The sequence below is a fragment of the Shewanella sp. 10N.286.52.C2 genome (assembly GCF_002874545.1).
GTDB lineage: Bacteria > Pseudomonadota > Gammaproteobacteria > Enterobacterales > Shewanellaceae > Shewanella.
On record NZ_MCTV01000039.1, the window covers coordinates 115,343 to 173,013 of the forward strand.

The window sequence follows — 57,671 nt, forward strand, 5'->3', positions numbered from 1 at the left end:
TGGTTCGGTTACCATTTTCACGGCGAATACTACTCACGCCTTGAACTACGTTTATATTAGCGACTTCAGACAGGGGTAATTCAGCACCTTGAGGCGTTTTAATCAACACCTCCTGAACGAGGGCGATAGAGTTACGTTGCTCTTCTGGGTAGCGTAGCATCACCTTGATTTCTTCGCCGTTACGGATAATCCGCTGTGCTTCAAGTCCGTAAAAGCTATTACCGACTTGTGAAGCAATATTGGCCAGGGTTAGGCCTAAACTGTGGGCTAAAGGTTTTAAGTCAAATTGCACTTCTTTGGCAGAGGATTGACGACTGTCATTAATGTCACTCGCCCCTTTTAAAGTACCTAACTTTTCTTTTAACTCCTTCGATGCAGCAATTAATTGCGCTTCATCGTTACCCTCTAGTCGGAAACTAATATCACCATCATCCATGCCGCCACCAAATAAACTATCTTGGATGGTGAAAGATTTAACTCCTGGGATATTTGGCATCGCTTGGCGCCATAATTCAGCCACTTCAAAGGTATTAATGGGTCTTAATTCCGGGTCGACCAGTTTTGTCCTCACTTCTGCTTTTGTACGACCTTGAAGCTCAACTTGTAACTCTGCAATCATGCCTTGACCATATTGAGATTCAAGCTCTTTCTCAACAGTACGCAGGGCAGATTCAATGGCATGGGCGGCATTAAGGGTTGCGGTTTCTGCGGCATCGACATTCATTTCCAAGGTGATACGAGGAAAATCATGGGGGATTTTAGGTTGCCCAATAAAGCGTACTAAGCCGCTTATATAAAGGGCTGCGCAAATAACAATTAACATCACAAAGGTCGCAATAACTGAATAACGGTATTTTACTGCAGCAGTTAGACTAGGGCGGTAAACATTAGCAATAAAATTCGCTAGGTTTGTTTCAATTTTACCTTGAATAAAGTTAACGATATTTCTTAACCAATCTAACGGATTTTTAGAACCCGGTTGCACAACTTTAGGTTTTTTCATATGCGCTAAATGTGACGGTAAAATTAACTTTGATTCCACTAATGAAAAGATTAAGCACAAAATAACCACAAACCCAATGGCTTGACCAAAGGCTGATGAAGGGCCGTCATCTAAGGTGATCGGTAAAAACGCTGCAATGGTGGTTAATACCCCAAAGGTTGCCGGCATGGCGACCCGTTTAACCCCGCGAATAACACTATCGATATTTTGACCGTTTTCTTCACATTCAGTATGGGCGCTTTCTCCCATCACAATGGCATCATCGACCACAATACCCAATACCAGTATGAAGGCGAATAAACTGATGACATTGATGGTGACATCAATAAAGCCCATTGGCATAAATAATAGCGTACCTAAGAAACACACGGGTAAGCCCATCATTACCCAAAACGCTAACCGCACTCGCAGAAATAACGCCAGCATGATAAAGACTAATAATGCGCCTGTTTTCATGCTATCGAGCATTAAATCTAAACGACCTTCAAGGTAGTAGGTCATATCAACCCAAGGCTCTAAGGTCACACCGTCTGGTAAAATAGCCTGTTTGTCAGTAACGTATTTTTTTAAAGTATCGGCAACATCGGTGATACTTTGGTTTTTAGCGGCGCCAACAAAAAAGGTGACAGCATTTTGGCCATTGAATTTAGAATATTGAATGCCTTCTTCAAAGCCATCGTTGACCGTCGCAACGTCTCCCAGTAATAAGTTAGTACCGTCATCCAAGGTTAATAAGGGTAAATCTTCAAACTCATATCCGACATACGCTTGGTTTTCTACTCGTAAGTTAATGTAGCCATTTTCAGCTTTAATTTGTCCCGCTGACATATTACGGGAATAACCACGTACAGCTTCTGCAACATCGTTAAAACTAAGACCAAATTCTCTGAGTCTGTCTTTACTGACTTCGACACTGATTTCGTAATTAAGTCCGCCATAGAATTCTGAAATATTTACATTAGGCAGTTGCATGATTTCTTGATGAATTTTTTCGCCTAAGTCTTTGAGTTGTCGTTGAGATAAGTCGCCATATAAACTTAAATACATCACTTCTTGGCGTATTTTTATGCGCTCAACTTTTGGGAACTCCATGCCTGCTGGGAATGTTGATACTGAGTCAATTTCTGATTTAACTTCATCCAATACAATTTGTGGGTCGTAGGAGTCTTCAATTCTGAAATAACCAGAGGCTTGGTTACGATTAGAATAGGTAATAACCCGCTGCAAGCCCTGAACAGTCTCTAAAGCTTGCTCTATTTTGACCGTAATGCCTTCTTCAACTTCTTGGGGCGCAGCGCCCGGATAAACGGCGCTGAACTCAATCCAGTTAATTTCAACTGCAGGGAAGAATTGCTTACGTATGGTGTTTGCTGTCAGTAAGCCACCAAGTAATATGATGATCATTAATAAGTTTGCCGCCACACTGTTGCGGGCAAACCAAGCAATCAAACCTTTATGGGTGTCTTCCATGATTATTCCTTATCTTTGATGGCGATTGCTGATTTAATAATGTCGTCACCTTCAATAGCATCTTGCTGGAGAATCTTATCTTCAGGTAACTTTACTGACATGCCTTCAATAGGGTAATCAAGTGCCGAGGTAATAATATTCATCCCATCTTCTAAACCACTTGAAATAATCACGTTACTGCCGTCTTGGCGAATAATATTAACGGGTAAATAACGTAGTTTCTTTTCTGAATCCATTACCGCAACTAAACCGTTTACAATCAGGTGGCGGGGAATAATTGCAACGCTGCCAGCTTGTGTGCCACCAATATGTGCTGTGACATAGGTGCCAAAGCGTAATTCTTTATGGTTACCTTTAAGTGCATAAGGGTCATTTATTTCAGCGACTAAATAAGTCATACGACTCTTACTATCAATCACACCTTCGCTACGGACAATCGTGCCTTGCCATTGCTGTTTTTCACCGGCGAAGTTACCCACCAAACTTACTTCAGCATTAGCGCCTTTTCTGTCTAGATATTGCATTTCTTTATCTGCAAGTGGCAAACGTACTTCAGCAATTTCAGTGTTATACAAGGTGCCAATTGATGCGCCATTGCCAACATAAGTGCCTAAGCCAATATTACGACTGGCGATTAACGAATCATAAGGTGCTTTAATCACTGAACGTTCTAAATTACGTTGGGCACGATGTAAGCCGGCTTCAGCACTTTTCAACTTAGCGATTTCTTTGGCTAATTGAGGTTTACGTAAACTTAAATCGCTAGGTTTACTATCGGTAATCTCAGCCCATTCACGTTCGGCTACTGCTGCAGTGGCTTTTTCTAGCACTAGGTTTGATTTAGCTGATGCCAGTTCAGCTTGTGCATCAAGTAATGCTGATTCGTAATCACTTGGATCTATTTTGGCGAGTATCTGGCCTTTTTTGACGAAGCCTCCTTTTACAAAGGCTTCTGCAAGGTAGGTGATTTCACCATTCACTTGTGCCACTAATTCAGTTTGATACTTAGGGTTAACAACCCCATAAGAGCTAACCGTAAATGTCATTGGCTTATATTCAATGCTTTGTACTGATACAAGCGGGGTCGTGTCTACTGGTGGTTTTTCTTCGGGTGGTTGCTTCATGGCAACTAACGCCGCTGTTATGGCAATGCCAGAACCTATAATTAAGAAAGGAAATACTTTTTGCATTGTGGTCGCCACGGGACATCCTTTTTGAAGAGATAACACAAACCTTTCGCGCTTGTGTGCAAATGAGTTATCGACATTATATGGAGATGTTAATAAAACTGTTAACTGTAAGTGGTAACAATGTGTAATTTAATGTTTCAAATGTTTCGAGACTGACAGTTTACTTATTACCTATAGCGACAATTGTGCATATAAAGTCCCATTTTTTGATAGTGATTCATAACGTTAAACGAGCTTGTCACATAAGTATTGGCAAGGTTGTAAATGTATACACCGAGTTTAAATGTGAGGCTGGTAAGGAAAAAAATAGGTAATAAAACCACATTCATTAACATATTGTGCTGATTTACGCTCATGAAGCTAATTTTTAATAGTAATTTTGAGTGCTAAGGTTCAAAATCACTGATTATAAATGCTCATTTTTATCTTTCACACAAGGAACAGTAATGAACGTATTAGTTACCGGTGGTGCTGGCTATATCGGCTCACATACAGTGTTATCACTGCTAGAAAACAATTGTAATGTCGTTGTTTTTGATAACCTGTTTAATTCAAATATTGAGTCAATTAAGCGAGTAGAGGCATTAACTGGGAAATCGGTAATTTTTATAGAAGGTGACATTCGTGACAAACAGGCTTTAACCGCAGTTTTTGAGCAATTTGATATTCAAACCGTGATCCATTTTGCAGCCCTTAAAGCGGTCGGTGAATCAGCGCAAATTCCACTTGAGTACTATCAAAATAATGTTCACGGCTCTGTGTGTTTATTGGAAGCCATGGCCGAACATAATGTTTATAACTTTATATTTAGTTCATCAGCGACCGTTTATGGCGAAGAAAATGATGTGCCTTATGTTGAGACCATGAAGTTAGGTACACCTTCAAGCCCTTATGGGGCAACTAAAGTAATGGTCGAACGGGTGATGGCAGATTTTGCTGTATCAAACAGTAATTTTAGAGGGGTATCATTACGTTACTTTAATCCTATTGGTGCCCATGAAAGCGGCCAAATTGGTGAGTCACCAAAAGGTATTCCTAACAATCTTCTGCCTTATGTTGCTCAAGTTATGGTGGGGAAACGTGAAAAGCTAAGTATTTTTGGTGCTGATTATCCAACTAAAGATGGTACCTGTGAACGTGACTATCTACATGTAATGGATTTGGCAGAGGGGCATGTTGCAGCAATGAACTGGTTAGACAACAATGCTAGCTTTACGGGAGTTGAGTCGTTTAACTTAGGTACAGGTAATGGCGTATCGGTATTTGATATTGTTTCAGCGTTTGAAAAGGCGGTTGCAAAACCTATCCCTTATGAAGTTAGTCCAAGACGAGCAGGGGATTTAGCTGCATTTTGGGCCAATGCGCAAAAAGCTAATCAACAATTGAATTGGCAAGCAAAGCGCAGTTTAGATCAAATGATGGTTGATACCTGGCGCTGGCAATCAGCTAATCCTAATGGTTATGATCAAGCGTAACGTTAGTCTTAATGTCTCGCAGCATGAGTTGAAAGCGCCTTTATGTGAAAATGAAGGCGTTTATCACACATCTTGGTTAAGTAAATCCCCCTTAAATAATCACAGCAACAATCAGTTAAACGATTACTTAAACAATCATTTCTACGATCAATTCAAACAGAAAGAATGCCTTTAAAAGCTAGTCTGTTGTCGGCACTTTTTCATCAATACTAACAATTTCCATTTTCTTAAATATCAGCAAAAGTCCGACATACACGCCAACCAAATTTAGCCCTAAACCTATCCGTTATATGACACATGTATCATTCAGTAGAGTCTATTAAACAGTAATTATTTAGTTGATATAAAAGCAATTAATATGTCAGTTTTTTGGTGAATGAACATTGAAAAATAAGCTTTTTTAGCAATAACTCCACCTCTAATGTTAGCGCTAACAACTGTTGTGTGATATAAAATAACTCACTTTTTAACTTTGTCGTTACAAAACAGGTTGCTTATGAGTCAACAAATAAACCCAATTTTACCAGGGTTTCATCCCGACCCCAGTATTGTCAGAGTAGGCGATGACTATTACATTGCCGTGTCGACATTTGAATGGTATCCCGGAGTTCAAATTTTCCATTCTGTGGATTTGGTTAATTGGACATTAGTGAGTAGGCCATTAAATCGGGCTGCACTACTGGATATGACAGGTTGTCCTGACTCCTGTGGTATCTGGGCGCCTTGTTTGAGTTATGCGGAAGGTTTGTTCTATCTCATTTATACCAATGTAAAACGATTTGATGGAAATTTTAAAGATACCCCTAATTATCTAACGACGTGTAGCACCATTGATGGTGAATGGAGTAACCCGGTTTATTTAAATAGCAGTGGTTTTGACCCATCATTATTTCATGATGACGATGGCAGTAAATGGTTAGTTAATATGCTGTGGGATCATCGACCAAATAAACATCCCTTTGCAGGGATAGTATTGCAGCAATATTGCCACAAACAGCAAAAGTTAATTGGCACAGCAGTTAATATATTTGCTGGTAGCCCTCATCGCCTTACAGAAGGCCCACACTTGTATAAGATAAATGATTATTATTATTTATTAACGGCAGAAGGTGGCACCAGTTATGAACATGCTTGCACGTTTGCGCGTTCAAAGCATATCGCGGGTCCTTATGAGATTGATCCCAATGTACATCTATTGACGTCTAAAGATCATCTAGATAAACCCTTACAGCGAACAGGTCATGGAGGTTTAGTTCAAACTCAAGAAGGGCAATGGTATTTAACCCATCTGCTCTCTAGGCCGCTAAAACTAGATGATGGTGTTAAGCGCAGCCCGTTAGGGCGAGAAACCGGTATTCAAGCATTAATATTACATGATGATGCTTGGTTTAGGCTGGCATCGGGTGAAGTGTATGGTGAGGTTAATCCTATAGGCTTAACCGTTACACCCAAAAGAGATTTCTCACATTATGATGACTTTTCAACCTCGATATTACCCTGCCATTATCAATGGTTGAGAATCCCAAATCCTGAATGTTTTTATAGTTTAACGGATAAGCCTGGCGCGTTGACTTTGTATGGTAAACATTCTGTAGGTAGTACCTTTAAACAGGCACTTATCGCGAGAAGACAACAGCATTTATCTTTTGTGGCACAAACTCAATTACGCTTTAAACCAATGAGCTTTCAGCAACAAGCAGGGTTAATTTGCTATTACAATGCGCATAAGTTTCATTATTTGTATGTTTCATATGATGATGAAAAAGGTGTGCATATCGATGTTATGAGCTGTTTGGGTGATGAATCTTTAAAAGCTGATTTTCCCATTTATCAAAAACGGCTGCCAATTAGCAGCGAGACTGTGAGCCTTAGGGCTGAAGTTGATAATGAGCTGCTGACCTTTAGTTATTCGGTTGAGAAGGATGTGTGGTTACCTATTTGCGAATTAGATTACAGTGTTATTTCTGATGAAGCAGGAAAGGGTGAAGGCGCTAATTTTACTGGTGCATTTATTGGGATGTGTTGCCAAGATTTAACTGGCGCAAATATTGCCGCTGAGTTTAACTATTTTGATTATCAAGAAAAGCATTAGCGATTTAACACTTAACAAGTCAGCGGTATAAAATAGGCCATCTTAATATTAAGATGGCCTATTTTTTATTCATTTAAACCTCAAAATAGGGGCTTAATAGAATTCAATTTTAAATATAGCGATTAACCACATTTTCAAGTAATTCTTGGCGTCCAGAAACCGATGTTGGATTGATATTCTGCTCATGGACTACCTTAGCTAAGCTTTCTAAGCTATGTTGACCATCAAAAATATCTTTACCAAGTCCTTTATTCCAGCCTGCATAACGTTGCTCTACAAATGAAGATAACGGTGCATCTTCAATAAGTTGTGCTGCATTAAGTAGTGATTTAGCCATGGTATCCATACCACCAATGTGACCATGGAATAAATCATCATTTTCACACGATTGACGACGAAGTTTTGTATCGAAATTTAATCCGCCGGTTGTAAAACCACCTGATTTTAAAATTTCGTACATCACTAAGGTACATTCAGCAACATCGTTAGGGTATTGGTCTGTGTCCCAACCATTTTGCATATCACCACGGTTAGCATCGATACTGCCCATAATGCCTTCAGCACATGCTACAGCTACTTCATGATGGAAGCTGTGTCCAGCCAAGGTTGCGTGGTTAGCTTCAATATTTACTTTAATTTCATCTTGTAAACCGTGCTTGTGTAAGAAGCCTGCGACGGTTGCAGTGTCATAATCGTATTGATGTTTAGTCGGTTCTTGAGGCTTAGGCTCGATTAACAAAGTGCCTTTAAAACCAATTTTATGTTTATGTTCTACTACCATTTTTAAAAAGCGTGCGTACTGTTCGCTTTCTTGCTTTAAGTTAGTATTCAGTAGCGAATCATAACCTTCACGGCCGCCCCATAACACGTAGTTTTCGCCACCTAAACGGTTAGTCACTTCCATTGCGTGTTTTACTTGAGCTGCGCCATAGGCAAACACTTCAGGGTTTGGATTCGTAGCACCACCTGCACAAAAACGTTTATTTGAGAACAGATTAGCTGTACCCCAAAGTAATTTAACGCCAGTACGCTGCATTTCTTTTTCTAGAATGTCTGCAATGTGGTTTACGTTAGCATGGCTTTCTTTTAACGTTGCGCCTTCAGGAGCAATATCGGTGTCGTGAAAGCAAAAATAGGGTACACCAAGCTTTTCAAAAAATTCGAATGCAACCTTGGCTTTTTGTTCAGCTAGAGCCAGTTGATCACCTACAGGTTGGATCCAAGGGCGATCGAAGGTACCTTCACCAAAAATATCAAAACCCGTTGAACAGAAGTTATGCCAGTAACAAGCGGCAAAACGCAAATGTTGTTTCATTGTTTTACCAAGAACGACACGATTTTCGTCGTAGTAACGAAATGCTAAAGGGTTTTTACTGGCTTCGCCTTCGTATTTGATTTTTTCGATATTATTAAAAAATTGTTCGCTCATGTTGACTCCGTTTCTTTTAGTTAATTTAATACTATTTAAGGGTTTAATTATTAAAATAGATGTTTGGTTGCTTGGTATAAGGCTTTAAATTTTTGATATTGATCGGCGTAATAAACTTGCATTTCAGGGTTAGGTAATACCAGGTGTTCAAGCTTGCCACTGGTGCAGATTGATTCAAGAGGACTCTGTTCTACAGCAATTCTTGCTAACCTTGCTGCGCCATATGCCGGTCCGACTTCACCGCCTTCACGGTATGAAAGTGAACGGTTCAATACGCTAGCAAGAATATCTCCCCATAATCGACTTTTTGAACCACCGCCAATAACCGTAATTTCATCAATGGTTGCACCCGCATCTAGTAACACCTGTTGACCATCAGCAAAAGCAAATGCCACACCTTCTAATACTGCGCGGCCAAGGCTGGCAGCAGTGGTGTTATGGTCTAAACCAAAGAAAACGCCTTTGGCATTCGGGTTATTGTGCGGGGTTCGTTCACCAGAAAGGTAAGGTAAAAACAACACTGAGTTTGGCTGACTAAAATCACATTTAGCGATTTGTTCTAGTAGGGCTGATTCATTGCCATAACCTGTTAGTTTTGTCACCCAACTCAAACAACTTGCCGCGCTTAATACCACCGACATTTGATGCCAGGTATCACTCAAACAGTGACAAAAAGTATGGGCAGCGTTATCTGGATTAGGTAAATATTGCTCATTTGCAACAAAATAAACGCCAGACGTGCCTAGAGATAAAAATGCTTGGTTTGGCTTAATCACGCCGATACCAATTGCGCCAGCGGCATTGTCACCCGCGCCAGCAACAACAGGCACAGAATCCATGCCCCATAAACTGGCAATATTCGGGCTTAACTTGCCTGTTATATCTGTGCCTTCAAATAGCTGCGGCATATGTTCAATGCTTAAAGAAGTTGCCGTTAGCATCGCTTCAGACCAGCAACGATTCTTGACATCTAACCACAGGGTACCTGCGGAGTCAGACATGTCTGATGCAAAATCCCCAGTCATTTTGAAACGTAAAAAATCTTTAGGTAATAATACCTTGGATACTTTGTTAAAGTTTTCAGGTTCATGCTCTTTTACCCATAACAACTTTGGTGCAGTAAAGCCTGGCATCGCAATGTTACCGGTAATATTACGCGAGTTGGGTTCATTTTCTTCTAAGGTTTTACATTGAATTTCGCTTCGACCATCATTCCATAATATCGCCGGACGAATAACTTGGTTGTCGCTATCTAGTAAAGTCGCCCCATGCATTTGACCTGACAAACCAATAGACTTAATCGCTTTGAGTAATTCAGGCTTTTGGGTTTTAAGCTCTGCCATCGCTGAACAGGTAGCTTGCCACCAATGATTTGGATCTTGTTCTGACCATTGGTCGTGGGGACGAGATATTGTCAGTGCTGAACTGGCTTGTGCTAACAACTGATCATTATTGTCTAAGATAATGACCTTCACACAAGAGGTTCCTAAGTCTATTCCAAGGTACATAATTCTATCCGTTGTTATGAGTTTCTATTTTTTGTTAGCGCTAACATTATCATTGAGTTTTAAATCTATCAAGTGTATTTTGTTTCATTAATGTTAACTTTGGTTGGCTGTTAATCGAGTTAATAGCAGATAGCGCAGGTTTTACAGCGCGATAAATCGCTTTTGATAAGGCAATTTGATGAATATAAAGGGAGTAAAGTATGGCCAAGCTAAATTGGGGGATTGTTAGCGCAGGAAGGATTGCAGCTTTATTTTGTCAGGACTTAGTCTTTTCTGAGAATAGCCATTTATATGCGGTAGCAGCCAGAAAGCAAACTGATGCCGATGAATTTGCCAAGCAATACCAGGTTGAAAAAGCGTATCAAGGCTACCAAGCATTATTTGATGATCCAAAGGTTGATATTGTGTATATCGGCACCCCACATAATTTTCACTTTCAACAAGCCTTCGATGCGTTGACTGCTGGAAAGCATGTACTGTGCGAAAAACCGATGACAGTTTCAACAGAGCAATGCCAAATTTTGGTCACCTTAGCCCAAGATAAAGGCTTGCTGCTGATGGAAGCCTTATGGACTTACTTTTTACCTGCGATGCAACAAGCTAAGCAATGGTTAAATGATGGCCGAATTGGCAAGCTTAAGCACATTAAAGTTGATTTTGGTTATCCCGTGCCGTTTAACCCAGATGGCCGAGAATATAATGCTGAATTGGCGGGTGGTTGTTTATTGGATATGGGAATTTATCCCTTGGCAATTGCAGATTACTTCCTACAGTCTGATATCGATAATCTCTATGTTCAAGCACATGTCTGCGAAACAGGTGTGGAAGATGATGTCATCATTATTGGCAAAAGCGATGATGTGATGGTCAGTCTTGCAACCTCATTTCAATGTCGATTGGGTAATAATGCTTATCTTATTGGCGATAAGGGTTACATCTTGATCCCTGATGCATTTAGAGCGAAAGAATGTCATTTATTTCATCTTGATGATTTAATCGAAAGTTTTAGTGATGATAGACAATCATTAGGTTATCACTTTGAGGCAGATGAAGCATGCCGACTGATTAAGCTGGGCAAGGCTGAAAGTGCAGTGGTTACCCATCAACATAGCTTATTGTTTCAAGTACAGTTAGCCAAGGTTAAGGCGCTTATTTAAGGCTTAAGGTTAGTGTTTCTGTATCATTAAGTTTTTTAATATTAACGATATATTTATGAAGTACGTGAGTAGCTGTTTATATTTTTGACCTGATAATGATGAGTAGGCAAGTTATGGGTAAGGTAAAAAAAGCACGCATACAGGATGTCGCATTAGCAGCTGGTGTCTCAATGATGACAGTATCGCGGGTTTTAAACCAAGATCCTAACGTCAGTGATAATACTCGCAGTAAAGTGCTAGCTGTGGCTAAGCAGTTACACTATCGACCTAATGAATCTGCACGTCGATTAGCCAGTAATAAATCCTATTTACTCGGGTTAATATATGACAATCCAAGTGATGCCTATATTAGCCAGTTTTTGTTAAGTGCATTGAAAAACTGTCGTGCTAAAGGGTTTCACCTCGTGGTAGATGAAGCAGACAATAACCTTGATATAACACTGCAATCAGTAAATGATCTGATTAACGAAACCAAAGTGGATGGAATAATTTTACTGCCTCCGGTTTGTGACCAAAAGGAAATAATTGATTGTTTACAACGGGCTAATGTTCCGTTTGTAAGAGTCGCGCCGGATAGTCAATTAACTGTTTCACCCTATATTTGTATGGACGACTATCAAGCCGCTTTTGATTTAACGGAAACACTAATAAAACAAGGTCATCATAAAATTGGCCATATTATTGGTGATCCGAAGCAAGGGGTTAGTCGTTTACGCTATCAAGGTTATTTAGATGCACTGCGTTCAAATAGAATAAATATCCCGCCTGAATATATAGAACAAGGTTACTTTAGTTATCAATCTGGAATGTTAGCTGCGAAGAAAATGTTGTCGTTAACTGATAAACCTAGCGCTATCTTTGCAGCTAATGATGATATGGCTGCCGCAGTCATATCAATTGCCCAAAACCAAGGGCTGAATGTCCCTAATGACTTATCTGTTGTCGGTTTTGATGATACAACGCTTGCTACGATTGTATGGCCAAACATCACTACGGTTAGGCAACCTATCAATGACATGGCCAAGTTAGCGGTGAGTTTATTTACCGCTAATAAAAATAAAGACTTTTCTGATCTAAAAGGCACTCAACTACGCAACATTCTAGACTTTACTATTATCCAAAGAGAGTCGAGTAAAGCGAACACGTAAACGACTAAAAGTGTTAATAAACTGGTTTTAACAATACTCACATCAAAAATTTGGAGGCATAAACACACGTTTACACTTGGGTGTTTATGCACTCAACATTTAACTTTTCAGTCTCTCAAAGTATAAATTGAAATTGTATCAGTCATTTACAATTATGATTTTGATGAGTAAAGTGTTTTATAAATTTCTGTTGTGTATGACTTTAGAATAGGGTGTTTAGCTAGCTATTGACTGCTACATCCCCTCAAGTTGTATCACATTGCTTGCTCTATTATTTGGATACCCCCCGTGAACTTTATAAACGAAGTTATTAATGAAGAAACGATTCCAGCTGATTGTATTAGTAACTTAACCGTTGATAATCTTATTTTTACCCTGCATGAAGGTAAGCTAAAAGTATTGCTCGTTAAATACAATCAAGGGCTTGCAACTAACCAGTGGGGGCTCGTTGGACACTGGGTACGCAGTAATGAGAATCTTGAAACGGCGGCATCTCGCGTCGTTAAAAATACCACGGGTGTCGAAAACTTGTACTTAGATCAGCTAGGTGCATTTGGTGATGTTGACCGTTATCCTGCCAGACGTATTATTACCATTGCTTTTTATTCATTAGTGCGTTTTGATGACACTGATTTAGCTCATGGTGCCAATGCTATTGAGTGTGAATGGTTTGATGTGAGACAAGTCCCTAAATTAATGTTTGATCATGGCAACATTCTCGCCAGCTGCTTAAATCATTTAAAATACAAAGTAAGACATGAACCCTTAGGTTTCAGTCTATTACCTGAGAAGTTCACTTTATTACAACTGCAAGAATTGTATGAATCTATATTGGGTTTAACCTTAGACAAACCTAACTTTCGTCGAAAAATTTTAAAGATGGATTTATTGATAGATTGCAAAGAAAAACAACGTAATGTGGCACATCGCGCTGCCGCATTGTACCGTTTTGACATTGATGTTTATGAAAAGCTGACGCAATTCGGTTATACCTTTGAATACTAAAACATAAGTTTTGCTACCCCATCAAAGACAGCAATCGCTGTCTTTTTTACATCCTGTTAATAATTACCTAAAGCTGTTTACAATGTTAATTAATTGATATAGTGTTTGTGACTATAACCTTTAATTGGAATGTAATGGTAATGGAAAAGACGAATAAGAAACTCACCATTAAAGAAAAGCTTGGCTATGGCCTAGGAGACACTGCAAGTAACATCGTGTTTCAAATGGTCGCCAACTTTATGTTGATTTTCTATACCGATGTTTATGGACTCTCTGCAGCAGCTGCCGGAACCTTATTGTTATCGGTTAGGCTTTTTGACGGATTAACTGACCCTATCATGGGCGGTCTAGCAGATAGAACTCGTACTCGTTGGGGCTCATACCGTCCATACATTCTAATGTTAGCAGTACCTTATGGCGTTTTAGCCTGCTTAGCGTTTATCACCCCTGATTTTGATAGTACGGGTAAGTTGATTTATGCCTACGTGACTTATGGGCTATTAATGACATGTTACACGGCAATTAACATTCCATATGGTGCTTTAGGTGGGGTGATGGCTTCAGATCCTAAAGAAAGGACCTCTTTACAATCTTTTAGATTTGCCATGGCGATGGCTGCGCTGGTGGTTATTGTTTGGGCAATACCAAGGTTAGTCGAATATTTTGGTCAAGGGAATGATGCTGTAGGTTATCCATTAGCAATGATTTTCATGGGGACATTAGCCGCTATCTGTTTCTTAATGTGTTTTGCAATGACCAAAGAAACACTCACTAACACGGATGCGAGTAAACGCTCGACTCAGAGTATTTTTAAAGATTTCTTTCAGTTATTTAAAAATGATCAATGGTTAGTCATTGCCATTATTAGTCTAGCGACGTTAATTCTTATCGGTATTCGAGCATCTGTTGCACCGCATTATATTAAATATTACATCGGTGATGAATCGCTGCTATCGAATTTTTTAACATTGGCAGCAGTGGGTTCAGTACTTGGCGCAATATCAACTAACTTCCTGTCTAAGTTTATTGAGAAAAAGATCCTGTTTCAGGTGGCATTAGTGGTAGTGATAATTTCACATTCACTGTTTTATGTCATAGGTAGCGACCAAATAGAACTTATCTTTATTACTTACTTCATCGCCAACTTTGCCCATATGATCATAACGCCCATTATGTTTTCAATGGTTGCTGACACTGTTGATTACGGCGTTGAGAAAATGGGTAAACGTTTAACGGCTATCACTTTTTCAGGGCATTTGTTAGCCATTAAATTTGGGTTTGCTATTGGTGGCGCATTAGCTGGTTGGATATTGTCTGCGTATGACTATGTCCCTAATGAAGTACAAACTGAACATACATTGTCAGGCATTTTATTGGCCTTTGCCGGAATACCTATTGCGTGCACCATCATCTGTTTATTTGTCATTAGTAAATATCGTTTAACAGAAATGGAAGTTAAAAAAATTCAATTAAATCTACTTGAAACAAAATGCAGCTAGTTACTTTTAATTATTGAAAATTGTTAATTTAAAAGTATTCGTTGAAATCTTGGTGTTGTATTGGGTGCTAAGGTTAAATAGAAAAGGGAAACCATGATTAATAAAGAAGTAAGTGATGCTGAAAGGAAGCAGCAATTGGATATTGAAAATGCTCATTCTTTTAAACAGAAGGATGAACCATTAGTATCTCATATATATACAGCCGATCCTTCTGCTCATGTGTTTGAGGATAAAATATATATCTATCCTTCACATGATATAGAAACTGATACTCAAATTAATGACGATGGCGATCATTTTGCCATGAAAGATTATCATGTTTTATCTATTGATAATGATACTAATGACGTGATTGATCATGGTGTTGCTCTGAGTGTAGAAAATGTTAAGTGGGCCAGTAAGCAAATGTGGGCGCCAGATGCTGCTCATAAAAATGGCGCTTATTATTTTTATTTTCCGGCTCGTGATTTACAAGGTATTTTTAGAATTGGCGTTGCAACAAGCCATTCACCTGCAGGACCGTTTGTTGCTGAAGATAATTATATTGAAGGTTCATTTAGTATAGACCCGGCTGTTTTTGAAGATGATGATGGCAGTTATTACTTATATTTTGGTGGTTTATGGGGCGGGCAATTACAAAATTGGCATGAAGGCCAGTTTAGTCAGCAAGACATTTACCCTGAAGATGAGCAAGCTGCATTGCCAGCCAAAATGGCAAAGTTATCAGATGATATGTTGTCTTTAGCCGAAGAGGTTCAAGACATCGTTATTGTCGATGAAAAGGGTCATCCAATTACTACTGCAGATAATGAACGTCGTTTCTTTGAAGCGTCTTGGGTACATAAACATAATGGGAAATATTATTTTTCATACTCTACTGGAGATACCCATAATATTGCTTATGGTATTGGTGATAATCCTTATGGGCCATTTGTATATCAAGGTGTGATATTAAATCCCGTTTTAGGTTGGACTAACCATCATTCAATTGTGGAGCATCAAGGAAAGTGGTTTTTATTCTACCATGATGCCAGTTTATCTTCGGGTCAAACACATTTACGTTGTGTGAAAAAAACACAATTACACCATGATTCAGACGGTCAAATAATAACCGTAACAGCATATGAGTAATGCTTTGTATAAAGCTGGATAGCAGCATTTTTATTTGCCTAAATAAGTTATGGTCAATTTGACTAGTAGATTTAAATGATACAGGTAAAGATTAACGAAAAGTTTACACATTTAAATACGCAATAATGAGCAGAGAATCGACAAACTATAGCTTTATATTGAATTTAACGATTTAATAACATACGAATCGATTGCAGTCTTTGTTAGTACTCTTTATTGGATTTTTAAATCAAACGGTTAGTTACTTCTGGGGAGTAATTAATTGAAAAAGGAGTCATTGCCATTTTGGCAATAACGAAGCGAGGGGAGAATGAGATGTTTAATAAAAAGATAATAGCCACTTCAATTCTAGCAGCATTAAGTTCAATGTCTGCAACACATAGCAGTTATGCTGCAGAAGCAGCTGATGAAGTCGAAGTGATTCAAGTGACAGGTATTCGTGGCAGTTTAATCCGTTCAATGGATCTAAAACGCGAAGCCGTAGGTGTTGTTGATGCCATTTCTGCAGAAGATATCGGTAAATTTCCGGATACTAACTTAGCGGAGTCACTGCAACGTATTACTGGTGTTTCTATTGACCGTTCTAACGGTGAAGGTAGTACTGTGACTGTGCGTGGTTTTGGCTCGGCACAAAATCTTATCACCTTAAATGGACGACAGTTACCTAATACTACAGGTAGTCGTACGTTTGATTTTGCCAATGTCGCTGCCGAAAGTGTATCCGGTGTTGAAGTTTATAAAACCTCTGATGCCAGCATTACTACTGGTGGTATTGGTGCAACGATTAATTTAAGTACTTATAAACCACTAGATGCACCCGGTCTAACAGCCAGTCTTTCAGGTAAAGCTGTAGATGATGCTTCGACTGAAACAGGTGGGGTTACTCCTGAGTTTAGCGGTTTATATTCACAAACTTTTGCTGATGATACTTTTGGTATTGCTATTTCAGGTAGTTATCAAGAACGTGAAAGTGGTATGAAACAGTTTTTAGCCGATCAAGGCTATCGTGCCAGTGACGCTAGCAACACAGGTTGGGGCGGCGTACCAGCAGGTGCTGAAGGCGGAACTAATCGTCCAACTATGGGTATTTACTCAAACCCACAACAGCCACGCTATGTCATGGAAGAACGTCAACGCGAACGTATCAATGGCCAATTAACATTACAATATCGTCCAATTGAAAACTTTACCGCAACCCTTGATTACACCACTTTTAGAAATACTATTGAAGAACAACATACTGATGCTTCAGTTTGGTTTAACTATGCTGGCGATCGCAGTGAATCGGTTTGGACGGGTGAGCCCAATGCTGTGCCATTAATTTATTCTGAAATTTATGACATCAACAGCCCTGGTGATTTAAAAGATACTTCATTAACTGTAGGTGCTTGGGGTCGTGAAGAGGTTACTGATTCAATTGGCTTAAACCTTGATTGGCAGGTAACAGAAGATTTAGTGTTAACGCTAGATCATCATAGCTCTAAAGCCAACATGAAAGCGTCGGATCCACGTCACGGTACTCGTAACAACGTGCAATTACCGTCATATACGCGTAGCCGTACCGGCCTTGATTTAACGGGCAGTTTACCGGGCATTGCTGTAGGCGATATCGAAAACTTTAACCCTAGTACCATGCGTTTATCAGGAAGTTGGTTTGCCAATGACAAATACACGTCAGAAATTGATCAAACTCAATTAGATGGTAAATACCATTTTAACAGTGATTTAAGTATTGATTTTGGTGTTTCGCTTAACACTGTGAATAACCGCTATCGTCATACTCAAGTGCAACGCCCAGATTGGGGTGGCGTCGGTGAAGAAGGTGACTTCGAGGATATTAATTGGACTGAAGATACCATCCTAGACAAATTTGATGATACAGGTACCGCTGGTGATTTTGAAGGTACTCCAACCCAAAGTGATTACGATTTATTTAATCGTATTTTCTTTGCTGACTTTGATGAGATCATCAGTGCTGCAGAATATGCCGATCCTATCGCTAATGTTGATGGTCTATATGGTGATTGTAAGGCCGCCTCTGGCGCTGCTGCAGGTCCTAATGGAGAAGGCCAATTCTGTGCTTCGACGAATTGGGATGCTGATACCAACCGCTTTACTGAAGAAGAAACCACCGCAGCATACATTCAAGCTAATTTCTTAGGTGAAATGTTTGATATGCCATATAGCGTACATGTCGGTCTACGTTATGAACAAACTGATGTAGTCTCGACAGCTTCGGCGCCGGGTTATAGCCGCGTTGAATGGAACGAAGACACATCCACCTCTATCACGGGGCAAACAGGTATTGAAACTCTAAAGCAAAGTGCTGACTACGATATTTTCTTACCAAACATTAACTTTAACTTAGATGTGACCGAAGATGTACGCGTTCGCGCAGCAGTAGGTAAAACAATTTCACGTGCGGGTTATAACTCGCTGTTAGGTGGAACGACCATTAATACGGGTGGTAATTTAAGTGGGTACTCTGGCAGTTCAGGGAATCCTGGCTTAGAACCATTAGAGTCAATTAACTATGACTTGTCTGCAGAGTGGTATTACGATGCGGGTAGTTATGCTTCTTTGGGTTATTTCAGAAAGGACGTGTCTAACTGGATTAGCTATGGCTCTACACAGTCTAATATTTTCAATCTATCTAACCCTTTGAGTGGTGATAAATTTAATGCGGCAGTGGCAGCTTTAGGTGCTAACGCATCAAATGAGCAAATTCGTACTTATATTTTTGAAAATTATGCAGATGATCCAAACGTAACACCAAATTTTGATGATGATGGCTTGTTAGATGGCGGTACGATTGCTGGCGACCCATTAACAGATGATGAAGTCGTATTTGACTTAAATGTGCCTATTAATGGTGACACAGAACATACCATCGATGGCATTGAGTTTAATGTACAACACTTATTTGGTGAAACGGGTTTCGGCGGTATTGTAAACTACACCATGGTAGATTCAGATTTACAATATGATGATAGTTCACTTGAAGATACTGAAGCATTAGTGGGCTTAAGTGATACTGCAAACTTAGTGTTATTTTACGATAACTACGGTGTGCAGGCGCGTATTGCTTATAACTGGCGTGATGAGTTCTTGTCAGATAAACGCGTTAATGGCGATTTAACCACGCCTATCTACACTGAAGAATATTATCAAATTGACTTCAGTATCAGTTATGACATTCCAGCAGTTGAAGGACTTACCGTCTTTGCTGAAGGGATAAACATTACTGAAGAAGTGGTTCGTAAGCATGGTCGTCAAAGCCAATTAGTGTTTGAAACAACACAAACAGGTGCGCGATATGGATTAGGGGTTCGCTATACGTTCTAGTAGCGAGCTGTAAATGATAGCGGCTGTCCCCAGTCGCTATCACCCTTATTTACTTGTGTTTGTGGTGAGCAATGAATAATAAAATCACAGAAGTTGTTATTGTTGGCGGTGGTACAGCAGGCTGGTTAACGGCAGGGATCCTTGCTGCACAGTTCAAAAAAAAGTCACTAGCGTTTAATATCACCCTAGTTGAATCCGCTGATATTCCCACGATAGGCGTGGGTGAGGGGACTTGGCCTTCAATGCGTGAAACGCTGAAACATATCGGGATTCGCGAGTCAGATTTTTTAACTCATTGCGATGCCAGTTTTAAGCAAGCGTCGAAGTTTGTTAATTGGAACAATCCAACGACGAGTCATAGTTATTACTACCATCCATTCACACAACCTGTAGCGGCTGATTTTCAACAGATAACCGACAATGCAGTCACTAACCACTCTGCTTGTCATTACGATGGTGCAGCCAGTTTCGCTCAATTATTCTGTTATCAATCAAGTCTTTGCCAGCTTAATTTAGCCCCTAAATTAACCCATACAGCAGATTACGACTATATCGGTAATTATGGTTATCATCTTGATGCGGGTAAATTTGCATTATTATTAAAAAATCATTGTATTGATACACTTAACATCAAACATATCAGCGCTAACGTCATAGGACTTAATGCGGATGCAACAGACTTTATTACCTGTTTACAGACGGATTCTTTAACGTCGCCGCTTGTTAATGGTGACTTATTTATCGATTGCAGTGGTCAACAGGGCTTATTGATAAAACAGCATTATAAAATTCCGTTTATTTGTAAAAAATCTATCTTGTTTAACGACCGTGCCGTTGCGGCTCAGGTGCCTTATTCATCGAAAAACCATCCCATTAATTCAAGTACCCTTGCCACAGCGCAGGCTGCTGGTTGGATTTGGGATATTGGATTGCAATCTCGCCGTGGGGTTGGCTATGTGTATTCCAGTGAGTTTATATCAGATGAAGAAGCCAAGATTGCGTTAACGCAATACATTGGTGGTGAAGTCGACAGCGTAAGCGTTAAACACCTTAGCTTCAATCCTGGCCATTTAAGCAAATTTTGGCATAACAACTGTGTTGCTATCGGCATGTCAGCTGGCTTTATAGAGCCGCTAGAAGCGTCAGCTTTAGCCTTAGTCGAACAATCAGCGATGTTTATTGCTGAGCAGTTTCCGCATCATGTGCAAGTATTGCCTCTTATTGAAGAGCGTTTTAATCAACGAATGCTCAACCATTGGCAACAAATAATTGATTTTTTAAAGCTGCACTATGTTTTATCAAATAGAAAAGACAGTGAGTATTGGCGTAAACATAAAGATGACACCACAACGCCAACTTCTTTACTGAAGTTATTGGCGCTTTGGCAGCACCAAGCCCCGAGTAAATACGATATTACCCAAGCTTATCCGCTTTTTCCTGCTGCCAGTTATCAATACGTGTATTACGGCATGAAGCAACATGAGCTGAGTGACAAACTCGATTTAAGTCAATACTCGGCGCAAATACAGAAGGTCGCTCAGCAGCAACAACAATTAAAACAAGTCGCTATTTGTAATCGAAGTTTACTTAACAGTATTCAGCAAAGCATTATTCAAACAAGCAGAAACAAAGATCTCACTATAAAAAAAAGCCCCATTCATAACCGCGCCGACGATCATCATGACAAGGCTCAATTAGCATAGTGGTATTAATAAAACCCAAAAGGAACGCATCTATGGCTACTCACGCATTATTAAATAACGTTGAACATAAAAATATAAAAATTATTACCGAACGTTCAGCTAAGTATGGCGATGACCAGTGGTTTTCACCGACTTTTGTCGCTGAATTTAAAACGGTTCAGGCTCATTACCCGATTATGTTTCAAAAAAATGCTGACACAGGCGAGTTTACGCCAGTCACCCTGTTTGGGTTTAAAAATAATGAAAACTTATTCTTAAATGAAGGTAAGTGGGATGCCAGTTATATCCCGCTTTCAATGCAAAGATTGCCATTTTACATTGGCACTCAGCATTCGGTAATGAACGGGGTATCTGAGCCACAAAGAGTCATTACCTTAGATATGGACTCACCTAGAGTCAATGATGAGCAGGGCGTTGAACTGTTTTTACCTTTTGGTGGCAATAGTGAATATTTGGAGAATATGGCCAATATACTTGAGGAGTTACATCAAGGGCTCAATGCGAATGCATTATTTGTTGCTGCACTCACTCATTTTGATTTACTTGAAGCGGTGACTATCGACGTGACGTTAAATAATGACAGTCAGCATCAGTTAATTGGTTTTTATACTATCAATGAAGATAAGCTAGCCAGTTTGGCGGCTGATAAAGTGATTAAATTACATCAATCAGGGTATCTTGAAGCCATTTACATGATTATTGCTTCTCAGGCGCATATGAGAAAACTGGTTGAACGTAAAAACAGTCAACTGACCCATTAATGGGATTTTGATGATAAATACTTTATCAGTAAATTTGTTTATTTATTATCATTAATTCGATACCGTATCATGGCTATATATCTTTTAAACAAGCATGCAGGCTACTGAAATGAATAAAAAAATAACAAACGTAGTTATAGCTGGCGGTGGTACTGCTGGTTGGATGGCTGCTGCCGCTTTTGCTAAGTTATTAGGCAAGAATATTAATGTCACTTTAGTTGAATCTGATTTAATTCCTACCGTAGGTGTCGGTGAAGCAACCATACCGACCTTACACATTTTTCATGATTTATTAAAAATCAACGAAGCTGAATTTATGGCTGCGACGAATGCCACGTTTAAATTAGGTATTTCTTTTGAAAACTGGCGTGATGTTAATCAAGACTATATGCATTCATTTGGTTACATAGGCCAAAGTTGCTGGGCTGCAGGATTTCAACATTTTTGGTTAAAAGGTGTTAAGCAAGGGGTTGCCAGTGACATAGGCGATTACTGCCCTGAACACGTGGCAAGTCGTGTAGGTAAATTTGCAGTGCTAGCTAATCATGATAGAAATCATGCGTTTCATACCGATGCAGGACTTTACGCCCGCTTTCTACGTCAGTTTTCTGAAAAGTATGGCGCTAAACGCATTGAAGGAACGATTTCAAAAGTAAATTTAAATGAACAAAATGGTTTTATTGAATCGTTAACATTAGCTGATGGTCAACAGATTGCTGGTGACTTATTTATTGATTGCACCGGTTTTAAAGGCATGCTGATAGAAGAAACACTGCATACCGGTTATGACGATTGGCGTCATTGGTTACCTTGCGATAGCGCAATTGCGGTGCAAACGAAGCAAACGAAACCACTGGTACCTTATACCCGCTCTATTGCGCATCCTTGTGGTTGGCAATGGCAAATACCGCTGCAAAATAGAATGGGTAATGGTTTAGTCTTTTGTAGTCAATATCTGTCTGATGATGACGCTAAATCATTACTGCTTGAAAATATTGAAGGGGAGCTGATCAACGAGCCTCGAGTTATCAAGTTTCGGACTGGTACTCGACGTAAGCATTGGAATAAGAATTGTGTCGCTATCGGTTTATCCAGCGGATTTATTGAACCACTTGAATCAACCAGTATTCATTTGATCCAACAAAGCATTGTTCGATTAATGCAAAACTTGCCAACAACCGCAATGGAAAGTGGCGTGGTTGACAATTTTAATCAAAAGATGCGAATTGAAATTGAGAATATTCGTGACTTTATTGTGCTTCATTATCATGTGACAGAGCGAAAAGACAGTGAGTTTTGGCGCTATTGTAAGCAAATGGATATCCCTGAAAGCTTACAAAAAAGAATAGATTTATTCAAACAAAGTGGCCAAGTGTATAAAACAGATCAAGAGTTGTTTGGTGAAGCTTCATGGCTACAAGTGATGTTAGGCCAAGGCTTGATGCCTGAGCAATATCATCCTATTGTCGATAACATGTCTGATGACGAATTGGCGCAGTTTTTAGGTACCATTAAACAAAGCATCGCTAGACGGGTAAATAGCTTGCCTAACCATGTGGATTTTATAAATAACTACTGCAAGTCTACAATCAGTTAAGGCGCTATGTTTAGTATTAATGCTGATATAAAGCCTCGTATTGAATATATCGGTAACAGTAAAATACCTATTGTTATTATTGATGATTATGTCGCGGACATCGAGGTTGTTCGTGACCAGATCATTACTGCTTGTCAGTTTATACAGGATAAACATACCCAATACCCGGGGATCAGAAGTGCCATGTCCAAAGCTGATGTGGTTGCTTACTTAAAACCACTGATGCAAGCCTTGTATTCTATTTTTAATTTGCCTAAACACCTTACGCCAAGCCCTTGTGATAACTATTACTCACTGTTGACCACAGCAGAAGCTGATTTGTCATTAATACAAACCATTCCACACTTTGATACTTATCATCCTAATCTTATTGCCTGTATTCATTACTTATCTTGTCATCAACATGGCGGTACCGCTTTTTTCCGCCATAGACGTAGTGGCTATGAATTTATTAATGAAGCCCGATTAGCAGAGTACCAAACAACACTTAATACTTTACAGCATAGTGGCTACTGCACTGAGGAACATCCAGATTTTGAATGTTATAAAGTAATCCCATATCAGCAGAATCGGTTAATTATTTTTCCTGGGCAACTACTGCATTCAAGTCTGGTAAAACCGGCATTTGATATCAATGACAATCCCATTACCGGTAGATTGACGGCAAATTTATTCGTCAAATTTAAATAGGATAATATTACAAATGCATAAATTTTTACTCGTGGTATTTATAGCCATTGTTGGTTTTAACCACCAACACAGCCACGCGACAGGTTTCGAAACCTTAGCGGCTAAACAATTCAACGTACTATTATTTACTAAAACAGCTGGCTGGCATCATAAATCTATTCCAGCAGGCGTCACGGCGTTTGAAAAGCTTGCAGAGAAACATTATTTCAATCTGATCTGGCATGAAGAAAGTCATTTCTTTAACGATGAGTACCTCAGCAAGGTTGATGTCGTGGTATTTCTATCTACTACGGGTGATATTTTGTCGAATGAGCAGCAGCAAGCACTTGAACGCTACATTCAGTCTGGAAAAGGTTTTGTCGGGATACATAGTGCATCGGATACTGAATATGACTGGGGCTGGTATCAACAACTCGTTGGGCATACGTTCGTTATACACCCGGTAGTGCAAACAGCTTGGCTGTCTAAAGTGTCTAGTGAATTTCCTGGTCTAGAATCAATGCCTGAAAAGATGCTGTGGACTGACGAATGGTATGAGTTTGGTGAAGCTAATTCAACGGGACTGAATTATCTTTTGACTGTCGATGAAACCAGTTATAACCCTAACGCTGATTGGGGCACCAAGCAGGGTAGCGGCATGGGTGATTTTCATCCTATTGCTTGGTATCACAACTTTGATGGCGGTCGATCGTTTTATACTTCATTGGGCCATATCAAACCAGTTTATCAAAATAAGCTTTTTTTAGACCATCTATATGGCGGACTATATTGGGCTGCTACGGGTAAAGGAATAGTAGATTAATTTGAATGAGTTGTTGATATACCTGCAATCGTTGATTGTAAGGTAAATAAGCCATTACCCGTGGTGATAAGAATGGTTTTTAAATCTTTACCACCAAAAGCCAAGTTGGTAATTTTAGGGGCAATATAAACGCTTTGAAGTAATTCACCTTGTGGGTTATAGACATATAATTTACCTTCATTATGACTGGCAGCATAGATGTTTCCGGCACAATCAACATTGATCCCATCTGGTGTATCAATGTTGATTTTAAAACTTAATGCCCCTAATTCATTATTTTCTGTAAGTTGGTGTGCAAATATTTGATGGCTATAATCACCTATATATAGAGTTTTGTTGTCAGGTGATAAACTAATCCCATTAGGTTTGATGAACTTAGTTGATAGTAAAGTGACTTCATTTTTAACATTAACTTTATAGACACCGGTGAAGGGGGTTTGTTGCGTTCTACCGCTTAATTGCCAGTCGGGATCGGTAAAGAATAATTCTCCTGAAGGATGCTTGATAAGGTCATTGGGAGAATTAAATTTTGCGCTGTTAAAGTCATTTACCATTAACACTCGTTCTTTGGTCGTTAGTGAAAATGTATTCACTGAGCGGGTGTCATGATTCATGCTGATTAACTGTTTATTCTCAGCTAGCAGTCCATTGGTACCGCTATTTTCAATAAACAACTCAACACCGTCTTGCTCATTCCATGAATAAATAGCTGCTTCTGGCCCATTTGTTTGAGGACCATTAAAATCCATTTCTGAAAAATAAAATTTACCTGTCAACCTAGACCAAGTTGGCCCTTCTAAGAATTTGAGTTGAGTGGTGATCAATTTAGGTGATAGGCCTTTTGCAAAAGGACGTATATCCTTAGGGCAGTTTGCAATTATGGTTGAATGTGATTTGGGGGCAATCAAATTGCTTTGTTGATCAGCGGCCTTTATGTTTGGTCCCAAGACTAGCATCAGCCCAAAAACAAAAACACGCTTTAAATTGCCATTAGTTAGTGTATTCATATCTAAACCGTCTCTTTGAATATTGTCATGTTTATCTACCATGCATTGATGCTCAAAAGCTTAGCCGCTTTTTTTGTATCAATAAATTAACAAAATAAATCCAAGTGGTCAAATTGACTATTACATTAAAATCCTCATAAGATAGCTAACACTATTTATACAATGGATGACAGGATGAAACTAAATACAAGGAAAGTAGGCGTAGGGAAACAAGCGTTAACGACATGCTTAGGCGTATCTAGCCTCGCAATATTAAAGTTATCAGTTTTAAAACTAGCTGTGATGCCAATATTTTTTTCAATGTTGTATTCAAGCCATGGCGTTGCCACTGAAGCTGAGATACAGAACGGTCTCATTGAAAATGAAGCTTTAAAACAACACATTAAAAATGATTTTAAAATTGGGGTAGCAGTGAATGATGAAATTGTCTCAGGACAGGATCCTCTTAGCGCTGGCATTATTTCCAAACAATTTAATACCATCACCATTGAAAATTCCATGAAGGCAGAAATCGTTAACCCACTTCCCGATCAATTCAACTTTACGGCAGCGGATCAATTTATTGATTTTGGAAAAAACAACAATATGTTCGTCGTAGGACACACGCTGGTGTGGCATAACCAAACGCCTGATTGGTTTTTTAAGCAAAAGAATGGTGAAGCAAACTCTCCAGAACAGCAAATTGATCGAATGGAGCAACATATTAAGCTAGTTGCAGGCAGGTATCTGGGCAAAGTGGATGCTTGGGATGTGCTCAACGAAGTCATTGGTGATGATGGTAACTATCGTCAAACCGTGTGGACTAATGTTATTGGAAGTGGTGACGAAATGGCAAAAGCCGCTTTTACCTTTGCCGCCAAGTACGCGCCTAATACCGAGCTTTATTATAACGATTTCAATGCCTGGAAACCGGCTAAGCGTGACGGTATTGTACGTATGATCAAGATGCTCCAAAGTGAAGGGATAAAAATTGATGGCGTCGGAATTCAAGCGCATTGGGGACTTAACTTTCCCAAAGGTCATCTCATCGAAGAGGCAATTGATGTATACGCAGCATTGGGGCTGAAGGTGATGATCACTGAACTCGATATTGATGTGTTGCCATTTACCAAAGAAGGGCAAGTTATTGGGCAAGGCTTTATGCACCCGCAGTTTCAAGAGCAAGAATTTAAAACTTACTTAGATCCATATTCAGATCATTTACCCGCTGACATTGAAGCAAAATTAGCAGCACGATATACAGAGCTATTTGATATATTCAAAACAAAGCATGAAAAGATCGACAGAGTCACTTTTTGGGGATTACATGATGGAATGTCGTGGAAAAATGACTATCCAATTCCGAACCGCACCAATTATCCGCTGCTATGGGATAGAAAACACCAACCTAAGCCTGCATTCAAGGCACTGTTTAACTAAACATCTGATTTCAAGCTGAATGCTTAGCGCCGCAGATAGACATTGTTGTTATTTATTACTTCAAACTCCCGATATTAGCGGTAGATAAACTTTGTAGCCATTTGGCTCTGGTTTAAACGGCTAATGTTGATAACGACTGTAATCATTCGTTTGATGCTGAAGTTAAATCGTCAGTAAATACAAGATTTATGTTACATAAATGTTTTAATAAGCAGCTAAATAGTCTATTTTAGATTAGCTTGTTGTCTAAAGGACTATTTGGTGGTTTCTCATTATAACCCTAGCAGTATAGGAATAATCATAATGAGTGCTTTGGACTTGATTTACAAAATGGGGAGAGCAACTGAAATCTTTACTCATCAGTTAGGCATTTCTTACCTTGGTATTAGCAGGCTATTAAGTTTCAGGCTTAATTGAGAGCCTGTAATTAAAGCCAATATTTATTCGGATTAGCGACTATCAGTCACTAATTAGATTCGTTTAAACGACAACTATTAACCTTGTTTGGTCGATGTCATGCATTAATATTCGGCCTGATTACTCACAAATAGCTGGACATGGAAAGTGATGAAAATAATTAATAAATTCAATAAACCTTTAATTGCAGGTTGTGCCACGATAATTTTAGCGCTATCAGGCTGTAATGATGACCAAGGTGTCACTCAGCAAACAAAACCTGAAGCAACAGCAACATTGACTCAAGATATTATTTTAAAGAATCAATTTGCTGAAAACTTTAAAATTGGTACAGCAATCAGTAAATCTCAAGTATTGAACCCTACCGATCCTGAGCTATTGTTAGCGGCTAAACACTTCAATACCTTCACGCCTGAAAATTCGATGAAATGGGAGTCGGTGAACCCGTTACCAAACGAATATCAATTTGATGTTGCTGATGCATTAGTTAGCTTTGCTGAGCAAAATAATCAACAACTTGTAGGTCATACTCTCGTTTGGCACTCGCAAACGCCTGACTGGGTATTTGAAGATGATGCGGGAAATCCTTTAAAACGTGAACAACTATTAAAGGTTATGGAAACACATATTAAAACTGTCGCTGGTCGTTATGCTGATCAAATATTTGCTTGGGATGTAGTGAATGAGGCACTTAATGAAGATGGCAGTTTGCGTGAATCAAAATGGCAGCAAATTATCGGCGATGACTTCATTGAACAAGCCTTTATTTATGCACAACAAGCAGCGCCTAATGCCAAACTGTATTACAACGATTACAATATGTTTAAGCCTGAAAAAAGAGCAGGTGCTATTGCGTTAATCAAGCGACTGAAACAAAAGGGCATTCAAATTGATGGTGTTGGTATGCAAGCGCATTACTCTCTTGATTACCCAGACTTCACCGAAGTTGAAGATTCAATTGTCGCGTTTGCTGCAGCAGGTGTTGATGTCATGGTCACAGAGCTTGATATTTCAGTCTTACCATTTCCTGAAAACTTAGCAGCAGGCGCCGACGTCTCATTAGATGTCGCACTGCAACAACAATATAACCCGTACGCTGCAGGTTTACCCATTGAAGTAGAGCAGCAATTAGCATCACGCTATCAAAACTTGTTTGCTCTCTATAAAAAACATAGCGACAGCATAGGTCGAATTACGTTTTGGGGGGTAAGTGACAAGCAAACTTGGCGCAACGGTTGGCCAATGGCAGGGCGAACTGATTATCCGTTACTCATTGATAGAGATATGAAGTTAAAAACTTTTGTGAATTCTTTATAAGCCTTTATATAAACTACAAAACAGCCACTCTTTGAACAATCACTGAGTGGTTTTTTATTGCTGTTGGAAAAATCAAGGGATTGGTTTTCTTGAATTTCAGCTTGAACTATTACGATTAATGGAAGGGTTAGAGCAGCTAACTGGAGTTTAATTAACGTTAAACCTTTTATAAGGGTGATTATTTACACGTTTGGTGCTGGAAATACGTTAGCAATCATCATTGGAGTAACTCTAAGAGAAAGTGCTGATTTTTAGATAAAATGCGGTATCTAGAAAATGGCATAGTATTAAAAGGAAGGAATTACAGACATAAAAAAACCAGCATAAGCTGGCTGAATTATTATGATTTGAAATGGTACAACTGAGTGGATTCGAACCACCGACCCCTACCATGTCAAGGTAGTGCTCTAACCAACTGAGCTACAGTTGTAACGTGTCTTTCAAAAAATATGGTACAACCGAGTGGATTCGAACCACCGACCCCTACCATGTCAAGGTAGTGCTCTAACCAACTGAGCTACGGTTGTATTTTTGTAAGATGACATCTTCATGTAATCTTTGGGACGAGCGATATATTACGGGATACGCGTTTTGATGCAAGCAAAAAAATCAAAAATATGAACGAGTGGCGATTTGCTGTGCAAATTGAGTCATATAGCAGCGTAGGCGTGTTTTTTTTAAACATTATCAGCATGCTCATCTCGTTCAAATTTTATAACGACTAGTTAAAATTAACTTCTATCTTCCAATACTGCTTTGAAATTAGCATTCTTTTGAATATAAATAAGTCGTAATGCAAATAACACTGCAGCACTGGTTAAGCCCGCGATTAAGCCTATCCAAAAGCCATGTGCGCCCATCGCAGGTACAATGATATCTGTACGCGCAAGTATATAGCCAAGTGTCATGCCAATGGCCCAGTAAGAAACTAAAGTAATATAAAAGGCACTCTTAGTGTCTTTATAACCGCGAAGAGCGCCAGCAGCCACAACTTGGATAGAATCAGATAATTGGTATAAAGCTGCAAGGAACATTAAGCTACCCGCTAGCGCAACGACTTCAGGGTTATTATTGTAAAGGAGGGCTATTTCAGTTTTGAACGATACAGTAATGATTGCCGTTACCACTGCTAATGAGAATGCAATGATTAGCCCGATTTTTGTCACCAGTTTTGATATTTCTAATTTATCTTGCCCTAGGTAATAACCCACTCTAATCGAAACGGCAATACCGATTGATAATGGCAACATAAATACAATAGATGAGAAGTTTAGGGCAATTTGATGGCCTGCAACAACGTTAGCACCAAGGGGGGCGAGCAATAAAGCTATAACTGCAAATAGACTGACTTCAAAAAATAAAGCCATAGCAATAGGGGTGCCATGCTTCATCATTTCCCAAATGGTTTTCCAATTTGGCTTATTTAATGTCGAAAATGGCGCTATCTCAGCAAATTTCTTGTGAAGTTGCATGTATATCATCATGGCAAATAACATAGCCCAGAACACTAATGCAGTTGCAATACCACAACCAGCACCGCCCATCGCAGGGACCCCGAAATGACCATAGATAAAGATATAGTTGGCAGGGATATTAACCGCAAGACCGACAAAGCCAATAACCATCGTCGGTAATGTATAAGAGATGCCTTCAGAGCAGCCCCGTAGTATTTGGTACAAAATAAATGCAGGTACACCCCACATAAAACCATGTAAATAGCCTGCACTTAACTCGGCTAATTCAGGTTCTAAAGCCATCATGGTAAAAATAGTTTTAGCAAATGAGAGGAACAACAACACACCAACACTGCCAATTATGGCAATATAGAATGCTTGCGACATCAAGGGTTGGATTGCTTTTGGATTATTAGCGCCGTGATGATGGGCAAACACTGGTGTAAATGCCAACAGTAGCCCTTGCACAAACAATAAAGCAGGTAACCATAAGCTGGTACCAATCGCGACTGCAGCCATATCGACAGCGCTGACTCTACCGGCCATAACAGTATCGATAAATCCCATCATTGTTTGGGTAACTTGAGCAATTAATACTGGCATTGCCAGTTGGATTAATTTTTTGGCCTGAAAGCCTGTGTTATTCATTTAAAAACCTTCAACTAAAGAGCACAAATATGTTTACTGGTATCGTACAAGCGACGTGTGATGTTATTACAATTAAAGCACAGAGTGGTTTAAAAACATTTGAAGTTAATATTCCAGAAGAGCTACAGCATGGTTTAGAAACTGGTGCGAGTGTGGCAAATAACGGTGTTTGTTTAACGGTCACAAAGCTGGTGAATAATAGAGTTTATTTTGATGTAATGGAAGAGACCTTACAGCTAACAAACTTAAATTTTATTGAACCGGGTGACAAAATCAATATTGAACGTTCTTTGACCTTCGGAAAAGAGATAGGTGGCCACATTTTGTCAGGTCATGTTCATACCATGGCAACAATTACCCACATAAGTCATACCGATGAGCATTACAATTTAACATTAACAGTACCGGCTAAATGGATGGATTATATCTTCTATAAAGGTTTTATAGGCGTCAATGGATGCAGTTTAACGGTAGGAGAGATTGATCAAGACCAGTTCAAGTTACATTTGATCCCAGAAACGCTCAAATTAACTAATTTGAGTGACTGCAAACTGGGTGACAAAATCAATATCGAAATCGATAGTCAAACTCAAGTTATAGTCGATACAGTAGAAAGAATTTTAGCTAAAAAATCATTGCTAAAATAGCCTACAAAGGCTTAGATTGATGACACATTCTAAGCTACTACATCTAAGCCTATTAAAGCAGGTTTTTACATGTTCAACTGTTAATAGAACTGTTCATCATCAGAATCTATAAATAATTGAATGGTTCTATTTGAATCGTTTACTTGCAATCGCATATGGATTGGATTGCAGCACACTCGACAATCATCATAATACTCTTGATCTCCACAACTAGTATCAATATGAACATGTTGATTATGGCCGCAATGCGGACAACTTATTACTCGGCTGACTAAATTCATAACTTCCCCCAGTATTTAACATTAAAGCATTTGCAAAACTAAAAAACCTTTAACCGTTTAGCAGCAAGCAGGATTGAGCTTGGAATTAAGTATAGTAAACATTAGTAAAACTCGCGTAATGCCAAAGTTGTCAGTTGAGGTAGCAGCTGCATTGGCTATTAAAAGTTAATCGAGTCATCCAAGAAGTGTAAAAAGCTGTTGTGATGGTGTTTTATTCAATTTTGCGACTGAGTTAGCTTGCTTGCAAAAGGCCTTTTCACATACAATGCGTATTCATGCCACTTATGACTCAGACTCCTGTAATGTCTGATGTTCGGTGGCATTTCTTTTATATATTAATTACCAAGTGGCCCTACGTGTGGGTCACCACTGGATAAGGAAATGAAATGCCTATTATTACTTTGCCTGATGGCAGCAAACGTGAGTTTGCCGATTCTGTTTCTACTTTAGATGTCGCTGCCGACATCGGTCCTGGTTTAGCTAAAGCGTGTATTGCTGGTCGTGTGAACGGTGAACTCGTTGATGCTTGTGATTTAATTACCACAGATTCAGAACTTTCAATCATTACGGCTAAAAATGAAGAGGGTGTTGAAATCCTTCGCCATTCTTGTGCGCACTTATTAGGTCATGCTATTAAGCAAATGTGGCCTGAAACTAAAATGGCAATCGGTCCAGTTATTGATAATGGCTTTTACTACGATATCGATTTAGATCACAAGCTTACTCAAGAAGATATCGATGCGTTAGAAAAACGTATGCAAGCATTAGCTAAAACAAATTATAGCGTTGTTAAGAAAGTGGTTTCTTGGCAAGAAGCCCGTGATACGTTCGAAGCTCGTGGTGAAGAATACAAAATTGCAATCTTAGATGAAAATATCAGCAAAGATGCAACCCCAGCGCTTTACCATCACGAAGAATATATTGATATGTGTCGTGGACCTCATGTACCTAACATGAAGTTCTGTCAAAACTTTAAGTTAATGAGTGTTGCTGGTGCATACTGGCGCGGTAACTCTGACAATAAAATGCTACAACGTGTTTACGGTACTGCTTGGGCAGACAAAAAAGCTCTTAAAGTACATTTAAACCGTCTTGAAGAAGCGGCTAAACGTGACCACCGTAAAATTGGTAAACAGTTAGACCTTTATCATATGCAAGAAGAAGCGCCAGGAATGGTGTTTTGGCACAATGATGGTTGGAGCTTATATTTAGAGCTTGAGAAGTTTATTCGTCAAAAACTAGGGCAATACACTTACCAAGAAGTTAAAGGTCCATTAATGATGGATCGTAACTTGTGGGAACGCTCTGGCCATTGGGACAAATACGCTGATGCGATGTTCACAACGAACAGTGAAAACCGTGAATATGCGATTAAGCCTATGAACTGTCCGGGACACGTACAGATCTTTAACCAAGGGTTGAAGTCTTACCGTGATTTGCCATTAAAAATGGCTGAGTTTGGTTGTTGTCATCGTAACGAACCATCAGGTTCTTTACATGGCCTAATGCGCGTTCGTGGCTTTACTCAAGATGACGCACACGTATTCTGTACCGATGACCAAGTTCAAGAACAAGTCAGTGAATGTATTCAAATGGTGTATGACACATACGGTACGTTTGGATTTGAAAATATCGTCGTTAAATTATCAACTCGTCCAGAAAAACGTATTGGTGATGACGATATGTGGGATCGTGCTGAAGAAGCATTAAAGAAAGCACTTAAGGCTAATGATATCGAATTTGATATTTTACCTGGTGAAGGTGCGTTCTATGGCCCAAAAATCGAATTTACTTTGCATGATTGCTTAGATCGTGCGTGGCAATGTGGTACAGTGCAACTTGATTATGCGTTACCTTCTCGTTTAGGTGCTACCTATGTTGCTGAAGATAACACTCGTCAAACACCGGTTATGATTCACAGAGCTATTTTAGGCTCACTTGAGCGCTTCCTCGGTATTCTAATTGAAGAGTACGCAGGTAAATTCCCGACATGGCTTGCACCAGTGCAAGTAATTGTTATGAATATTACTGATAAACAGTCTGATTATGTAGATGAAATTGTTAAAACTTTCAAAGAAAGTGGTATTCGTGCATCTAAAGACTTGAGGAATGAGAAAATAGGCTTTAAAATACGTGAACATACGTTAAAGCGTGTACCTTATTTATTGGTCGTTGGTGATCAAGAGATAGAAAATAAGGAAGTTGCGGTACGAACGCGTGACGGTATCGATTTAGGCAAGATTAAAATCAATGATTTTATTGCCAAGATACAAAAACAAATTTCGAACCGTAGTCTAATTTTGTTGGAGGAATAGGTCATAAAGATCAAGAGAGCAGCAGGGCGACAGCCAGCCCCTAATCGTATTAACGAAGAAATCACTGGCGTACCAGAAGTTCGTCTATCGGATATCGAAGGCGAATCTGTTGGAATCGTAAGTATTTCACAGGCTCAAGAATTAGCTGATGAAGCAGGTGTAGACCTGGTTGAAATTAGTCCTAACGCTGAGCCTCCGGTCTGTCGCATTATGGACTACGGTAAGTTCCTTTTTGATAAAGCGAAAGCTCAAAAAGAACAAAAGAAGAAGCAGAAACAGGTCCAGCTGAAGGAAATTAAATTCCGTCCTGGCACTGATGAAAACGACTATCAGGTAAAACTACGCAACCTGATTCGTTTTCTAGAAGATGGGGACAAAGCGAAAATTACGCTGCGTTTCCGTGGTCGCGAAATGGCACACCAAAGCTTAGGTATGGATCTTTTGAACCGTATCAAAGCAGATTTGGAAACATATGCTGTTGTTGAATCTTTCCCGAAAATGGAAGGTCGACAAGCAGTTATGGTCCTAGCACCTAAAAAGAAATAGTAGGGCAACCAATTAAAAAGTAGCAAAATCCTTTTTGAGGGTTTTGCTCGCCTTACGTTTTATTAATGTCCCAATGCGGAGTTTTAGCAATGCCTAAAATGAAAACAGATAAGGGTGTCCAAAAACGCTTCAGAAAAACCGCTAATGGTTTCAAGCGCAAACAGGCACACTTACGTCATATTTTGACAAAGAAGAGCACTAAGCGTAAACGTCACTTACGTGCTAAATGTTTAGTAGCTAAGTCTGATGTGCCAGCAATTGCACGTCAACTACCATACGCTTAATTAAAGGAGATATGAACAATGCCTAGAGTTAAGCGTGGTGTAACCGCTCGTGCTCGTCACAAGAAAGTACTTAAATTAGCCAAAGGTTATTACGGAGCTCGCTCTCGTACTTTCCGTGTTGCTGTTCAAGCAGTAACTAAAGCTGGTCAATATGCTTACCGTGACCGTCGTCAAAAGAAACGTCAATTCCGTCAACTTTGGATTGCACGTATCAATGCGGCATCTCGTCAAAATGGTCTTTCTTATAGCCGTTTCATTAACGGTCTTAAAAAAGCTTCGATCGAAATCGATCGTAAAATTTTGGCTGACATCGCTGTATTCGACAAAGTTGTTTTCACAATTTTAGTTGAAAAAGCAAAAGAAGCTTTAGCTAAGTAATTAGTTATTATTCTTTAAAAAAGGAACCTTAGGGTTCCTTTTTTTATATCTAAAATTTAGAATCTTGCCATTGTGTTTGACTTATTGGAAGTAGGTGTTATGAAAACCCAGTTAGCAACAGACAGATTATCAATTGCTATTATGACGCTTGATGATGCCGATTTACTTTACGCTCTAGACCAAAATCCCGATGTGATGAAATATATAAACGGCGGAAAACCTACCTCAAAATCTGATATAGAACATATTTCTATACCACGTTTGGCAAGTTATTTAACGCCATCCAAAGGGTGGGGCTTTTGGAAGGTGTTTGAAAAGCGAGAACTAGATACTGTTGATCGTCGTGATAACTTTGTTGGTTGGATATTGATTAGGCCCATGGGCTTTTTCAGTGAGACCCCTGAATTTAATAATCTTGAAATTGGTTGGCGATTCAAACAATCAGCTTGGGGGAAAGGTTATGCGACAGAAAGCGCCAAAGCAGTGATTAAATTATTGGTAGAGGAACAACCAATTATTGAACGTTTTACAGCAATAGCGGATAAGGATAATTTAGGTTCAATTAAAATTATGAAGAAAATAGGAATGGAATTTATCTGTCAGCAGTTTCATTCAGATGTTAATGGCAAAACTGAAGTTGTAATATACAGTTTGAAAGTTAACCATTAAAAAAATGAGTAATGTGCAGTAATAGTGTTAAACAAAAACTGGTCAACTGTATAAACAACAGCCTTCACCTGTGTTATTCACATCGATAAAATACCAACAATAAAAAAGCCATCACAATAATGGATGGCTTGTCGCTACTAGCTCACTATGTGTAAACTAGTAGATTACAAAGTGACGATTCTACTTTTGTGCGTCTAAGTAACGCTCGGCATCTAACGCAGCCATACAACCTGATCCTGCTGAAGTAATAGCTTGACGATAATGTTGATCCATTACGTCACCACAAGCATAAATGCCTTCAACACTTGTCTGAGTTGCGTTACCTTGAAGGCCACTGTTGACGGTAATGTAACCGTAGTTCATATCAAGTTGACCGTCAAAAATACCGGTGTTTGGGCTATGACCAATCGCAATGAAAACGCCAGCAACCTCTAAATCTGAAATTGACTCATCTTTAGTGCTTTTCATTTTAAGACCGGTAACACCCATGTTGTCACCGACGACTTCATCAAGAGTTTGATCTAAGTGTAGGATGATATTGCCATTAGCAACTTTATCCATCAGACGGTTGATCAGGATCTTTTCTGATCGGAAAGAATCACGACGGTGGATTAAATGCACCTCAGAAGCAATATTACTTAAATAAAGCGCTTCTTCAACAGCAGTGTTACCACCACCAACTACAGCCACTTTTTGGTTACGATAAAAGAAACCATCACAGGTAGCACAGGCTGATACACCACGGCCCATAAATGCTTCTTCAGATGGAAGGCCTAAATATTTGGCAGATGCACCAGTTGCAATGATTAATGCGTCACAAGTAAACTCACCATTGTCTCCTTTTAATCGGTAAGGGCGCTGGCTAAAATCAACTTCATTAATATGATCAAAGATAATTTCAGTATCAAACTTTTCAGCATGTTCTTGCATTCTTGCCATTAATGCTGGACCGGTTAAGCCATTAGCATCGCCTGGCCAGTTTTCAACTTCAGTAGTCGTAGTCAGTTGACCACCTTGTTGCATCCCAGTGATCATGACAGGCTTCAAATTTGCACGTGCTGCGTAAACTGCAGCAGTATAACCAGCAGGGCCAGAACCTAAAATTAACAGGTTAATATGACGAGCTTGACTCATTTTTTTATTTCTCCATTACATGCTTTAAGCAATTTGCATGGATTGTAGGGAATTTACAGGGTGGGGTAAAGTAGCGATTGCTCCAAGATATAGATTGAGGCAATCGATACCGTACACAAAAGACACCAAGGACTTATCGCATTAGACTTTTACATGCTAATAACTAATATGACAACTTGGTAAGCCATTCTTTTCTAGATAGTTTTGGTGGTATTCTTCCGCCGGATGAAAGGTTTGAACCGGTACAATTTCAGTTACAATTTGTCGTAATCCCCATTTACCACTTTGAATTAGCAACAATTTAGATTGCTCTGCTAATAATTTTTGTTCTTGGCTGTGGAAAAAAATAGTGCTTCGATATTGGCTGCCAATATCACCACCTTGCATATTTAGAGTGGTTGGATTGTGGTTTTGCCAAAAAACGGTCAACAACTCTTCATAGCTAACGATATGTTCGTCAAACTCAACCTGTACCACTTCTGCATGGCCCGTTACGCCCGCTTTCACTTGCTCGTAGGTCTGAAATTTGTCATTTCCCCCCATATAACCGCATTGTGCTGCAACTACACCATTTATTTGTTTAAAAAAATATTCAACGCCCCAAAAACAGCCTGCACCAAAAGTTGCTATAGTCATACGATACCCGTAAAGAAGTCTAGATGGCTAAAAGTATATTTATTCTAATAAATAATGCAAGCAAAGATTTACACTCTGTTAAATGTTACTTAACGTTAGCTTCCCCTAAATGTGATAGAATCCGACTACCGTTTGAAACCATTCAATATTTAAAGCCGCATCAAGGAGTCAGCGTGTTTCAACAATTAATGGATGACAAAGATTTTTTAGCATTTACGTTAACTAACATTAATAACAAGGTGCCAGAACAGCGCTTTGAATTGTCAAATAAAACAACAGTTACGATTTTAGATAACGGGATTATTTGTTTTAATCCAGCTCAAGGGTCGACTAAAGACATTGTTTTATCTTGTGCCATACATGGTAACGAAACAGCACCTATTGAAATCTGTAACGAACTCATAAATAATTTATTAAAAGAAACAATCGTTACAAAACAAAGAGTCCTGTTTATAATTGGCAATCCAGATTCCATACTCAGCCAAACACGCTTTGTAGAAGAGAATATGAATCGTTTGTTCAGTGGGGCACATTCTTCCGGTTTAGGTTTATCAAATAAAGAAAGAGTTAGAGCAAAAAAATTAGAGGAATATGTAGCTAATTTTTATCTTCAAAATAATAGCTCACAACGAATACATTACGACTTACACACCGCGATAAAGCCGTCTAAACATGAGAAATTTGCGATTTATCCTTACAGGCCTGGACGTAGCTTTAGTGCTGATCAAATTATGTTTTTAGCGGGTTGTGATGTTGACACCATTTTATTCCATCATGAACCTACCACTACTTTTAGCTATTATTCATCAGAACAATTCAAAGCCGATGCATTTACAGTCGAACTGGGTAAAGTGATGCCTTTTGGCGAGAATGATATGTTAAAATTTGCCAATACTAAAAAGATGCTTTTGCAGTTGATAACTCAACAACAAGTTGAACTAGCTCCTTTTGATAAAGACAAACTTCACTTATATAAAGTGTCTCGTTCCATTAACAAGCAGTTTGATGATTTCAAATTCACCTTTGATAAGACAACGGTAAATTTTTCTGGGTTCAAGCAAAATCATGTATTAGCAACGGAAGGTGACACTGAGATTAAGGTCATTTATCCATACGAAGCTATCGTTTTTCCTAATGAAAATGTACCTGTGGGCCAACGTACAGTATTATGTTTAGTGCCAGCACCTAATGAAGACATTCAATAAGTTGTAAAGCTAAATATACATTATATATGACAGGATATTCACTAAGTGGAATGAACATTAGTTGATAGTAAGTTTACGTTAACGTAATGTTCGTTCGCATATAATAAATTACGCTTTATTTTTAAGGCTACAAATAACAAGAGCACAATATGAGCAACGCAACACTGACTAATGAAACAGTGCATCGTGTCAGCTTCTTAGACAAAGCTTCATTGCACATTCCTATTTTAAAAATTCTACAAGCTGATGGCACAACTTACGAAAATGCCGTCATGCCCGTTATTGATAAAGCCTTGGCTGAACGTATACATGATACTTGTGTTTTTACCCGAGTATTAGATGAACGTATGTTAAGTGCTCAAAGGCAAGGTCGTATTAGTTTTTATATGACTTGTACTGGCGAAGAAGCCTCTATCATTGGCAGTACTGCTGCACTTGATGACGATGATGTCATATTGGCGCAATACCGAGAGCATGCATCACTTAGATATCGTGGTTTTACCACTGAACAATTTATGAATCAAATGTTCAGTAATGAAAAAGATTTAGGTAAAGGCAGACAGATGCCAATTCATTACGGTAGTAAAGAATTAAATTACCAGACAATTTCATCACCACTAGCGACTCAAATACCACAAGCTACCGGTGTTGCACATGCTTTTAAATTACAAGGCAAACGTAACGTTGCTATTTGTTATTTTGGCGAAGGTGCAGCATCAGAAGGTGACTTTCACGCAGGCCTAAATATGGCTGCAGTTTTAAAGTCACCAACGATCTTTTTCTGTCGTAACAATGGTTACGCGATTTCAACGCCAACTGAAGAGCAATTTGCAGGTAATGGCATTGCCAGTCGTGGTGTTGGTTATGGTATGCACACTATTCGTGTTGATGGTAACGATATGCTTGCGGTACTCGCAGCAACTCAACAAGCTCGAGCTCATGCGTTAGAACATAATGCGCCAGTACTCATCGAAGCGATGACGTACCGTTTAGGTGCACATTCATCTTCAGATGACCCATCGGGTTATCGTTCAAAAGAAGAAGAAGCTAAGTGGGAGCAACATGATCCTGTTAAGCGCTTTAAACTTTGGATGATCAATAAAGATTGGTTAAACGAAAAAGATGATGCTGCAGCTTATGAACAATACCGAGAAGAAGTACTTAATGCCGTTAAAGTGGCAGAAAAAGTGGCTTTACCGCATATCGACTTGTTAATCACAGATGTATTAGATAAACCAACACCTGCTTTAGAGAAACAATTAGCTGATTTAAAACAACATATTAAAAAATATCCTAAGTCGTATCCTAAAAGTGCAGGGAGAATTTAATCGTGGCTGAAATGAACATGTTACACGCCATTAATGATGCGTTATCAATTGCGATGACCGCGGATGAAAGAATGGTGGTATTTGGTGAAGATGTTGGACACTTTGGTGGTGTTTTTCGAGCGACATCTGGACTACAAGAAAAATTCGGCCGTGATCGTTGTTTCAATACACCGTTAACCGAGCAGGGTATTGCTGGCTTTGCTAATGGCTTAGCCTCAAATGGCATGACTGCTGTGGCAGAGATCCAATTCGCTGATTATATCTTCCCTGCATTTGACCAAATCGTTAATGAATCAGCAAAATTCAGATATCGCAGTGGTAATCAATTTGATGTTGGCGGACTGACTTTTAGAACCCCTTATGGTGGCGGTATTGCAGGCGGCCATTATCACTCGCAATCTCCAGAAGCGTACTTTACCCAAACGCCTGGTTTAAAAGTTGTCATTCCACGTAACCCAGAGCAAGCAAAAGGGCTGTTACTTGCTTCTATACGTGACCCTAATCCAATTATTTTCTTTGAGCCTAAGCGTCTTTATCGTGCTTCAGTTGGCGAAGTGCCCGCTGGCGATTATGAAATCGAACTAGGTAAAGCAGAAGTGGTTAAATCAGGAACTGATATCACATTACTAGGTTGGGGCGCGCAAATGGAGATCCTTGAAAAAGCAGCGCTTATGGCTGAAAAAGAGGGTATTTCATCTGAAATTATCGATTTGCGCACTCTGGCACCATGGGACATAGAAACCGTTGCTGCTTCAGTTAAGAAAACGGGTCGGTTATTAATAAACCATGAAGCGCCGTTAACAGGTGGCTTTGCTGGTGAAATTGCAGCAACAATTCAGCAGGAATGTTTCTTAAGCCTTGAATCACCCATTAGCCGAGTATGTGGTTTAGATACACCATACCCGCTTATTCTTGAAAAAGAATACATGCCAGATGAGCTTAAAACATTCGAAGCCATTAAAGCATCAGTTAATTTCTAGGAGCAAGATATGATTAAAGATTTTATTTTGCCGGATATTGGTGAAGGTGTTGTTGAATGTGAGCTTGTCGATTGGATGGTTAAAGAAGGCGACTTAGTCGTTGAAGATCAACCCATCGCTGATGTCATGACCGATAAAGCTTTAGTGCAAATTCCTGCACCACATGGTGGCGTAATTACTAAGCTGTATTATGCCAAAGGCGATATTGCTAAAGTACATGCACCACTTTATGCCGTAGATATGGATGCAACTGCTGCCGAACCTTTTGTCATTTCGACAGCGGCGGAAGTAAAAAATGATTCAAGCCATACACCTAGCAATGCCTCGATTCAAAATACGCCACAAGCCCCTGTTACAGGTAAAGCGATTGAAGAGTTTTTATTGCCAGATATTGGTGAAGGTATTGTAGAGTGTGAACTGGTTGAGTGGTTAGTCGAAGAAGGCGATAGCGTGGTTGAAGATCAACCTATTGCTGATGTGATGACAGACAAAGCTTTGGTTCAAATTCCAGCAATAAAAAATGGCACTATTGTTAAACTTCATTATCGAAAAGGCCAGCTTGCAAAAGTACATGAACCTTTATTTGCCATCGAAGTTGAATCTACCTCAGTAGCAAATACCCTTGTAGATGATGCTCCAGCAACCCAAGTGGCTTTAGATGTTTCACCTGAGCCTGTTATACAAGGCAAAGCATTAGCCAGTCCTGCAGTGCGACGTTTAGCCCGCAGCTTAGATATCAATATTGCTGATGTGAAAGGAACAGGCAAAAGTGGCCGTGTCTATAAAGAAGATATTGAAAGCCACTTAACTGCAGCGACGCCTAAATCTACGACAGTTTCTACTCCTGTGGTCAATAACCAAGCCCCAGCAGTTACGCCAGCGACGACCGTGTCAAGCGCTACTGATAAAGTCGAACCTATCAAAGGTGTTAAAGCGGTTATGGCGAAAATGATGGTGGAGTCTGTTTCGACCATTCCGCATTTTACCTATTGTGAAGAGTTTGACTTAACAGATCTAGTTGCCTTGCGCGCCGAAATGAAGCAACGCTACTCTACTGATGAAGTTAAGCTAACAATGATGCCATTTTTCATGAAAGCAATGTCGTTAGCCATCAATGAATTCCCTGTGCTGAATAGCCAGGTCAATTCCGAGTGTACTGAGCTGACGTATAAAGCTTCTCATAACATAGGTATGGCTGTTGATTCAAAAGTTGGTTTGTTAGTACCTAATGTAAAAGACGTGCAAAACAAATCTATTCTAGAAGTTGCTGCTGAAATTACTCGTTTAACCACTGCTGCTCGTAGTGGCCGCGTTTCACCTGCAGATCTTAAAGGTGGCACGATTTCTATTTCTAATATTGGTGCACTCGGTGGCACAGTGGCAACGCCAATCATCAATAAACCTGAAGTAGCCATTGTAGCGTTAGGTAAACTGCAAACTCTACCGCGCTTTAATGAAAACGGTGAAGTTGAAGCGCGTAAAATAATGCAAGTTAGTTGGTCTGGCGATCATCGCGTAATTGATGGTGGCACCATTGCCCGTTTTTGTAATTTATGGAAGCTCTATCTGGAACAACCTCAAGAGATGTTATTAGCCATGCGCTAATTACTTCACCTTCAAAATAGGTTACCCAGTTACACGAAAGGACGCGAAAGCGTCCTTTAATTTTATGGGCCGATTTTGTATAATACTCAAACGTTGTAACTTCTCGGAATCAAAATGATCACTTCGGCACCGAATATCGCTTCAATCGAATATCCTTTTCCCGCAAAACCCGCTGTATTAAATGAAGCCGAAAAGGCTGATTATAAACAAAAAATTAAACAGCTTTTAAAAGAACAAAATGCGGTTCTTGTTGCACATTACTATACTGATCCTGAAATTCAAGCCTTAGCAGAAGAGACAGGTGGATGCGTATCTGATTCTTTAGAAATGGCACGCTTTGGTCGTGATCATCCTGCTAAAACGTTAATTGTTGCTGGCGTTAAATTTATGGGCGAAACGGCTAAAATTCTTAGCCCTGAAAAAACCATTCTAATGCCTACTTTAGATGCCACCTGTTCACTTGATATTGGTTGTCCTATTGAGCAGTTTTCGGCATTTTGCGATGCTCATCCAGATCATACCGTTGTGGTCTACGCTAACACCTCTGCCGCTGTTAAAGCGCGTGCAGATTGGGTTGTTACATCAAGTATCGCCCTTGAAATCGTTGAACACTTAGATAGTGAAGGTAAGAAAATCATCTGGGGCCCAGATAGACATTTAGGCAGTTATATCGCTAAAGAAACTGGCGCCGATATGCTGATGTGGCAAGGTGATTGTATTGTTCATGACGAATTTAAAGCAAAAGCCTTACGTGAATTAAAAATACAATATCCAGATGCTGCTGTGCTAGTTCACCCAGAATCACCAGCAAATGTGGTAGCGTTAGCTGATGCTGTAGGTTCAACTAGTCAGTTAATTAAAGCTGCACAAACTATGGACAATCAGCAATTCATTGTAGCAACCGATCGCGGCATTTTTTATAAAATGCAACAAGCTGCACCGGGTAAGACACTTATTGAAGCGCCAACAGGCGGTAATGGCGCCACTTGTAAAAGCTGTGCCCATTGTCCTTGGATGGCTATGAATGGTCTTCAAGCGATTGAAGCATCGCTCAGTAGTGTCGATAAAACAACCCATGAAGTGTTTGTTGATGACGCTTTACGTGATGATGCGTTAGTGCCACTTAGTAGAATGCTAAATTTTGCTCAAACCCTTAATATGAAAGTAAAAGGCAACGCCTAATTAAGTTTGTAAGATTTAGCTTAGTATTACTAAGCTAAATGACAGACAATAAAAAGCCCTGCAATTGCAGGGCTTTTTCATATTAGTCAAATGACTGCTATGAATTATTTAGCTGTCATTAATGCAACAGTATTATCTAACATGCGGTTACTGAAACCCCATTCGTTATCATACCAAGCCATTACTTTGACAAGTCGACCATTAACACGTGTTTGAGTCGCGTCAAAGTTAGAAGAAAATGCATTATGGTTGAAGTCGATAGAGACTAAAGGTTCAACATTAATAGCAAGCGCTTCATTCAATGGTGAAGTTTTTGCTGCATCTGCCACTATCTGGTTAATTTCTTCAACTGTGGTGTCACGAGACGCTTGGAAAGTGAGATCTACAAGAGATACGTTGACTGTCGGTACACGTACAGCTAAACCGTCAAACTTACCTTGAAGCTCAGGAACCACTAAACCTACAGCAGCAGCTGCCCCAGTTTGAGTTGGGATCATAGACATTGCTGCTGCACGAGCACGACGTAAATCAGTGTGGTAAACATCTGATAAGCGTTGATCATTGGTGTAAGCATGAATAGTAGTCATTAAACCTGATTCAATACCAACAGAGTCATTCAACGGTTTCGCAAAAGGCGCTAAACAGTTGGTTGTACATGAAGCATTTGAAATCACAGTCATGTCAGCAGTTAGTACGTCATTGTTTACGCCATAAACAACTGTAGCGTCAACATTTTTACCTGGTGCTGAAATAATAACTTTCTTCGCGCCCGCTGTTAAATGTGGCTGTACCGCTTCTTTAGAAGTGAAAATACCAGTACATTCATACACAACATCAACATTCAACTCTGCCCAAGGTAATTTAGAAGGGTCACGTTCTTGGAAAGTTAGGATTTTATCGCCATTAACGTAGATGGCTTCATCATCATGATCAACTTTAGCATTAAAACGACCATGAACTGAATCATACTTGGTAAGGTGAGCATTAATTGAAGCATCACCTAAATCGTTGAGTGCAACGATTTCAATTGGGTAATCCTTTTCGCTTTCATAAAGCGCACGTAAAACATTTCTACCGATACGGCCATAGCCGTTAATTGCTACACGGATAGTCATTGCATATCCCTCAAGTGATTATAAAATCTGTTTCGTAAATCATGTGGTAGTAAAATTACCAAATTAACGATTTTCGTCAAGTAAAAAAGCCGAAAAATGGCAATTTAAGCGTCAAATGTCTGTATTTTATTTACAGAATTCAATATATCACACACTTTTTGTGTTTTTTTGTAAGTCGTCAACAAATAAGTGAAAAATATAATGTGTTCATTGTAGTTAATAACGCGCTAGTTTTTTAATCAATTCGCGTTTTAAATTGGCTGATATCGAATTGACCTAAGGAAAGTTGATTAACTAACATTTGCGCATCGAGGTCTAATTGGGCTGCCAAGGTTTTATTATTGCCAATTAAGGCTAAAAGCCTCTGCTCAGAAGCCACATAATCACTCATCAACAAATTGACTTTGGTAAACAAGTATTCATTTTGTGAATTTTGTTCACGTCGATAAATGCTCGCTAAACCTAAAAGCCAGTCTGGATCCAAAGTTTCTGCGTTTGAGTTAGCTAAAAGTGATAAATACAGTGCTTTTGATTGGCTGGTATTTATTTTTAAATAATAACTGGCAATGTGGGACAACATGAAAACTTCATTAACTTCACCAGATTGTTCTGCGGCGATGACAGCATCTCGTGAATCACCATCATTAAAAGTGGTCCAGCGGTAGTAAGCCAAATAAAGATCTGGGTTATCTTGAGTAGATTCTCTTAGTTGGGCTAAGTTTTGGGTACTAATAGCATAAGCACGTTCTCGATCTTCAGTACGGTGAGTATTAATAACATGTTTAACCCCGGCAGCAAGTTCGATACATTTACTATAAGACTCAAGCTTGATGAGTTGCTCATAGAGTAACTTTCCTGAAGGGGTTTCTATCTGCTTTAATTGGTAACGACTGCGAATTAAGTCGCCTTTTTCTACTAAACACCAACTATCTTGGTGTAAATCGGCACAAAGTTCAGGATTTTTTTTACATATGGCGGCACTATTTCGACCAACATCACAACCGAAAAGGCCGAATAATGCAGCGAATAAAGAAAATGATGTAATTATTACTAAACTTTTGTTCAAAACTGGCTCCGTATGGTGATTTTTTCTAATAAAATTACAGGTTTAGTAAAAATTTCTTACTGGTGAAATGCGTCAAATTTCATTACAATGACGGCGACTAATAAGGGATAACCCTACAATAATCTGATTATTGGTCTTTTCTTTCTGTTACTCAATTCTTTCTGCGACAAAGCCGAAATATGAGATAAAGGATCTTTTTAATGAGCGCTGATAAACACCTACAAAGTTGGCAAGAACGTTTCGAAATGGCTGAGGCTATGCAGCCTTTACTTGGGAAATTATACCGTAATCAAGGCGTTGAAGTCTTAATTTTTGGTAAACCACTTTTAAACGCATCAACAATAGAAATTATTAAAGCGCATCGCTTAGTTCGTCGTCACATTGGCGATAAGTTACGTTTACGCGAAAGTTTCCCATTTGTAGAAGCGTTAAGTAAGTTGTCAGTTAAGCATTGTAAAGTCGATATTGGCAAGCTTGCCATTAATTACTGGCGTGAACACTCTGATGCATCACAAATTCAATCTTATATGACTCACGCTTTAGAAGCGGGCATAAATTTTGGTGATGATGTTGCCGCTAAAGATGTCGTGCTATACGGTTTTGGTCGAATAGGGCGGTTATTAGCACGCCTGATGATCGAAAAAACCGGCCAAAGCAACAAATTATGTCTTCGTGCTATTGTACTTCGTGGTGGCAAGAAAGGCGATTTGGAAAAACGCGCCAGCTTATTACGTCGTGATTCGGTGCATGGTTCTTTCAATGGCTCAGTTGAAGTTGATGAAGAGAACAACGCATTAATCGCCAATGGTACTTACATTCAAATAATCTATGCTAATTCACCTGATGAAGTCGATTATACCCAATACGGTATAAATGATGCATTGGTTGTTGATAATACCGGTATTTGGAAAGATGAAGCTGGCCTTGGTTTGCACCTTAAGAGTAAAGGTGCCAGTAAGGTTCTGTTAACGGCACCAGCTAAAGGCGCCATTAAAAATGTTGTTTATGGTGTCAATGAAAATGACATTTTACCAGAAGACATCATTGTTTCTGCTGCTAGTTGTACTACTAATGCTATTACACCGGTTCTAAAAGCGGTTAATGATAAGTACGGTATTGAAAATGGCCATGTAGAAACTATTCACTCTTATACGAACGATCAAAACTTGATTGATAACTATCACAGTGCTGATCGCCGTGGCCGTAGTGCGCCATTAAACATGGTTATTACTGAAACTGGTGCTGCTAAAGCCGTATCTAAAGCGTTACCTGTGCTAGAAGGTAAGCTTACAGGCAATGCGATACGTGTACCTACACCTAATGTGTCAATGGCTATCATTAGTGTTAATTTAAACGGTGAAACAAACCGTGACGAATTAAATGAATACCTCAAAGATGTGGCATTAACTTCAGAGCTGCGTAATCAAATTGATTTTACTGAATCTACTGAGATTGTTTCTAGTGATTTAGTGGGCTCGCGTTATGCAGGCGTTGTTGACTCTCAAGCAACAATTGCAGAAGGTAAACGTGCAATTTTGTATGTTTGGTATGACAATGAATTTGGTTATAGCTGTCAGGTAGTGGGCGTTATGCAAAAAATGCTGGGTATTACGACTTTGTCTTTACCGAGCGCATAAACAGAACCTAATTAATGCCTAAGCGCAATTCACCTATTAAAAGCACTTCTTTGAAGTGCTTTTTTATTAGCAAACCATTATCACATTGCAGTTTTTGAATATTCTCAGCTGAAATAGCCCAGTCTTTTCAAATTAAGATTTTTCATACTGAATAGCTTTTAACCAAGTTCAGTTAATATTTATTCGATGCGTTTATTTATGCGACAAACGCACTAAAAACAACGAAAAAACTATAAAACTTCATTGACAGAATTGCTTAAAACAGTAAAAATGCATTCCGAAGTCAACGACAACACCTTGTTATTGATTCGGTAAAGCGACATTAGCTCAGTTGGTAGAGCGATACCTTGCCAAGGTATAGGTCATCGGTTCGAACCCGATATGTCGCTCCAATTCATTAAATGAATTACGGCGCGATGGCAGAATGGCTATGCTGCGGATTGCAAATCCGTCGACCTCGGTTCGACTCCGGGTCGCGCCTCCACAATTTTGTTTAGTTGTTAAATTAACAGTTAAATGACACTTTTGCCCGAGTGGTGGAATCGGTAGACACAAGGGATTTAAAATCCCTCGCTTAATAGGCGTGCCAGTTCAAGTCTGGCCTCGGGTACCATTATTCTTAGTCTTTGCTTAGCAATGATGAGAACTTACATACGTAAGTATGGTGCAAAAAAGCCTCAACATTAGTTGGGGCTTTTTTGTATCTGAAATTTGTTTAAATAAAACTTATTACTCATAATCCCTCGTCGTTTTTAAATAGGCGTGCCAGTTCAAGTCTGGCCTCGGGTACCATTATTCTTAGTCTTTGCTTAGTAATGATGAGAACTTACATACGTAAGTATGGTGCAAAAAAGCCTCAATATTAGTTGGGGCTTTTTTGTATCCAAAATTTATTTTAATAAAACATATTACTAAAAATCCCTCGTCGTTTTTAAATAGGGCGTGCCAGTTCAAGTCTGGCCTCGGGTACCATTATTCTTAGTCTTTTCTTAGCAATGATGAGAACTTACATACGTAAGTATGGTGCAAAAAAGCCTCAACATTAGTTGGGGCTTTTTTGTATCTGAAATTTGTTTAAATAAAACTTATTACTCATAATCCCTCGTCGTTTTTAAATAGACAGCATCAGTTAAACTTTAGCTGGTCTTTCTTTATTCGATGTACTCAATTAAGACTATCTGAAATAAAAAACACACAATACTGAACCATGAACTAAGTTAGAGTTCTTTTTATCAAGAATATTTGGTTTTATGGGAATATTTTTAATGAATCTTCAAACTGTGATCTAATTATTACCAGAATGTCTTTTGTGACTACTTCCTAAAGTCATACAATGGTATAAATAGAAAAAAAGTTGTTCACTTCAATAGTAGGAAAGATGTAATGATATTTTCTCAAATCCCTCAAGCGCCAGCAGATCCTATCTTAGGTTTAACCGATGCCTTTAAAAAAGATACTCGTACAGACAAAGTTAACTTAGGTGTTGGGATCTACAAAGACGAAGCAGGTCAAACTCCTGTACTGACATCGGTAAAAAAAGCTGAAGCCATTTTATTAGAGACTGAGAAAACAAAGAACTATCTTGGAATTGAAGGTGTGGAGCGTTATAACCAAGTGGTTCAAAGCTTATTATTTGGTAAAGACAGTGCCATCATTCGTGACAAAAGAGCATTTACCGCCCAAGCACCTGGCGGAACAGGTTCTTTACGAGTTGCAGCTGAGTTTTTAGTAAACAACACTGACTCAAATATCTTATGGGTGAGTAACCCGACATGGGCAAACCATCAAAATATTTTTCAAACTGCTGGTTTAGAGATAAAAGAATACGGTTATTACAAAGCTGAAACACATGACATGGATTTCGATGCTATGGTCACCGATCTAAATACTGCGCAAGCTGGTGACATGGTGCTTTTACATGGCTGCTGTCATAACCCTACAGGCATTGATTTGACTATTGAGCAGTGGCAAATCATCGGTCAACTATGTAGCGACAAGCAATTGGTTCCTTTATTTGATTTTGCTTATCAAGGCTTCGGCGCCGGCATTGAAGAAGATGCACAAGGGTTACGTGCTGTAGCTGCCAAAGTGCCTGAATTATTAGTCGCTAACTCATTCTCAAAAAACTTCGGTCTTTATAATGAGCGTATCGGTGCAGTAACCGTTGTTGCTGAAACAGAAGTTGTAGCACAAAAAAGTTTTAGCCAAATCAAAAAGACTATCCGTGCGAGTTACTCAAACCCTCCAGCTCATGGTGGCTTAATTGTGAGTACCATTTTATCTGATGATGGCTTACGTAAAGAATGGGAATCAGAGCTTAGTGCTATGCGTCAACGTATCGCAGAAATGAGAACCTTATTTGTAGATACCTTAAAGCAAGAAGGCGTATCACAAGACTTTAGCTTTATATCACGTCAAAACGGTATGTTTAGTTTTTCTGGTTTAAATAAGCAACAAGTAACTCGTTTAAAAGAAGAGTTTGGTGTTTATATTGTAGGCTCAGGTCGTATTAGCGTTGCAGGAATGACAAAACAAAATATCCCTGTGATTTGTAAAGCGATTGCACAGGTGCTTTAACGATAATGGGCCTTAAAGGCCCATTATTTTTACTTAATCAGTTATCTAAACTTGATATAAAAGCGCTTAAGGTAGTCCATTTTTAATCTCTATTATTGAAATATTTCAGTCTGTTAAAATAGCGATTAATCGCTTTAAGTCATACCTTCTATTACGTGCAAATCTCGGTATAATCACTAAAAAAATTACATAAAGGCTTTTAATTGAAAACAGGTAGAATTGGAAAGTTTACCCTTGCTTTAGCGGGGGTCATCATTGTTATGTTTTTTATCAGAGCTTGGCTAGTACCAACGATTGAACAAATCTTGATAACCACTCCTGATATAAAAGAAAACCCACAGCTTTCAAATCAAGTGCCAGATTTTTCGAGCATTTCAGATATCCCAACTAAGAAACAAACGTTTTTTGATTACATGACGCCTGCAGTCAAACATCAAAATGCAATTATTAGTGCAGAAAGAAAATTTTTAATTGTTATTCTCAATAACCTTCGTAATGGGCAACCGCTTACTGATGCTGATATTTTTAAATTGCAAAAGCTAACTCAAAAATATCGATATCAAGTAAAAAAGTTTGATTTAATCACTCTGACACCGTTACTTGAACGCGTCGATACCTTGCCAGTTAAAATGGTACTAATTCAAGCCGCCAATGAAACTGGTTGGGGCAGCTCTCGCTTCGCTACAGAAGGTAATAATTATTTTGGGCAATGGTGCTTTTCTAAAGGCTGTGGTTTAGTGCCGCAATCAAGAACCCCAGGGCTTAATCATGAAGTTGCATCGTTTGATACCCCAGAGGACTCAATAGCTGCATACCTGCTTAATTTGAATACTAATTCGGCTTACCATTTATTACGTTCAATCAGGGCGGATCTAAGAGCCCAAGATATTGAGCCCACTGCAGAAGAATTGGTCTTTGGCCTGTTACATTACTCAGAACGTAAACATGAATATATCGACGAATTACTTCAAATGATGCGTCATAATAAAAATTATTTAGCTGGATTATAGTTAATGAAAATAACAACAAGATTAGCAATGGCTACAGTGGCTTTCTCGGTAAGCTTTTTTTCAATTGCCGATACGGTATCTATTCCTTATGCCGGTTTTTACGAAAGATTAAAGCAGGTCAACAAAGGCAACTATCAGTTAGTTGAAATTGTGTTTAGTGTGCCTAAAACTCAAGCTTGCACTATTTTAAGCGGGGATATCAGTACTGAGAAAAACCAATATCCATTAACTTTTAATGAGCAGCAGCGGCTTTTTTTACCTTATGATGCTCAGTTAAAATCTGATCGCGGTTTAATTAACTTAACCATGAAGGGTGATCCCACAGGATGTGGCATAGCAATGCAGGTGAGGGCGAAGCAACAGCTTAAATCATATAATCAGCAGCAAATCCTTGCGGTAAAAGATGATATGGATGCGTTATTGGATGGCCAGCAAGGTTTTCCAATGAAGTATTTTAGAAAGCCAATATCTGGTGTTACATTCAGTTTTAACGATACTGACTATCCGGTAACTGTTAGCATTGATAATAAACAGCAGCTTATTAGTGAGCCGCTACAATTGGCTAACTTTACACTCAATGAATTAAATGAGATTTCTTTTTCTGTTACTCCTGCAGTCATTAGCCCGTTTGTCGAGTAAAACTTTTTAGATAGATTGAAAAAGCCCTCAATAGAGGGCTTTTGTATATCTACAGCACTTATTAAAGTGCTGTATAATCGAACGTTATGTGATTACGGCTTGTAGGTACTCACAACATCAATTCTTGCTGCAGCATCAAGATTAATATGGCCGTTGTTACTCATATCAAGAAAATCAAATGCAGGTAGCTCTGATTCAGCCACAGCGCCAGACATAGGTGCGTCAGCATTTCTTTCAAGTGATAAGAAATCAAATTGGTTACGATCAACACCTTGTGACGGCGAGGTATTTTGCATCGCCGTGAAGATGGATTCGATTCTACCAGGGAAATCCACATCCCACTGTTTTAGCATGTCTTTAACTGCACCACGTTTTAAATTTTCTTGTGATCCGCAAAGGTTACATGGAATAATCGGGAACTGTTTCAATTCTGCGTATTCAGCGATGTCTTTTTCTTTACAGTAAGCTAATGGACGGATCACCATGTTAGCCCCATCATCCGAAAGTAATTTTGGTGGCATTGCTTTCATCTTGCCACCAAAGAACATATTTAAGAATAATGTTTCAATGATGTCATCACGGTGGTGACCTAAGGCAATTTTAGTGGCGCCGATCCGCTGTGCGAAACCATATAGGGTTCCTCTACGAAGGCGAGAACATAAAGAGCAAGTGGTTTTACCTTCAGGGATCTTATCTTTGACTATCGAGTAGGTGTCTTTTTCTAAGATATGGTAGGCCACTTTTAAACTATCTAAATAGGCAGGTAGAATATCTTCTGGAAACCCAGGTTGCTTTTGATCTAAATTTACCGCGACAACTTCAAAAGAAATCGGGGCACGTTTTTGTAAATTTAATAAAATATCAAGCATGGCATAACTGTCTTTGCCGCCTGAAAGGCAACACATAACAATGTCACCTTCTTCAATCATTTGATAATCGCCGATAGCACGACCAACTTCATGGCGGAGCTTTTTTTCGAGCTTATTTTGACGATCCAATTGTAGTTTGTTTTGTTGTTGCATTTGCGACATAAAAAAGCGCCCAGTAACCATTTGTTTCAGGGCGCGTATTATTCCAGCATTCTGCCTTAGGGTAAAGGATTTACTCTTCTAGAGGTGACTTATACCCATCTGGCTTGATAGCGAGTAGATCACAGTTAATGCTATCAATAACATGTTCTGCTGTATTACCAATTAGTGCGGCAGAAAAACCTGTACGACCCACTGTACCTAAAATAACTAACTCAGCGTCTAACTTTGTGGCTAATTCAGGAATAATATCTTCAGGCAGACCTTCTTCAACATGGCAATTTTCTAATGGAATATCAAAGCTATGGGCGATAGATTGGATCCGTTGTTCATGCTGCATTCGGACCGTGTCGTTATAACTTGCGGCATCAAACTCTGGCAATTCTATGGCTAAATTGACAGGGGTACCTGGATAGCCATTAACTAAATGCACTTTAGCTGAAAACTTATCGGCTAAATTTAAGGCGTTTTTAATAACTTTGGTATTAAGAGTCTGATGTTCTTCATCTTCAGACGCTACATTTATTGCGCAAACAATATTACCTGCTACTGGCCAATCGTGTTCTTTAACCATAAGAACAGGAATAGGCGCTTTACGTAATAAATGCCAATCAGTAGGGGTGAAAATAATTGATTTGAGTTTATCGTGCTCGTGGGTGCTTTTGACCAACAAATCAAATTGTTCATCGATAGCGTATTTAATAACACTTTCAAATGGGCGATTGTGCCAAACTACTTTCGCATCAATAGACATTCCAGTCTTAGTATAACTTTCGATGGCTTCATTTAACCAGGTTTCACGTTGAGCTATAACGCCTTGACGCATAGCTTCACGCTCATTACTGGATAAAATTGATGTCATCTCGTAGGAGAAGTCAAAAATAGTGAGAAATGCAGTGATAGTTGCGTTGGACTTACTCGCTAGCTCAACAGCTCTAGCTAACGCAGGTTGATGATCTGTCATAGGGTTTATGACAACGAGTATCTTATTATAATCCTTCATAAAACCTCCAAGCTAAAATGTTAAACTCTGTTAATTAACTATCACTGTTATTGCCATAAAATACTTTGAGAGAGATCAAACTTTGAAAAGTTGTTAGGCCTAGGTTGCAATCCGCGAATTACCCGCTAACTGACTCAGTGCTTTATGATCAACAATAGTGATGTATTTGCCTTTAACTTCAATAAAGCCTGACTTTTGAAAACGGCCAAGTAAGCGGCTAATTGTTTCAACTGTTAGCCCAAGGTAATTACCAATATCACCACGGGTCATGGTTAATCTAAATTCATGAGGTGAGAAACCGCGGCTACCAAAACGGTTAGCCAGATTGCTGATAAATGCGGCTAGGCGTTCTTCGGCATTCTTTTTAGATAACAACAAAATCATTTCTTGATCGCTCATGATCTCATTACTCATGAGACGCATTATCTGTTGTCTAAGTTTTGGCATACTGCCCGCTAAGGTATCTAAAGTATCAAACGGTATTTCACATACCATTGCAGTTTCTAATGCTTGGGCAAAACTCTGATGAATTTGAGAATGAATTCCATCAAAGCCGATAACGTCACCAGCTAAATGAAAGCCAGTGATTTGTTCATCGCCTTGCTCTGTGATGGTGTAGCTTTTAATTGTGCCAGATCGAATAGCAAATAAAGACTTGAGAGGATCACCAGACTTAAATATTTGGTCACCTTTTTGCACTGGCTTTTTACGCTCAATAATCTCATCGAGTCTATCTAACTCGTTGTTATTAAGCGAGAAGGGGATACATAATGATTCCATACTGCAATCATGACAATGTATCGCACAACCTCCGGTTGATGCTCGAAGTTGTTTAGTTGGGTCTATAGGCATATGTACTCTCAATTAATTACTACTTAGCCATGTTAAACTAATAACAAAGTTACAGCTAGTTTAGCTGCATGATGGCGATATATATAGTTTGTAGCCCAAATACTACAATCAAGATCCCACTTATCATTCGGACCTGCTTTTTTTGTACCCATTGAGCTAACGTTTTCGCCGCTACACCGGCACTGAGTAACGCGGGCAATGTACCTAAACCAAAAGCTAACATGATTAAGGCGCCATCAAGGGCATTACCAGCCGCAACAGCCCAAGTTAGGGTGCTATAGACTAAACCGCATGGTAACCAACCCCATATTATACCAGCCATGACGGCTTGATGTTTATGTTTAATGGGTAACAATTTGTTAGCCAATGGCTTTAAAAAACGCCATAACATTTTGCCCACTTTTTCGATTTGCACGATACCAAACCAAAGCTGGGCGATGTAAAGCCCTGTGGCTATCATCATAATGCCAGCAAAAATACGCAGGCCGATAAGATAGTTATCAAGGTCAAACATATAACCTAAGGCTGCGGTACTGGCTCCAGCTAATGCACCTGCTAGGGTATAACTGAGTATCCTGCCTAGATTGTAGCTTAATAAAAAACTTAACTGATTGGCGAGCTGATTCGATGCTGTATTGGGTAAGTTAGATGCAAATGCGCCAACTAAACCACCACACATGCCAAAGCAATGTGCCGCACCCATTAATCCAACTAAAAAAGCACCCCATACATTGTATTCAATCAATTCTTTTTCTCTGATTCTGTTTCACTTGGTTTATCTTCATCAAATAAAATAGAAACACTTTGACGGTCTAAATCGTCGAATTGTTCACTTTTGACTGCCCAAAAGAAGATGGCAACAGCAATTGCAACAAATAGCATTGCGATAGGAATTAGTACGTAGATGATACTCATATTTTTATCCTGAGTAAGCGTAAGCTGTTAGATACGACAATAATCGAACTAACTGACATTCCAATCGCTGCAATATACGGTACTACATGACCGGTAACCGCTAGCGGTAGAATAATGACATTGTAAGCAAACGCCCAAATTAAGTTTTGTTTTATTATTTTATTTGTTAACTTTGAAACTGTAATTGCTTGATTAAACTTAGATAGTTGATCACCAAGTAAAATCAAATCAGCACTATTTTTAGCGATAGCGCTGCCACTTCCCATCGCGACGGATAAATTGGCTCCGGCTAAAACGGGAGCATCATTAATGCCATCTCCAAACATTGCCACATCTTGTGTTTGTTGTAATTTGTTTATCAAATCTAGTTTATCTCTAGGGTTAAGTCCTGCATAACTATTTTTAACATTAAGCTGCTGCGCGATAGCGTTCACATGGCTGGCACAGTCACCACTAGCAATACTAACATCGATATTTTGATGTTGAAGTTGTTTTATGGTTTCTAGACTATCTACCCTGAGAGCATCCTTTAGGGAAAAACAGGCTGTAATAATGCCATTCACAGACAACCACAACAGTTTGCCGTTGCACAGATTGGCATCGACTCCCACAAATTCAGCATTACCAATTTTAACGACATCAGTATTAATGTTACCTGATATGCCTAAGCCAACGTGATGCTGTATGTCGGTGGCACAAATATCACTGTGAGCATGGGCTTTAAATGCACTGGCAATTGGGTGAAGTGAGCCAGTTTCTAATGCGGCGGCATAGGCTAAAACGGTTTGTTCATTTTGGCTATCGGTTAATACAATACTTTCAAGTGAAATAGTGCCGCAGGTTAAGGTACCGGTTTTATCGAATACGACATGGTTGATACGAGGCAGTTTTTCAAATACCCCAGCTTTTCGGGTGATTATACCCAGTTTGGTAAAAATAGCCGTCGCGCAAGTAATCGCAGTTGGCGTAGCAAGGGCGAGGGCACAAGGACAGGTTGCCACTAATACCGATAATGTCACCCAAAAAGCATCTTCTGGTGAAATTTGTAACCACACCACATAGGTTAACGACGCAATTGCTAAAATCGTACCTGAAAAATAACGCGCTAACCTATCAGCCAGTTTCGCAATAGCAGGTTTGGTGTTTGAAGCCACTTCTTGCAAGCGAATAATTTCAGCGACGAGTTGATCTTGTCCTAAAGCGGTGACTTTTACCGTCAGGGCTTGATCAATATTAATTGTGCCAGCAAATACACTGTCATTAATGGTTTTAATGAGAGGCATTTGCTCACCTGTGAGCATTGATTCATTAAGACCCGATTTCCCTTCAATAATATCCCCATCAGCGGCAACGATATCGCCCGGTCTAACAA

General features: G+C 39.2%; 47 protein-coding genes and 5 tRNA genes (2 of these 52 running past the window's edge). 33 read left to right on the forward strand and 19 right to left on the reverse strand.

What is annotated here, in order from left to right:
- Both BCU94_RS14320 and BCU94_RS14325 read right to left on the reverse strand, forming a co-directional pair.
- Positions 1–2,473: the 5' portion of an efflux RND transporter permease subunit gene (locus BCU94_RS14320; RefSeq protein WP_102476764.1), read on the reverse strand. Its footprint begins 725 nt before the window's first position; 2,473 of the gene's 3,198 nt are visible here — the first part of the coding sequence; its start codon is at positions 2,471–2,473; its stop codon lies off the left edge, out of view.
- Positions 2,474–2,475: 2 nt separating this feature from the next.
- A complete protein-coding gene (locus BCU94_RS14325) occupies positions 2,476–3,675 on the reverse strand; it encodes an efflux RND transporter periplasmic adaptor subunit (RefSeq protein WP_102476765.1) in 1,200 nt (399 codons plus the stop codon).
- Between the two features lie 434 nt (positions 3,676–4,109).
- Here BCU94_RS14325 and galE point away from each other — a divergent pair, with 434 nt between their 5' ends.
- Together galE and BCU94_RS14335 are read left to right on the forward strand one after the other, a co-directional pair.
- Entirely contained in the window at positions 4,110–5,138 is a 1,029-nt protein-coding gene (galE, locus tag BCU94_RS14330) for a UDP-glucose 4-epimerase GalE (protein ID WP_102476766.1), read from the forward strand.
- A 496-nt stretch (positions 5,139–5,634) separates the two neighbouring features.
- Positions 5,635–7,230, forward strand: a complete 1,596-nt coding sequence (locus BCU94_RS14335) for a glycoside hydrolase family 43 protein (RefSeq protein WP_102476767.1) — start codon at positions 5,635–5,637, stop codon at positions 7,228–7,230.
- A 109-nt stretch (positions 7,231–7,339) separates the two neighbouring features.
- Here the strand turns inward: BCU94_RS14335 and xylA are convergent, their stop codons facing one another.
- Positions 7,340–8,659 (reverse strand): xylose isomerase, encoded by a 1,320-nt coding sequence (gene xylA / locus BCU94_RS14340; RefSeq protein ID WP_102435458.1) that lies wholly within the window; start codon positions 8,657–8,659, stop codon positions 7,340–7,342.
- Positions 8,660–8,709: 50 nt separating this feature from the next.
- On the reverse strand, positions 8,710–10,167 hold the full coding sequence (xylB, locus tag BCU94_RS14345; protein ID WP_102435456.1) for a xylulokinase: 1,458 nt from the start codon (positions 10,165–10,167) through the stop codon (positions 8,710–8,712).
- A gap of 200 nt (positions 10,168–10,367) precedes the next feature.
- On the opposite strand from xylB, the gene BCU94_RS14350 reads away from it, so the two are divergent.
- From BCU94_RS14350 to BCU94_RS14400, 11 genes are all read left to right on the forward strand, one after another.
- Positions 10,368–11,324 (forward strand): Gfo/Idh/MocA family oxidoreductase, encoded by a 957-nt coding sequence (locus BCU94_RS14350; protein ID WP_102476768.1) that lies wholly within the window; start codon positions 10,368–10,370, stop codon positions 11,322–11,324.
- Between the two features lie 113 nt (positions 11,325–11,437).
- On the forward strand, positions 11,438–12,472 hold the full coding sequence (locus BCU94_RS14355; protein WP_102476769.1) for a LacI family DNA-binding transcriptional regulator: 1,035 nt from the start codon (positions 11,438–11,440) through the stop codon (positions 12,470–12,472).
- A 288-nt stretch (positions 12,473–12,760) separates the two neighbouring features.
- Complete coding sequence (locus tag BCU94_RS14360; RefSeq protein ID WP_102435451.1) at positions 12,761–13,477, forward strand: NUDIX domain-containing protein; 717 nt, start codon at positions 12,761–12,763, stop codon at positions 13,475–13,477.
- A 140-nt stretch (positions 13,478–13,617) separates the two neighbouring features.
- Positions 13,618–14,976 carry an MFS transporter gene (locus BCU94_RS14365; protein ID WP_102476864.1) on the forward strand — a complete coding sequence of 453 codons (1,359 nt, stop codon included), beginning with the start codon at positions 13,618–13,620 and terminating at the stop codon, positions 14,974–14,976.
- 93 nt (positions 14,977–15,069) lie between these two features.
- Entirely contained in the window at positions 15,070–16,107 is a 1,038-nt protein-coding gene (locus BCU94_RS14370) for a glycoside hydrolase family 43 protein (RefSeq protein ID WP_102476770.1), read from the forward strand.
- Between the two features lie 315 nt (positions 16,108–16,422).
- On the forward strand, positions 16,423–19,452 hold the full coding sequence (locus BCU94_RS14375) for a TonB-dependent receptor (RefSeq protein WP_102476771.1): 3,030 nt from the start codon (positions 16,423–16,425) through the stop codon (positions 19,450–19,452).
- Positions 19,453–19,523: 71 nt separating this feature from the next.
- Positions 19,524–21,155: a tryptophan halogenase family protein gene (locus BCU94_RS14380; RefSeq protein ID WP_102476772.1), complete on the forward strand. Its 1,632-nt coding sequence runs from the start codon at positions 19,524–19,526 to the stop codon at positions 21,153–21,155.
- Between the two features lie 32 nt (positions 21,156–21,187).
- The gene (locus BCU94_RS14385) at positions 21,188–21,916 is read left to right on the forward strand and encodes a SapC family protein (RefSeq protein WP_102435441.1); all 729 of its coding nucleotides are present in this window, start codon (positions 21,188–21,190) and stop codon (positions 21,914–21,916) included.
- A 109-nt stretch (positions 21,917–22,025) separates the two neighbouring features.
- Positions 22,026–23,513 (forward strand): tryptophan halogenase family protein, encoded by a 1,488-nt coding sequence (locus BCU94_RS14390; RefSeq protein WP_102435439.1) that lies wholly within the window; start codon positions 22,026–22,028, stop codon positions 23,511–23,513.
- Positions 23,514–23,519: 6 nt separating this feature from the next.
- The gene (locus tag BCU94_RS14395; RefSeq protein WP_102435437.1) at positions 23,520–24,203 is read left to right on the forward strand and encodes a DUF6445 family protein; all 684 of its coding nucleotides are present in this window, start codon (positions 23,520–23,522) and stop codon (positions 24,201–24,203) included.
- A gap of 13 nt (positions 24,204–24,216) precedes the next feature.
- The gene (locus BCU94_RS14400) at positions 24,217–25,005 is read left to right on the forward strand and encodes a ThuA domain-containing protein (protein WP_102476773.1); all 789 of its coding nucleotides are present in this window, start codon (positions 24,217–24,219) and stop codon (positions 25,003–25,005) included.
- Here BCU94_RS14400 and BCU94_RS14405 read toward each other — a convergent pair.
- Complete coding sequence (locus tag BCU94_RS14405) at positions 25,002–26,054, reverse strand: SMP-30/gluconolactonase/LRE family protein (protein WP_102476774.1); 1,053 nt, start codon at positions 26,052–26,054, stop codon at positions 25,002–25,004. The two genes, BCU94_RS14400 and BCU94_RS14405, sit on opposite strands and share 4 nt — an antisense overlap.
- Positions 26,055–26,186: 132 nt before the next feature.
- Here BCU94_RS14405 and BCU94_RS14410 point away from each other — a divergent pair, with 132 nt between their 5' ends.
- Both BCU94_RS14410 and BCU94_RS14415 read left to right on the forward strand, forming a co-directional pair.
- Positions 26,187–27,431: an endo-1,4-beta-xylanase gene (locus tag BCU94_RS14410; RefSeq protein ID WP_241905015.1), complete on the forward strand. Its 1,245-nt coding sequence runs from the start codon at positions 26,187–26,189 to the stop codon at positions 27,429–27,431.
- 567 nt (positions 27,432–27,998) lie between these two features.
- Positions 27,999–29,165, forward strand: a complete 1,167-nt coding sequence (locus BCU94_RS14415) for an endo-1,4-beta-xylanase (protein WP_102476775.1) — start codon at positions 27,999–28,001, stop codon at positions 29,163–29,165.
- 353 nt (positions 29,166–29,518) lie between these two features.
- Here the strand turns inward: BCU94_RS14415 and BCU94_RS14420 are convergent.
- The 3 genes from BCU94_RS14420 to BCU94_RS14430 form a co-directional block, all read right to left on the reverse strand.
- Positions 29,519–29,595 (reverse strand) — tRNA-Val (locus tag BCU94_RS14420).
- A gap of 20 nt (positions 29,596–29,615) precedes the next feature.
- Positions 29,616–29,692: transfer RNA gene (locus BCU94_RS14425), tRNA-Val, on the reverse strand.
- Positions 29,693–29,896: 204 nt separating this feature from the next.
- The gene (locus BCU94_RS14430) at positions 29,897–31,267 is read right to left on the reverse strand and encodes an MATE family efflux transporter (protein WP_102435429.1); all 1,371 of its coding nucleotides are present in this window, start codon (positions 31,265–31,267) and stop codon (positions 29,897–29,899) included.
- Positions 31,268–31,296: 29 nt separating this feature from the next.
- On the opposite strand from BCU94_RS14430, the gene BCU94_RS14435 reads away from it, so the two are divergent.
- Positions 31,297–31,914 carry a riboflavin synthase subunit alpha gene (locus tag BCU94_RS14435; protein ID WP_102476776.1) on the forward strand — a complete coding sequence of 206 codons (618 nt, stop codon included), beginning with the start codon at positions 31,297–31,299 and terminating at the stop codon, positions 31,912–31,914.
- Between the two features lie 80 nt (positions 31,915–31,994).
- Here the strand turns inward: BCU94_RS14435 and BCU94_RS14440 are convergent, their stop codons facing one another.
- Positions 31,995–32,195, reverse strand: a complete 201-nt coding sequence (locus tag BCU94_RS14440; RefSeq protein WP_102435425.1) for a CPXCG motif-containing cysteine-rich protein — start codon at positions 32,193–32,195, stop codon at positions 31,995–31,997.
- A gap of 386 nt (positions 32,196–32,581) precedes the next feature.
- Between BCU94_RS14440 and thrS the strand changes: the two genes are divergently transcribed.
- From thrS to BCU94_RS14465, 5 genes are all read left to right on the forward strand, one after another.
- Positions 32,582–34,510 (forward strand): threonine--tRNA ligase, encoded by a 1,929-nt coding sequence (gene thrS / locus BCU94_RS14445; protein WP_102476777.1) that lies wholly within the window; start codon positions 32,582–32,584, stop codon positions 34,508–34,510.
- 3 nt (positions 34,511–34,513) lie between these two features.
- Positions 34,514–35,056 (forward strand): translation initiation factor IF-3, encoded by a 543-nt coding sequence (gene infC, locus BCU94_RS14450; protein ID WP_076540890.1) that lies wholly within the window; start codon positions 34,514–34,516, stop codon positions 35,054–35,056.
- A gap of 89 nt (positions 35,057–35,145) precedes the next feature.
- On the forward strand, positions 35,146–35,340 hold the full coding sequence (gene rpmI, locus BCU94_RS14455) for a 50S ribosomal protein L35 (RefSeq protein ID WP_055023949.1): 195 nt from the start codon (positions 35,146–35,148) through the stop codon (positions 35,338–35,340).
- 18 nt (positions 35,341–35,358) lie between these two features.
- Complete coding sequence (gene rplT, locus BCU94_RS14460; RefSeq protein WP_076540889.1) at positions 35,359–35,718, forward strand: 50S ribosomal protein L20; 360 nt, start codon at positions 35,359–35,361, stop codon at positions 35,716–35,718.
- A gap of 99 nt (positions 35,719–35,817) precedes the next feature.
- Entirely contained in the window at positions 35,818–36,387 is a 570-nt protein-coding gene (locus tag BCU94_RS14465; protein WP_102435421.1) for a GNAT family N-acetyltransferase, read from the forward strand.
- 180 nt (positions 36,388–36,567) lie between these two features.
- On the opposite strand, the gene trxB is transcribed toward BCU94_RS14465, so the two are convergent.
- Together trxB and msrA are read right to left on the reverse strand one after the other, a co-directional pair.
- Positions 36,568–37,521 (reverse strand): thioredoxin-disulfide reductase, encoded by a 954-nt coding sequence (trxB, locus tag BCU94_RS14470; RefSeq protein ID WP_102435419.1) that lies wholly within the window; start codon positions 37,519–37,521, stop codon positions 36,568–36,570.
- Positions 37,522–37,677: 156 nt separating this feature from the next.
- Positions 37,678–38,157: a peptide-methionine (S)-S-oxide reductase MsrA gene (gene msrA / locus BCU94_RS14475; RefSeq protein ID WP_102435417.1), complete on the reverse strand. Its 480-nt coding sequence runs from the start codon at positions 38,155–38,157 to the stop codon at positions 37,678–37,680.
- A 173-nt stretch (positions 38,158–38,330) separates the two neighbouring features.
- Here msrA and astE point away from each other — a divergent pair, with 173 nt between their 5' ends.
- The 5 genes from astE to nadA all read left to right on the forward strand — a co-directional run bounded on the left by astE (position 38,331) and on the right by nadA (position 44,457).
- Complete coding sequence (astE, locus tag BCU94_RS14480; RefSeq protein WP_102476866.1) at positions 38,331–39,362, forward strand: succinylglutamate desuccinylase; 1,032 nt, start codon at positions 38,331–38,333, stop codon at positions 39,360–39,362.
- 149 nt (positions 39,363–39,511) lie between these two features.
- Positions 39,512–40,690, forward strand: a complete 1,179-nt coding sequence (locus BCU94_RS14485) for a thiamine pyrophosphate-dependent dehydrogenase E1 component subunit alpha (protein ID WP_102476778.1) — start codon at positions 39,512–39,514, stop codon at positions 40,688–40,690.
- Between the two features lie 2 nt (positions 40,691–40,692).
- Positions 40,693–41,670 carry a transketolase C-terminal domain-containing protein gene (locus BCU94_RS14490; protein ID WP_102435413.1) on the forward strand — a complete coding sequence of 326 codons (978 nt, stop codon included), beginning with the start codon at positions 40,693–40,695 and terminating at the stop codon, positions 41,668–41,670.
- Between the two features lie 9 nt (positions 41,671–41,679).
- Complete coding sequence (locus BCU94_RS14495; protein ID WP_102476779.1) at positions 41,680–43,275, forward strand: dihydrolipoyllysine-residue acetyltransferase; 1,596 nt, start codon at positions 41,680–41,682, stop codon at positions 43,273–43,275.
- Positions 43,276–43,389: 114 nt separating this feature from the next.
- The gene (gene nadA / locus BCU94_RS14500) at positions 43,390–44,457 is read left to right on the forward strand and encodes a quinolinate synthase NadA (RefSeq protein WP_102476780.1); all 1,068 of its coding nucleotides are present in this window, start codon (positions 43,390–43,392) and stop codon (positions 44,455–44,457) included.
- Positions 44,458–44,561: 104 nt separating this feature from the next.
- Here nadA and gap read toward each other — a convergent pair whose 3' ends face one another.
- Both gap and BCU94_RS14510 read right to left on the reverse strand, forming a co-directional pair.
- A complete protein-coding gene (gene gap / locus BCU94_RS14505; protein WP_102435407.1) occupies positions 44,562–45,572 on the reverse strand; it encodes a type I glyceraldehyde-3-phosphate dehydrogenase in 1,011 nt (336 codons plus the stop codon).
- Positions 45,573–45,807: 235 nt separating this feature from the next.
- The gene (locus BCU94_RS14510; protein ID WP_102476781.1) at positions 45,808–46,638 is read right to left on the reverse strand and encodes a DUF2989 domain-containing protein; all 831 of its coding nucleotides are present in this window, start codon (positions 46,636–46,638) and stop codon (positions 45,808–45,810) included.
- Between the two features lie 200 nt (positions 46,639–46,838).
- Here BCU94_RS14510 and BCU94_RS14515 point away from each other — a divergent pair, with 200 nt between their 5' ends.
- The 7 genes from BCU94_RS14515 to BCU94_RS14545 all read left to right on the forward strand — a co-directional run bounded on the left by BCU94_RS14515 (position 46,839) and on the right by BCU94_RS14545 (position 52,501).
- Entirely contained in the window at positions 46,839–48,275 is a 1,437-nt protein-coding gene (locus BCU94_RS14515; protein ID WP_076540871.1) for a glyceraldehyde-3-phosphate dehydrogenase, read from the forward strand.
- A gap of 316 nt (positions 48,276–48,591) precedes the next feature.
- Positions 48,592–48,667: transfer RNA gene (locus BCU94_RS14520), tRNA-Gly, on the forward strand.
- Positions 48,668–48,685: 18 nt separating this feature from the next.
- Positions 48,686–48,759 (forward strand) — tRNA-Cys (locus BCU94_RS14525).
- Positions 48,760–48,802: 43 nt separating this feature from the next.
- A tRNA-Leu gene (locus BCU94_RS14530) sits at positions 48,803–48,888 on the forward strand.
- A gap of 770 nt (positions 48,889–49,658) precedes the next feature.
- Entirely contained in the window at positions 49,659–50,852 is a 1,194-nt protein-coding gene (locus BCU94_RS14535; protein WP_102435403.1) for an amino acid aminotransferase, read from the forward strand.
- A 203-nt stretch (positions 50,853–51,055) separates the two neighbouring features.
- Entirely contained in the window at positions 51,056–51,862 is an 807-nt protein-coding gene (locus BCU94_RS14540) for a glucosaminidase domain-containing protein (RefSeq protein WP_102435401.1), read from the forward strand.
- A gap of 3 nt (positions 51,863–51,865) precedes the next feature.
- The gene (locus BCU94_RS14545) at positions 51,866–52,501 is read left to right on the forward strand and encodes a DUF2987 domain-containing protein (protein WP_198590890.1); all 636 of its coding nucleotides are present in this window, start codon (positions 51,866–51,868) and stop codon (positions 52,499–52,501) included.
- A gap of 92 nt (positions 52,502–52,593) precedes the next feature.
- Here the strand turns inward: BCU94_RS14545 and ttcA are convergent, their stop codons facing one another.
- From ttcA to BCU94_RS14575, 6 genes are all read right to left on the reverse strand, one after another.
- Positions 52,594–53,532, reverse strand: a complete 939-nt coding sequence (ttcA, locus tag BCU94_RS14550; protein ID WP_198589347.1) for a tRNA 2-thiocytidine(32) synthetase TtcA — start codon at positions 53,530–53,532, stop codon at positions 52,594–52,596.
- Between the two features lie 70 nt (positions 53,533–53,602).
- The gene (gene uspE, locus BCU94_RS14555) at positions 53,603–54,532 is read right to left on the reverse strand and encodes a universal stress protein UspE (protein WP_102476783.1); all 930 of its coding nucleotides are present in this window, start codon (positions 54,530–54,532) and stop codon (positions 53,603–53,605) included.
- A 99-nt stretch (positions 54,533–54,631) separates the two neighbouring features.
- On the reverse strand, positions 54,632–55,384 hold the full coding sequence (gene etrA, locus BCU94_RS14560; protein ID WP_102435395.1) for an electron transport transcriptional regulator EtrA: 753 nt from the start codon (positions 55,382–55,384) through the stop codon (positions 54,632–54,634).
- A gap of 55 nt (positions 55,385–55,439) precedes the next feature.
- Positions 55,440–56,129: a sulfite exporter TauE/SafE family protein gene (locus tag BCU94_RS14565; RefSeq protein WP_102435393.1), complete on the reverse strand. Its 690-nt coding sequence runs from the start codon at positions 56,127–56,129 to the stop codon at positions 55,440–55,442.
- Positions 56,126–56,299: a cbb3-type cytochrome oxidase assembly protein CcoS gene (gene ccoS / locus BCU94_RS14570; protein ID WP_102435391.1), complete on the reverse strand. Its 174-nt coding sequence runs from the start codon at positions 56,297–56,299 to the stop codon at positions 56,126–56,128. The genes BCU94_RS14565 and ccoS overlap by 4 nt, the downstream gene beginning before the upstream one ends.
- On the reverse strand, positions 56,296–57,671 hold the 3' portion of the coding sequence (locus tag BCU94_RS14575; protein ID WP_102476784.1) for a heavy metal translocating P-type ATPase. The gene runs 1,003 nt beyond the window's last position; only the last 1,376 of its 2,379 coding nucleotides appear in the window; its start codon lies beyond the right edge, outside the window; the stop codon is at positions 56,296–56,298. The genes ccoS and BCU94_RS14575 overlap by 4 nt, the downstream gene beginning before the upstream one ends.

Excerpts from the sequence above, each read along its gene's own strand:
- BCU94_RS14435 (WP_102476776.1), top strand. The coding sequence starts at position 31,297 with ATGTTTACTGGTATCGTACAAGCGACGTGTGATGTTATTACAATTAAA.
- BCU94_RS14355 (WP_102476769.1), top strand. The coding sequence starts at position 11,438 with ATGGGTAAGGTAAAAAAAGCACGCATACAGGATGTCGCATTAGCAGCT.
- msrA (WP_102435417.1), bottom strand. The coding sequence starts at position 38,157 with ATGACTATAGCAACTTTTGGTGCAGGCTGTTTTTGGGGCGTTGAATAT.
- BCU94_RS14515 (WP_076540871.1), top strand. The coding sequence starts at position 46,839 with ATGAGCGCTGATAAACACCTACAAAGTTGGCAAGAACGTTTCGAAATG.
- BCU94_RS14430 (WP_102435429.1), bottom strand. The coding sequence starts at position 31,267 with ATGAATAACACAGGCTTTCAGGCCAAAAAATTAATCCAACTGGCAATG.
- BCU94_RS14380 (WP_102476772.1), top strand. The coding sequence starts at position 19,524 with ATGAATAATAAAATCACAGAAGTTGTTATTGTTGGCGGTGGTACAGCA.
- rpmI (WP_055023949.1), top strand. The coding sequence starts at position 35,146 with ATGCCTAAAATGAAAACAGATAAGGGTGTCCAAAAACGCTTCAGAAAA.
- BCU94_RS14370 (WP_102476770.1), top strand. The coding sequence starts at position 15,070 with ATGATTAATAAAGAAGTAAGTGATGCTGAAAGGAAGCAGCAATTGGAT.
- gap (WP_102435407.1), bottom strand. The coding sequence starts at position 45,572 with ATGACTATCCGTGTAGCAATTAACGGCTATGGCCGTATCGGTAGAAAT.
- ccoS (WP_102435391.1), bottom strand. The coding sequence starts at position 56,299 with ATGAGTATCATCTACGTACTAATTCCTATCGCAATGCTATTTGTTGCA.
- BCU94_RS14365 (WP_102476864.1), top strand. The coding sequence starts at position 13,618 with ATGGAAAAGACGAATAAGAAACTCACCATTAAAGAAAAGCTTGGCTAT.
- BCU94_RS14335 (WP_102476767.1), top strand. The coding sequence starts at position 5,635 with ATGAGTCAACAAATAAACCCAATTTTACCAGGGTTTCATCCCGACCCC.
- nadA (WP_102476780.1), top strand. The coding sequence starts at position 43,390 with ATGATCACTTCGGCACCGAATATCGCTTCAATCGAATATCCTTTTCCC.
- BCU94_RS14465 (WP_102435421.1), top strand. The coding sequence starts at position 35,818 with ATGAAAACCCAGTTAGCAACAGACAGATTATCAATTGCTATTATGACG.
- galE (WP_102476766.1), top strand. The coding sequence starts at position 4,110 with ATGAACGTATTAGTTACCGGTGGTGCTGGCTATATCGGCTCACATACA.
- trxB (WP_102435419.1), bottom strand. The coding sequence starts at position 37,521 with ATGAGTCAAGCTCGTCATATTAACCTGTTAATTTTAGGTTCTGGCCCT.
- BCU94_RS14545 (WP_198590890.1), top strand. The coding sequence starts at position 51,866 with ATGAAAATAACAACAAGATTAGCAATGGCTACAGTGGCTTTCTCGGTA.
- BCU94_RS14375 (WP_102476771.1), top strand. The coding sequence starts at position 16,423 with ATGTTTAATAAAAAGATAATAGCCACTTCAATTCTAGCAGCATTAAGT.
- uspE (WP_102476783.1), bottom strand. The coding sequence starts at position 54,532 with ATGAAGGATTATAATAAGATACTCGTTGTCATAAACCCTATGACAGAT.
- BCU94_RS14395 (WP_102435437.1), top strand. The coding sequence starts at position 23,520 with ATGTTTAGTATTAATGCTGATATAAAGCCTCGTATTGAATATATCGGT.
- BCU94_RS14385 (WP_102435441.1), top strand. The coding sequence starts at position 21,188 with ATGGCTACTCACGCATTATTAAATAACGTTGAACATAAAAATATAAAA.
- BCU94_RS14440 (WP_102435425.1), bottom strand. The coding sequence starts at position 32,195 with ATGAATTTAGTCAGCCGAGTAATAAGTTGTCCGCATTGCGGCCATAAT.
- xylB (WP_102435456.1), bottom strand. The coding sequence starts at position 10,167 with ATGTACCTTGGAATAGACTTAGGAACCTCTTGTGTGAAGGTCATTATC.
- BCU94_RS14390 (WP_102435439.1), top strand. The coding sequence starts at position 22,026 with ATGAATAAAAAAATAACAAACGTAGTTATAGCTGGCGGTGGTACTGCT.
- BCU94_RS14495 (WP_102476779.1), top strand. The coding sequence starts at position 41,680 with ATGATTAAAGATTTTATTTTGCCGGATATTGGTGAAGGTGTTGTTGAA.
- BCU94_RS14535 (WP_102435403.1), top strand. The coding sequence starts at position 49,659 with ATGATATTTTCTCAAATCCCTCAAGCGCCAGCAGATCCTATCTTAGGT.
- BCU94_RS14405 (WP_102476774.1), bottom strand. The coding sequence starts at position 26,054 with ATGGTAGATAAACATGACAATATTCAAAGAGACGGTTTAGATATGAAT.
- xylA (WP_102435458.1), bottom strand. The coding sequence starts at position 8,659 with ATGAGCGAACAATTTTTTAATAATATCGAAAAAATCAAATACGAAGGC.
- thrS (WP_102476777.1), top strand. The coding sequence starts at position 32,582 with ATGCCTATTATTACTTTGCCTGATGGCAGCAAACGTGAGTTTGCCGAT.
- BCU94_RS14350 (WP_102476768.1), top strand. The coding sequence starts at position 10,368 with ATGGCCAAGCTAAATTGGGGGATTGTTAGCGCAGGAAGGATTGCAGCT.
- BCU94_RS14400 (WP_102476773.1), top strand. The coding sequence starts at position 24,217 with ATGCATAAATTTTTACTCGTGGTATTTATAGCCATTGTTGGTTTTAAC.
- etrA (WP_102435395.1), bottom strand. The coding sequence starts at position 55,384 with ATGCCTATAGACCCAACTAAACAACTTCGAGCATCAACCGGAGGTTGT.
- BCU94_RS14415 (WP_102476775.1), top strand. The coding sequence starts at position 27,999 with ATGAAAATAATTAATAAATTCAATAAACCTTTAATTGCAGGTTGTGCC.
- BCU94_RS14485 (WP_102476778.1), top strand. The coding sequence starts at position 39,512 with ATGAGCAACGCAACACTGACTAATGAAACAGTGCATCGTGTCAGCTTC.
- rplT (WP_076540889.1), top strand. The coding sequence starts at position 35,359 with ATGCCTAGAGTTAAGCGTGGTGTAACCGCTCGTGCTCGTCACAAGAAA.
- BCU94_RS14410 (WP_241905015.1), top strand. The coding sequence starts at position 26,187 with ATGAAACTAAATACAAGGAAAGTAGGCGTAGGGAAACAAGCGTTAACG.
- ttcA (WP_198589347.1), bottom strand. The coding sequence starts at position 53,532 with ATGTCGCAAATGCAACAACAAAACAAACTACAATTGGATCGTCAAAAT.